Origin of the sequence: Streptomyces barkulensis (assembly GCF_002843305.1) — a bacterium.
Classification (GTDB): domain Bacteria; phylum Actinomycetota; class Actinomycetes; order Streptomycetales; family Streptomycetaceae; genus Streptomyces; species Streptomyces barkulensis.
This window is the reverse complement of sequence record NZ_PGSG01000115.1, coordinates 57,672-113,142: the sequence shown is the minus strand read 5'-3', so window position 1 is coordinate 113,142 and position 55,471 is coordinate 57,672. Positions and strand designations below refer to the sequence as shown.

Below are 55,471 nucleotides of genomic sequence, written 5' to 3'. Positions count from 1 at the left end.
GAACGAGCTCGCTGAGGGTACGTACGGTCCGGTTGCCCGAGGCGGCGACGTACTCGACCGTGATGGCCGTGCCGGCGTCGACGGCGTGGGCGAGCTGGCGGACATCGCTGTACGTCAGGTTCTTCGCGTACCCGGCGATGATCTCCTCGGTGTCCGTGCCGTAGGGGACCCCGGTGCCGAACGGGTCGGGATCCGGAAGTGCCGACGGGGCGTCCCGCAGCCTGGCGGCCAGGGCGCTCAGGCTGACGTCCACCGGGGTCTCGGTCGGCACGGACCGCCGTCGTTGGCCTGGGAGTGGGGTCGGAGCCGGGGCGGAGGCACGTCGGTGCCGGGTCTTCTCGACGCGTACGGTTCCGTCGGCCTTCTCGGCGACGGGAGCATAGCCGGCGGCCCGGAGCGCGGCGAGGGTCTTGTCGAGCGGAGTCCGGCAGACCAGCACGGTCGGCGCCAGCTGCCGCAGCCCGAGCTCGGCGAGCTTGCGGTGGGCGGCGAGTTCGGCGAGGAGGGCGGGTTCCTCGCCGTGGATCACGCAGGCCGCGGGCGCGATGCGCATACGGCCGTGGGCGCGCGCGGTGTCGTGGATCAGATACGACAGCGGCTGGGGAAGGGCGCCGACGGCGACGTCGGCCAGGTCGGCGGTGATGGCGTCGGGTGTACGGCCGGTGTCCAGGGCGCCGCGGATGGTGCCCGGGCTGAACCGCCACACGGATGCCGTGCCGACGGCTTCCCGCTCTGCGACGGCGTCCAGCAGGGCGGCCAGGCGGGCTGACGGTGTGCCGGTGACGACGGCGGTGAGGTCCGCGCCGAAGCGGGCCGTGCTGGTGGCCGTCGGCAGCAGCCGCCGACTGGCCGCGGCCAGTGCTTCGCCGTCATCGGCCTGCAAGGCGGCACCGATGCGGGACAGGGAGCCGCGGGCCATCACACCGAGTAGTTCTGCTTCACGGACCACGGAGGCGAAGGGCGTGGCGTCCTGGGGGAGTGGATGGGCGAACGGACGGTGCCAGGCGACGAGCGGCCCCAGTTCCACGGGGCTCCGCACCCCCTGGTCCGCCGGGAGCGCCACCGCCGCAGCGAGAAGCCCGTCCCGGGCCTGCACACAGCCGCCACAAGGTGGTGTTCCGGCGAGTGCGGGCAGCGCCTTGCCGTCCTCGTCGCGGGCCTGGGCCGGGGTCTGCGGCAACGTTCGCCACGCCTGGAGAAGCGCGGTGAGCTGCTCCGCCGGTTCCCGCTCCGCCCAGGCGTCGTAACCTTCCGTCGCCGCGACCCGGTCACCGTCCCGGGCCAGCAGCCCGGCGTCGTACGCCGTCTCCAGGACAAGGCGTACGACGATGTCGTCGCACTGCGCGGCCTTGGCGATCCGGGACAGCTCACGCGCCCCGACCCCTCCGGACTTCAGACGGGCCGGCGGAGACGCGGAGCACGCCGCCAGAACCAAAGCGGCGTGGGCGGCGAACGCCGTGGCGGCTGCCGCCGCCTCCCGATCCACCTCCGCCTCGGTGACGGACACCGTCCGCACGATGGGCGGGCACGGCTCGAACGGGGCGTGCCAGTCGGCCCCGCGCAGCGTGAGCGCCACCTCGGCCGGCATGCGTGCGGGCCCGTACCCGGAGTGCCGGTCCTGGACCAGCAGTCCCCGCTCCAGCGCCCACCGCGCACCCGGTTCGGAGTCGGCCCGTGGGGCCCCGAGCATCAGGAACTCCGTCTGTTCCTGCCTCTGTTCACCCTGGTGACGGGCTCGCCGCTCAAGCAGCTCCCGAGTGGCCACAGGCGCCGCCGCAACCACCGCGGCCACCCGCTTCGGATCACTGTGGTGTTCCAGCAGGGCGGCCAGCCGATCTTTCTTGGTGGTGCCGGGAGCTGGGATGCCCAAGGCCATCAGCATGCGCCGCAGTTCCTCGGAGGTCGTGTCCGCCAGCAGCCGGGCGAGCGGCGCGTCCAGCCCCAGCGGCGAATCCCACGCCTGCCGCAACGGCGCCGTCATGTGGAGCAGCCCTTGGCCGTCCGGCCAGACGAGCGCGTGATCGGCCAGTGTCTCCAGGGCCGCATCCAGCCAGCGATCGGTCTCCGTTTCGGCCACGTCCAGCAGGTCGGCCAAAGCGGCCCGTGGAACGGGTCCCAATGCCGCCAGCGCCTCAGCCACCTGCAGCTGTGGCCGCGCGAGCTCCGCCAGCACTGGGGCCACCGACGCCGGACGCTGAAGGCGGTCCGCGAGTTCGCCGAACGATCGTGGCTCCGGCGGGGACACGGCATCCGGGCGAGTCGCCAGGACTCGCTCAAGTCGGCCGACTTCCAGACCACTCAGCCACGAGGCCAGAGTTGATCCGCTGGGCTTTCCGATGGGGCACCTCACAAAGACGACGCCGTTGACCTTGGAACCGGAACCGGTCCTGCGCACGCTCCAGAATGGCGCATCGCGGGGGGCCTGTGTCCTGCGGCGGCAGGAAGCCGATGGTGAGTGAAGGGCGTTGTCCTGTGGATCGACCCACCAGCGGCAAAGCTATGCGGAGAAAAGTACTTTATGTCGGAAATAAATGAGACCAGAACTGAGACCACAGCATGCCGAGAACCCCGGCCGCTGAGCGGTCCGGGGTTCTCGTTTCGCCTGTTCAGGCGGCTGCGGAGGATACGAGATTCGAACTCGTGAGGGGTTGCCCCCAACACGCTTTCCAAGCGTGCGCCCTAGGCCTCTAGGCGAATCCTCCGCCGGAAACATTACATGACGCGGGGCGGTGGTTGCGAACCCGACCCCCGGGGCTGTCCCCGTCCCCCTCCCGGGCACGAGCACCCTCCGGTATCCGGTAGGCTTGGCGCAGCCCCTCACGTGGCGCTATCTCGCTGAACTCCCCCAGGGCCGGAAGGCAGCAAGGGTAGGTGAGCTCTGGCGGGTGCGTGGGGGGCGCCTGATTTTCCTCCCGCCGACAAGCGCCCCCCCGCTCCCACAGGGGGCACGGTTGTCGGCGGCGGCCTATATCGTCGGAGGCGTGTCGTCCCTCGCGCTGTACCGCCGCTACCGCCCCGAGGCCTTCTCCGAGGTCATCGGGCAGGAGCATGTCACCGACCCCCTCCAGCAGGCCCTCCGCAACAACCGGGTCAACCACGCGTACCTCTTCAGCGGCCCGCGCGGCTGCGGCAAGACGACCAGCGCCCGTATCCTCGCCCGCTGCCTGAACTGCGAGGAGGGCCCGACGCCCGATCCGTGCGGGGAGTGCCGCTCCTGCCGGGACCTGGCGCGCAACGGGCCCGGCTCGATCGACGTCATCGAGATCGACGCCGCGTCGCACGGCGGTGTGGACGACGCCCGTGACCTGCGCGAGAAGGCGTTCTTCGGTCCCGCCTCCAGCCGGTACAAGATCTACATCATCGACGAGGCGCACATGGTCACCCCGCAGGGCTTCAACGCCCTGCTGAAGGTGGTCGAGGAGCCCCCGGAGCACCTGAAGTTCATCTTCGCGACGACCGAGCCCGAGAAGGTCATCGGCACGATCCGGTCGCGCACCCACCACTACCCCTTCCGCCTGGTGCCGCCGGGCACCCTGCGCGACTACCTCGCCGAGGTGTGCGAGCGCGAGGCCATCCCCGTCGAGGACGGGGTGCTGCCCCTGGTGGTGCGCGCCGGGGCCGGGTCCGTGCGTGACTCGATGTCGGTGATGGACCAGCTGCTGGCGGGCGCCGGCCCGGACGGCGTGACATACGCCATGGCCACGGCGCTGCTGGGCTACACCGACGGCGTGCTGCTGGACTCCGTGGTGGACGCCTTCGCGGCGGGTGACGGCGCGGCGGCCTTCGAGGTGGTCGACCGGGTGATCGAGGACGGGCACGATCCGCGGCGCTTCGTCGCCGACCTGCTGGAGCGGCTGCGCGATCTGGTGATCCTGTCCGCCGTGCCGGACGCCGGGGAGAAGGGCCTGATCGACGCCCCCGCCGACGTGGTGGAGAAGATGACGGCGCAGGCGTCGGTCTTCGGCCCGGCCGAGCTGAGCCGGGCGGCGGACATCGTCAACGAGGGCCTGACGGCCATGCGCGGCGCGACCTCGCCGCGGCTGCAGCTGGAGTTGATCTGCGCCCGGGTCCTGCTGCCCGCGGCGTACGGCGACGAGCGCTCCCTCCAGGCCCGCCTGGACCGTCTGGAGCGGGGCGCGAGTCTCGCGGGCGGCCTGGCGGCGGGTGCGGGTTTGGCGGGGGCGTCCCCGGCGCCCCCCGCGCCGGGCGGTGGCCCGGCGGCGGCCCGTACGGCCCTGGCCGGGCAGCAGGACGCGCCCGCGCCGCAGGGCCCGCCGCCCGCACAGCCCATGCCACCTGCCCAGCCCGCACAGCCCGCCCAGCCCTCCGCGCCCGCGGGGCAGCCGGAGGGCGGGCCCGCACCGGACGCCGGCAGGCGGCCCGGCGCCTGGCCGGCGGCGGCACCGGGCGGCGGCGGCCAGGCGGAGCCGCAGGCCCGCCCCGGGGCGTGGCCCGGGCAGCAGCAGGCACAGCAGTCCGCGCAGCAGCCCTCCCCGCCGCAGCCCGACCGGCCGCAGGACGACGGCCGGCGCCCCGGTGCCTGGCCCACTCCGGCGTCCGCCCCCACGCAGGCGCAGGCCCCGGCCGCCCCCGCGCCGCAACCGCAGCCGCAGGCTTCCCCGGCTCAGGCCCCCGCGCCGCCCCAGGGCGGCGCCGACGCCGGGCAGGGAGCCGCGCAGGTACGGCAGATGTGGCCCGACGTCCTGGAGGCCGTCAAGGGCCGCCGCCGGTTCACCTGGATCCTGCTCAGCCAGAACGCGCACGTGGCCGGGTTCGACGGGACGACGCTCCGGCTCGGCTTCTCCAACCAGGGAGCCCGTGACAGCTTCGTCAACGGCGGCAGCGAGGACGTGCTGCGCGCCGCGCTGGCCGACGCGTTCGGCGTGCAGTGGCGGATCGAGTCCGTCGTCGATCCCTCCGGCGGTTCCGCGCCGCCGCAGGGGCAGGCCCCGCACCCCCCCGGAGGCTCGGGAGGTTTCCGCCCGGCCGCCGTCGCGGCCTCCCCCGCCCCCGCCCCCGCCGCGCAGTCCCCTTCCTCCGCGCCGTACGGGCAGCAGCCGGCCCGGCAGCAGTCCCAGCCCCAGCAGTCACCGCCGCAGCCCTCCCGGCCGCAGGCGTCCCGGCCCCAGGCGCCCGCACCGCGGGGCGAGGCCGAGCCGCCGCCTCCGCCCCCCGTGGCGCCGGAGGACGACATGCCCGCCGAGGACGACCCGGATCTGGACGACACCGCGCTGTCCGGCCACGACCTGATCGTGCGCGAGCTGGGCGCGACGGTGCTGGAGGAGCTGTACCACGAGTGACGCCCGCCCGCTCGCCCGCGTGCCCGCCCGTGCGTCCGAGTGCCTGCCGGGGGCGGGAACGGTCCGGGCCTGACGAGGCCAAGAGGGCGGGGAAACGCGTACGCTCAGGGGTACGGAGTACAAGGCGGGCGCGTACGCGGCGAGCACGTGTACGCACCCGCACACGTCGTCGAGCGAGCCAGGAGCGAATCCCGTGATTCCCGGTGGTGGCCAGCCCAATATGCAGCAGTTGCTCCAGCAGGCCCAGAAGATGCAGCAGGACCTCGCCGCCGCCCAGCAGGAGCTGGCCGACACCGATGTCGAGGGATCGGCGGGAGGCGGTCTGGTGAAGGCCACGGTCTCCGGCTCCGGTGAGCTCAAGGGCCTGGCGATCGACCCCAAGGCGGTGGACCCGGAGGACACCGAGACCCTCGCCGACCTGGTCCTGGCGGCCGTCCGCGACGCGAACGCCACAGCGCAGGAGCTCCAGCAGCAGAAGCTCGGCCCCCTCGCCCAGGGGCTGGGCGGTATGCCGGGCCTGCCTTTCTGAGGACGGCCGGGCACGGACCGCGCGTCGGGTGCATGGTGCACCGAAAAGCGGAAACGAGCGTACGGTCGGCGCGGGGACCGTACGGGAGCGACAAGGGCAGAGCGGGAAGAGTGGAGTAGGCGGCCGTGTACGAAGGCGTGGTTCAGGACCTCATCGACGAGTTGGGCAGGCTGCCCGGCGTCGGTCCCAAGAGCGCGCAGCGGATCGCCTTCCACATCCTGCAGGCCGAACCGGCGGACGTCCGCCGCCTCGCCCACGCGCTGACCGAGGTGAAGGAGAAAGTCCGGTTCTGCGAGGTCTGCGGCAACGTCGCGGAGGCCGAGCGGTGCAGGGTCTGCCAGGACCCGCGCCGCGATCCGTCGGTCATCTGCGTCGTCGAGGAGCCCAAGGACGTCGTGGCCATCGAGCGGACGCGCGAGTTCCGGGGGCGCTACCACGTCCTCGGTGGCGCGATCAGCCCGATCGAGGGTGTGGGCCCGGACGATCTGCGGATCAGGGAACTGCTGGCCAGGCTCGCCGACGGCACCGTCACCGAGCTGATCCTGGCCACGGACCCGAACCTCGAAGGGGAGGCGACGGCCACCTACCTCGCGCGCATGGTGTCCTCCATGGGCCTGCGCGTGACCAGGCTGGCCAGCGGCCTCCCCGTCGGAGGAGACCTGGAGTACGCCGACGAGGTCACGCTGGGACGTGCCTTCGAGGGGAGAAGACTGCTCGATGTCTGATGCCAAGCCCGAGAACCGAGGCCGGGACCGCAACGAGGACCGTGCCCCGGACCACAGCCCGGATCGCAGCCCGGACGACTTCGCGGTGCAGATCGCGGACCAGGTCGAGAGCTTCCTCGTCGCGGTCACCGAGGTGGCCAAGGGAGACGATCCGGACAGCGCCGTCCCGTACCTGCTGCTGGAGGTGTCCCAGCTGATGCTCGCGGGCGGACGCCTCGGCGCCCACGAGGACATCGTCCCGGAGGAGCGGTACGAGCCGGACACCGGCCCCGAGCCGGACGTCGACGAGCTGCGCATGCGGCTCGCCCGGCTGCTGGACCCGGTGGACGTCTACTCGGAGGTCTTCGACCCGTACGCGCGCAGCGCCCCGGTCGCCTGCCGTATCTCCGACGACATCGCCGACGTGGTCACCGACCTGCGCCACGGCATGGCCCACTACCGGGCCGGTCGGATCAGCGAGGCGCTGTGGTGGTGGCAGTTCTCCTACCTGTCCAACTGGGGTCCCACCGCCTCCGCCTCCCTGCGCGCCCTGCAGTCGCTGGTGGCCCACGTCCGCCTCGACACCCCCCTCGACGAGCTCGAGGGTCTGGACACGGACACCGACGCCGACGACCTCCAGCTGGAGAGGGAGGCCGGCGCGGTGATGGCGGCGGAGATCGCCGCCCCGCTGGGCATCAAGCCGGCGCGCGACTGACCCGGGCCCGACGACCCCTCGTACGGAGACCGGCCCCGGGCCGGGCGCGGGATGCGCCCGGCCCGGGGCCGGAACGGGAGCCGGTCGGCGGCGGTCAGAACAGGCCCTTGTAGACGTCCCAGCCGGTGCCGATCTCGGTGCGCCTGGTGAAGGTGCCGTCGCCCCTGCCGTCGTTGCGGTAGAGCACGCCGTCGGTGCGCCGCACGACGATGTCGGCGTGGCCGTCGCCGGTGATGTCGCCGACGCCGGCCACCGTGTCGTAGGACAGTCCCCACTTGGCGGAGACCAGGACGCGGCTCTTCAGCAGGCCGGTGCCGGTGCCGTCGTAGCGGAAGAGGGCGCCGTCCTTGCGGTGGGCCAGCAGATCGCCGTGGCCGTCGCCGTTCAGGTCGCCGACGCCGACGATCTTCGTGTACGTCCAGCCCGAGCGGATCTTCTTCCCCGCCGCCAGCGTCCCGTCGGCCTCGGCGGCGAACAGGTGGATGTCGCCGGTGGCGATCCGGCGTGCCAGCAGGTCGGCGCGCCCGTCGCCGGTCAGGTCGCCGGGCGAGGTCAGCATGTCGTAGGCGTCCCAGCCCGTGCCCAGGCTGGTGTGGGGGGTGTCGAATCCGACCACCTCCCCGCATTCGGGCCGGTAGCCGCGCAGCTCCCCGTCCGGCATCCGGATCAGCAGGTCGTTGCAGCGGTCGCCGTCGATGTCGCCGAAGGAGACCGGGGTGATCCGGTTCGACCAGCCGTGGAAGCCGTTCTTGCCGGAGAAGCCGCCCGATCCGTCACCGTGCTGGAAGGTCAGCCAGCCGCCCCGGCTGACGGTCACCAGATCGCCCACCCCGTCCGGCTGCCTGGGCCCGGCGTGGTCGTGGCGCACCTTGCCGGCGCCGCGCAGCACGGTCGTGCCGCCGTAGGTCAGGGCGGGGCCGTGGCCGTCGGCCGGGGTGACCGCCAGCGTCCAGTCGTACCGGCCGTCGGGCAGGAACACGTCCCGGGTGAGGCTGAGGTGCAGCCCGCGCCAGCCCACCTCCAGCCGGCCGTGGGCCGAGCCGCCGGTGAAGGTGCCGACCGTCCGGCCGGTCACCGCGTCACGCACGGCCAGCGTCCAGCGGTCGGCCGGCTTGGACAGCAGCACCGAGGTCAGCGGGGTGGGCGCGGCCTCGGCGGTGGCCGCCCACACCTCGGGGGCCTTCCTCGGTGCGCCGACGGCGGTCAGCGCGCCGGTGGGCGCGCCGGAGGGCACCAGGTGGACGCGCCCCTGGTCGTCCACCCAGGCCGCGTGGCCGCCGAACTCGTCCACCGTCCAGCGCACCCGGCGCTGTGAGTGCCCGGTGTCGGGCAGGTGGCCGATGACCCGGCCGGCGGCCGCCGCGCCGGTCACAGTGGTCAGCGTCAGGTCGCCGGAGGTGCGGTCGTGGGTGACCAGGTAGCCGTCGCCCAGCAGCGCCTCACCGTCCGGTACGGCCACCGTCGTCCCCGCCTCGCGGTCGTGGACCACCGACGGCGCGTCACCGGAGCAGTCGACGTACAGCCACCGGCCCACGGCCTGAAGCTCCTCCGGCGCGCAGCCCGCCCCGGTGTCCACCGTCGCGGCCGTCTTCTTCGCGGCCAGGTCGTAGCCGGTGACGGTGCCCGGGTCGTCGTCCGGCGTCCACAGCACATCGCCCCACAGCGCGGCCGGGCCCGGATCGCGGGTGAGCACGGGATTGTCGAAGTACCCGATCCGGTACACGGCCTGCCGTCCGGGCGCGGTGTGGAGCAGGTGGCCGCCGGAGACGTCGGTGATCTCACCGCCCGCCTCGGCGGGGAAGGAGAGGTCTCCCTCCGTCTTCCGCCCGTCGATCCGGATCGTGTCCTGCCCGTCGGCCCCCCGGTCCAGCCAGGCGATCCGTCCGTCCGCGAGACCGTGGACCCGCGCGCAGCCGGGGTCCTGCGCCGGGCAGGGCTCGTACTGGACGGGGCTGTCGTTGAAAAGGGTGCGCTCGCCGAACTCGGGGGTGCCGGTCGTGGCGACGTCCCGCAGCCAGGACTCCCTGCGGCCCCGGCTGTCGTCGGTGACGACCAGCCGTCCGTGGGCCAGTGAGATTCCCCGGATCGTCACGTCCGGGCGCGGCAGCGGTTTGAACACGGTGACGGCCGGCCTGCCGTCCTCGCCCTCGGTCACACGGTGGATGCCCCAGTCGTCCTCGCCGGTGCGGCCGACGACCACGGCGGAGTGGGAGGGGGCCTTGGTGATCTTCGGGTAGGCCTTGGTGAACAGCGTGACGGCCTCACCGCCGGTCGCCGGTACGGCTCTGACGGGCTCCGTCGCGTGGGACCTGCGGTAGACCAGCCAGTCCCCCACCGCGGCCAGGTGGTGCGCCGGGCTGACGGCGCCGCTCTCCAGCTCGACCTCGGCCGGGGTCGCGGAGAGGTCGTCGCGCGGTACGACCAGGAGGGTGTCGTCGAGGGTGCTGTACAGCACCAGGTGCTCGGTCGTGAGGACGGCGTGGAGGTAGCCGGTCGGGGTCGGTGCGGTCCAGCCCTCGATCCGTCCGGTCGCGCGATCGGCGAGAGCGGTCCGCTGCTGCCCGTCCACTCTGACCAGGAAGGCCATGTGCGTCTCGTCGGCCGCCACGGGCCTGCCGATCTGGGAGCCGGCGGGCAGCCCGCCGACGACCACGGTGTCCACGCCGCCGTCGGCCGCCGGGGTCAGCAGGGCCGCCTCCCTGATGGCGGCCCCGTCCTCGCCTGTGATGTTGCGGTAGGCGGCGACCGTGGATCCGAAGACGCCGTAGTACCCGTACCCCTCGGGGATCTCCACGGTGCGTGTCGTCTCCCGGGCGGCGTCCCACAGGGTGACCAGGTCCCCCACCTTGTCGGCGAGTGCGTCGCTGCCGGTGGACATCGTCGAGGTCAGCCCGTGCCGATCGGCGACGGGGACGGTCTCGCCGTCGGAGTAGCGCGTCCACTGCAGGCCGGAGCGGCCCTCCATGGTGTGGAAGAAGCCCTCGGCCCCGGCGCCTCCCCTGCCCTGCGGGTACTCCGCGCGGTAGGGCACCACCGATATGTCGGTGGTGCGCTCGGTGGCCGGGACCACCGTCTCCTGCGGGGGGTCCGACGCCGAGGCCGACGCCGGGGCAGGGTCGAGGGCGAGCAGACCGGTCGCCAGCGAGAGCGCGGTGGCAGTCGCCAGGGCGAGACGGACGTGCTGGTGCATGCGGGAACACTCCTGCTGCCTGCGGGGGGCGTGGTGCGGCCCCGGTCGATGGGGTGCCTTCCGTCCGATCTCCTTGCTGCGTGGGGTGTATGACGTGGTGAAACCGGACGGGTGGCTTCTGGAAGACTCCCGAAGGGGCCCGAGGGTTGTACGGAAGCACAGGGGGGCGCGTCACCCTGCCGTCACTCCGTCATCGCCCCACCGTCGCCCCACTGCCGTCCCGCCGTCGCCACCGGCCGGACGGCCGTCAGCGCATCCACGCCCGCCAGGGGCGGTGGATGACCTCGCGGTAGGTGTGGTGGGAGGGGTTGCGGCCCGCGTGGGCGAGCGCCCAGCGCTGGACGTCCTGGTAGTCGACGCCCGCTCCCGACCGCCGCCCGCACACCGCGCACTCCATCGCGTACGTGACGGGCTCGGCGTCGGGCTCGCGGTCGGGTTCCAGCGTCCAGCTCGCGAAACGGATCACACTGCGCATGCTCACGGCAGCCTCCTCGTACGGTCGCGGTTGATCTCGGTGACCCGGGCGCGCAGTTCCTCGCACGTCCCGGCCGGCCGCAGCGCGTCGGCCGGGCAGTCCCACTCCAGCCCTCCGCCGGGCGGCCGCAGCTGCACCAGCCCGCCCACCGTCCCCATCACCTGCCCCACCCGGTCGCTGCGGCCGTCCACGACGTACGAACCGACCACGGGGTTCACCTCTTCTCACCCTCCGTGACGGCCCGCGTGAGCGCGGCGGCCAGCCGCCGCGCCGTGGCGGGGGTGCAGCGGCCCAGTTCCACCAGCGGCGGATCGGCCGTCTCGCCCGCGTACGAGACGAGGTCCACGCGCAGCGAGGGAAGCGTGACACCCGCGCCGAGCAGCGCCTTCCGCAGCTCGTCCACCGCCTCCTCCGCGACGCCGAGCCGTTCACGATCGGGCTGTCGTCCTGTCACGACCACGCCTGGCCTCCTGTGCATGCCGAGAGTTTCCGAATGGATACCCACAGTGGCGGCCGAAAGCTACGCTCGCCAGAGTTAGACCGATGCGGTGAACCTTGTTGGGGGAGTGACGCCATGGCCAGTGGTGGCAGCGGACCGGGCCGTCCCGGGCGGCCGAAGATCGGCTGGGAGTTCTTCGGGTCGGAGCTGAGACGCCGCCGTGAGGCGGCGGGCGTCACCCAACAGGAGCTGGGTGAGCGGGTGTTCTGCTCGGGCTCGTACATCGGGCAGTTCGAGTCGGCGGTCCGCAAGCCGCAACTGGAGCCGGCCCGCCGCTTCGACGAGGAACTGGACACGGACGGCTACTTCGCCCGGATGTGCGAGGAGCTGGTCAACAGCTCGCCGTTCGCCGACTACTTCATGGAAGCGGCGGAGTTCCAGACCCTCGCCACCACGATCTGCACCTATTCGCCGACGCTGGTGCCCGGACTCCTCCAGACCGAGGGGTACGCCCGTGCGGTCTTCCGGGCGGCTCAGCCGTTCCGCCCGGCCGAGCGGAACGAGGAGGGCGTCAGGAGCCGGATGGCGAGAGCGCGGCTCCTGACGAGTCCAACAGCCCCCGAGTTGTGGGTGATCCTGGACGAGAGCATCCTGCGGCGCCCCATCGGCAGCGACGCCGACATGGCTGAGCAACTGCGGCACGTCGCCGAACTCGCGCAGGGCGACCGGGTACTCGTACAGGTGCTGCCGTTCAGCGCGCGGGCGCACGCTCTGCTGGAGGGGAACCTGACCGTGATGACGTTCGTGGACGCGCCGCCCGTGGCGTACGTTGAAGGCCCTTTCAGCGGGGAGTTGTTGGACGATCCGGCGGTGGTGGGCAAGTGCGAGGCCGCCTTCGACCATGCGAGGGCGTCCGCACTGTCGCCCGACGTCTCCCTGGCCATGATCGAGTCGGCGGCGAAGGAGTACGAGCGTGGGTGTGAAGCGTGATCTGACCGGCGCGCACTGGCGCAAGTCGAGCCACAGCGGAGGCAACAACGGCGACTGTGTCGAGGTCGCCGACAACCTCCCCGGACTGATACCCGTGCGCGACTCCAAGCGGCCGTCCGGCCCGGTGGTGGTGTTCTCCGCCGAGGGCTGGGGGCTGTTCGTGGCGGCCGTCAGGGGTGGCCGGCTCTGAGGTCTTTCAGTGATCTCGGGCCCGTTGCCTGGCCGCCTGCGCCGATCAGGACCGAGAGGCTCGTGCTGCGCGAGCCCGAGGCCCGGGACCGTGCGGCGTTCATCGAGCTGCACGCCTCGTCGGAGGTGCACACCTATCTCGGTGGCGCCCGGCCGCGTGACGAGCTTGAGCGCGAGATGCCCGAGGTGCCCGGGCGGCGGCCCGGGAGCTTCGTCGTGGATCTCGACGGGGCGATGATCGGCCAGATCCTGCTCAGGAGGGATCCGGAGCACCGTCGCCCGGCTGCCGTGGGGAAGGTCGACCTCGGCTACCTGTTCCTGCCACGGGCGTGGGGGTTCGGGTATGCCGCCGAGGCGTGCGCGGCGGCACTCGACTGGCTCGACGGCGTTCTTCCCGGCGAGCCGGTGGCGCTCGCCACCCAGACCGCCAACGCCGCCTCGATGCGCCTCGCGGCGAAGCTGGGGTTCACCGAGGTGGAGCGGTTCCGGGCCTGGGACGCCGACCAGTGGCTCGGCATGCGGTTCCCCGTGACGTCCTCCGGTTGAGCTCGCGCCCGACAGCACGGATCTGTCGCACGGCTGCTGTTCTCGTCGACGACACCGGGCGAACTCGCGGGTCGTGCAAGTGCTTGGACGAAGCGGCGGCCGACGAGGTGTTTCCCGCCGGGGGCGAGGGCGATGGGTGTGGAGCCGGGCCGGAAAAAACTTCTGAGAAAAAATGCGGGGAGCTGTCGATCCGGTCGTCTCCCGATCGACGCATGGGTGAGAGGCGGGAAGAGAGCCCGCCTCCGCCACCCGAACCGAGCAGAGGAGCCACCATGCCCCGCTTCATGTCGCTGATCCAGGTCGACGAGCAGAGCATCGCCACCCAGGCCCCCGACCCCGACTTCGAGAAGCGCATGGGCGCGCTGTTCGAGGAGATCACCAAGGCCGGGGTCATGCTGGACACGGCCGGGCTCGCCCCGACCTCCCAGGCCACCCGGCTCCACTGGTCGGGCGGGAAGATCAGCCAGACCGACGGCCCCTTCACGGAGAGCAAGGAGGTCGTCGGCGGTTACGCGCTCCTCCAGGTCAAGGACAGGGCCGAGGCCCTGGAGTGGGCCAGGCGGTTCCTGGAGGTCCACCCGGAGAACTGGAACGTCACCGCCGAGGTCCGCCAGATCGAGGAGGGTCCGTCCGACCCGTCCGAACTTCCTTGCCCCTGAGGCCGCGCGGCTGCTCTGATGGGTGGCCGTGACGGGAACGGACGCGGACGCGGTCGACACGACCGGTACGGGAAGTACGACGGCCGAGACGGTCGAGACGGTGTTCAGGATCGAGTCCGCGCGGATCATCGCCGCCGTGGCCCGCGTCGTGCGGGACGTCGGGCTGGCGGAGGAGATCGCGCAGGACGCCCTGGTGGCGGCGTTGGAGCAGTGGCCGGAGTCAGGCGTGCCGGAGCGGCCGGGCGCCTGGCTCACGGCCGTCGCCAAGCGGCGCGCGATCGACCTCGTGCGCCGCGGGGAGACGTACGCGCGCAAGCTGGCCGAGGTCGGGCGGACGCTGGAGGACACTCCGCCGCCGCCCGAGCCCGCCGATCCCGACGACATCGACGACGATCTGCTGCGGCTGGTCTTCACCGCCTGTCACCCCGTCCTCTCCACGGAGGCCCGCACCGCCCTCACGCTGCGGCTGCTGGGCGGGCTGACGACGCAGGAGATCGCCCGCGCGTTCCTGACCTCCGAGGCGACCGTCGCCCAGCGGATCGTGCGGGCCAAGCGGAAGCTGGCGGCGGCCGGGGTGCCCTTCGAGGTGCCGTACGGGGAGGACCGGGCCGGGCGGCTGTCGTCCGTCCTGGAGGTCGTCTACCTGGTCTTCAACGAGGGTTACTCGGCGACGGCCGGCGACGACCTGTGCCGCCCGGCGCTGTGCGAGGACGCCCTGCGTCTGGCGCGTGTGCTGGAGGGGTTGATGCCGGGCGAGCCCGAGGTGCACGGGCTGGCGGCGCTGCTGGAACTCCAGGCGTCCCGCGTCCCGGCGCGCACCGGCCCCGGCGGTGAGCCGGTGCTGCTCGCCGACCAGAACCGCGCCAGGTGGAACCGCATGCTGATCCTGCGCGGCCTGGAGGCCCTGCGGCGCGCGGGGGAGGGCCCGTACGGCCCGTACTGCCTCCAGGCCGCGATCGCCGCCTGCCACGCGCGGGCGGTGAGGTACGAGGACACCGACTGGGCGGTGATCGCCGCGCTGTACGGGCGGCTGGCGGCGCTGACGCCCTCGCCGGTGGTGGAGCTGAACCGGGCGGTGGCCGTCGCCATGGCCGAGGGGCCCGAGGCCGGGCTGAGGCTGGTGGACGCCCTCACCGGTGAGCCCGCCCTGCGCGGCTACCACCTGCTGCCCAGCGTCCGGGGCGATCTGCTGGAGCGCCTGGGGCGCACGGAGGAGGCGCGCGCGGAGTTCGAACGCGCCGCGTCCCTGACGCTCAACGAGCGCGAGCGGGAACTGCTGCTGGGGCGCGCCCGGCGCTCGTGACCCGAGACCCGGACACGGGTGCGTACACGGGAGGTCCGTCGGGTGAGCGGGGATTTCACCAGGGGCGTTCGGGGCGGTGTCGGGGCCGCTGCGGGACCCGAGTCTCGGGTTCCGGGATTCGAGCGCTGCTTGTGAGGAATGGGCGGGTTGGTACAACCCGCCCACCCTCCCGTACGGCCCCGTGCAGCGCGCGTACAACAACCGCACCTGCGGGGATGACCTGAGGTGACCGGGTCGCGACGATCGGTCGCACCGGTGTAGCGTGCCGATCGAAGAACTCGACCCCCGGCGGTGCGCCAACACCGGTCGGGGGTCTGACCACCCAGATCGACAAGGACGATCCTGTGGCTGTACAAGACCTTAGCGCCGGCATGCCCGCGCACAAGCACCCCATGGCGTCACCGGGCTACGGAAAGCGCACCGCGCCCGGCCAACGGCCGCGTACGGCGGCCGACTTCGCGCACCTGCCCCGGCGCGAGGCGTCCGTCGCCGCCTACCTCGACCGGCTGCCCGACGGCGCCGACATCTCCGTGAAGACCCTGGCCAGGGTGCTGCCGGACTACGGGCAGTGCGCGCTGGGCACGGTGCTGCGGCGGCTGTCGGAGGCCGGGCACCTGCGGCGCGGGCGCGAGCACATCACCGGCGGCGGCAGCCCGCGCTGGGTGACGCGCACGTACTTCTCGCGGACGGCGCGCGGCGACGCGTGGTGGGCGGCGTTCCTGGCGGGGGAGCGCCCGGGGGACGAGCCCGCACCCGCCCCCGCACCCGCCGCCGGAACCGTGCCCGCCCCCGTACCCGCACCTGCCGCCGGAACCGTGCCCGAGCCCGTCTCCGAGCCCGTACGGCCGCCGCGCTCGCGGGCGTACGGCGTGCTGGCCGGGCTCGGCCGCGCCGAGCCGCGCATGACGCTCTCGGCCGCCGACTGCGCGGCCCTGGAGGAGCTGGCCGGGCAGTGGCTGGAGCGCGGGGCCGACGAGCGGCAGCTCACCGGCGCGCTGCTCGCGGGGCTGCCGCCGGAGGTCCACCACCCGGCCGCCCTCGCCCGCAGGCGCCTGACGGACAAGCTCCCGCCCGAGCCGGAGCCCGAGCCCGCACCCGGGCCGGAATCCGCACCCCCGTCCGCCTCCGGCCCGCCGGGACCGGCCGTGCTGCGGATGGCGGAGTGTACGGTCTGCGGCGTCCCGGGCCGCCCCGAGGCCCTTCCCGGCGGCCTGTGCCGCGACTGCCGCGGTCTGCCGCCGGCCGCCCCGGCGGGCCCCTCGCCCGACGAGGTCAGAGCGCGCGTCGACCGCCTGCGCGCCGCCGCCGGGGCGAGGCGCTGACGTGGGACGGGAGGCCCCGATGCTCGTGGAGGAGTTCGAGCGGATCGAGCGTGCCGCACCCGAGACGGTCTGGCTGGAGTTCGTCCACGGTCGGCTGGTGGTGAAGCCGGGGGCGGACGGCTCCCGGGGCGCGATCCTCGTTCACCTGCTCGGGGTGTTCCCGGCGGAACGCCCCGAGCAGGCGCTCCACCCGTACCGGGGTCTGAAGGTGGGGGCGGGCCGGGAGGACCGGGCCCGTCCCGACGGGACTCTCGCGCCCGGTGGGCACTTCGCGGGGGACGGGGAGTGGTCCGAGCCCGGCGGCGTGCTGATGACCGTCGAGATCACGACGGGCGACCCGGACACCGACCGGCGCGACCTCCCGGACAAGCGCGATGCCTACGCGGCGGCGGGCATCCCCGTCCACCTCCTCGTCGACCGCGACGACCACAGCGTCACCGTGCACTCCGAGCCCGAGGGCGGCACGTACCGGAGTCGGACGACGCGGCCGTATGGAGCCGTGGTGGAGATCCCCGACCCGGTCGGGATCACGCTGCGGACGGAGAAGCTCAAGGACTACGCCTGACGTGCCCGCCGGGGACCGCCCGAGGGCTACGGGTGGAAGACCGCGCGCACGCAGCCGTCCTTCTTGTGCTTGAACATGTCGTAGCCCTTGGCCGCCCGGTCCAGGGACATGGTGTGGGTGGCCAGGTGGGCGGTGTCGATCTCGCCGGCGGCGATGCGCTCCAGCAGCATCGGGATGTAGCGCTGGCCGTGCATCTGCGCGCCGCGCAGCGTCAGCCCCTTGTTGACGACCATGCCGAGCGGGAACTTGTCGACCGCTCCGGCGAAGACGCCCAGCACGAAGACGGTGCCGCCCTTGCGGCAGGCGTGGACGGCCTGGCGCACGGCGGTGGGGCGGTCGGTCTGGAGGCGGAGCTGGTGCTTGGCCTGGTCGTACAGGTAACCGGGGCCGGTGCTGTGGGCCTCCATGCCGACGGCCTCGATGCACACGTCCGGGCCCCGGCCGCCGGTGCGCGTCCGCAGTTCGGCGGCGACGTCGGTGGAGGTGTAGTCGATGGTCTCGGCGCCGGTGTACGTCTCGGCCATCGCCAGCCGCTCGGGGTAGCGGTCGATGCAGATGACGCGCTCGGCGCCCTTGAGGACGGAGGCCCGAGCAGCCATCTGGCCGACCGCGCCGCAGCCCCACACCGCCACCACGTCGCCGGGCCGCACCCCGCCTAGGTCGGCGCCCATCCAGCCGGTGGGCACGGCGTCGGAGGCGAACAGCGCGCTGAGGTCGTCGACGCCCTCGGGGACGGGGAAGGCGCCGTAGTCGGCGAAGGGGACGCGCACGTACTCGGCGTGGCTGCCGCGGATGCCGCCCATGGCGTGGGAGTAGCCGAAGATCCCGGCGGTCTCGTAGCCGAAGAGGGCCTGGCCGATGCCGGGGTTGGTGTTGGTGTTGTCGCACAGCGACCACATGTCGTTGCGGCAGTACCAGCAGCGGCCGCAGCCGATGAAGGAGCACACCACGACCCGGTCGCCGACCCGGTGGCGGCGCACCCCGGAGCCGGTCTCGACCACCTCGCCGACGAACTCGTGCCCGATCACGTCGCCGGGCCGCATGGCGGGGATGTAGCCGCCGATGATGTGCAGGTCCGAGCCGCAGGTGGTGCTCAGCAGCAGCCGCACGACCATGTCCTGGTCGTTGCGGATCTCCGGTTCGGGGATCTGCTCGACCGACAGCTTGTTGACGCCTTCCCAGCACAGAGCCCTCACAGCACTCCCTCCCCGCCCGCTCGCCTGGAGGCCAGTCCGACGGCCCTGCCCCCGGCCGTGTCGCCGCGTCCGGTCGGCGGCGCGTCCGGCAGCATCACCTCGCCGGCCTCCAGCAGTGACTTGGCCTCGCGCAGCGCGCGCCGCACCTCCTGGCGCGGGTCCTTGCCCGCGAGCCGGGCCGGTGGTGATGCGGAGGCGGGCGGCGCGGGGTCGCGCAGCCGGGCGGCCAGTTCGGTGCCGCGGTCGCCGGGGGCGGGCCGTACGGTGATCTCCAGCGCGTCGCCGAACTCGTCCAGCGGGTGGGGCGGGCCGCCGTGGGGCATCACGTCGGTCGGCGCGAGGTCGATGGTCACGACCAGCCAGCGGCGGCTGTTCTCCCGCGCCCTGCGCCGTGCGGTCGCGGCCCCGCGCAGGGCCGCCGCGGCGGCCCCGGCGCCCGCGAGGACCAGCGCCGTGCGTGCCAGGTGGTTCATGGCCTTCCGCCTCCCGCTCCGTCTGCCGTGTGCCGTCGTCGCCGTCCGTACCGTCGTTGCAGGGGAGTCCGGGGTACCCCCGGACGGCGGCGGCCATGCGCGGGACGGGAGCAGGACGGGACAGGGCGGCCGGGCGGGCCGGTGTTCACCCGTACGGGCGGTGGAACGGGGAAGCCGCTGGGTAGGCTGACGAAGTCGGCGAGGATACGGCTCATGGGAGCAGTGATGAGTGTCGAGCCCGAGTACGCGTGGCCGCGACCGCCGGCGGGCGGGTACACCGCCGAGGACCTGGACCGGATCCCCGATCTGCCCCCGCACACGGAGCTGATCGACGGGAGCCTCGTCTTCGTGAGTCCGCAGACCAAGTTCCACATGCGCGCGATGCGCCTGCTGGAGAACCGCCTTCTCCAGGCCGCCCCGCCCGAGCTGGACGTCGTCCGGGAGATGACCGTCACCCTCGGGAAACGGGACCGCCCGGAACCGGACGTCATGGTCGTACGCGCGGACGCCGACACCGGCCCGCGGCAGACCGGCTTCCGCCCCGAGGACGTCGTGCTGGCCGTCGAGGTGGTGTCGGACGACTCCGAGGCGCGCGACCGCGAGACCAAGCCGCGCAAGTACGCCGCGGCCGGGATCCCGCACTTCTGGCGGGTGGAGGCGGGCGAGGGGGAGGACGGCGCCGCGAGCCCCGTCGCGTACGTCTTCGAGCTGGAGCCCGCCACCCGTACCTACGCCGTGACCGGCATCCATCACGAGCGGCTGAAGGCGGATGTCCCGTTTCCGGTCGATATCGACCTGACCGCGGTCGCGCGGCGGGTGTGAGGTGCGCAACGTTCCCGTGTGAAGAGGCCGTGAGCGGGCAGGGGTGCCCGCTGAGCCGGTGCGACGTGGCGCCGCGCCGCGCTGCTTGTGGGCGGTACATCTCACGATGTGGTAGAGGCGGGGTCGAAAAGGCCTGCTCGGTAAACTGAAGCGACCGCTGGGCTCCTGTACGGGAGCCCCGGAAGACAGATTACGAGGAGCGCACGTGGGCCTTGTCGTGCAGAAGTACGGCGGCTCCTCCGTTGCCGATGCCGAGGGCATCAAGCGCGTTGCCAAGCGAATCGTCGAAGCCAAGAAGAACGGCCATCAGGTGGTCGTCGTGGTTTCGGCGATGGGTGACACGACGGACGAGCTGATCGATCTCGCTGGAGAGGTGTCCCCGGTCACATCGGGGCGCGAGTTCGACATGCTGCTGACCGCCGGGGAGCGGATCTCCATGGCCCTGCTGGCGATGGCGATCAAATCCCTCGGCCACGAGGCGCAGTCGTTCACCGGGAGCCAGGCGGGTGTCATCACCGACTCCGTCCACAACAAGGCCCGCATCATCGACGTCACGCCGGGCCGTATCAAGACCGCGCTGGACGAGGGCAACATCGCCATCGTCGCCGGTTTCCAGGGCGTGTCCCAGGACAAGAAGGACATCACCACCCTGGGCCGGGGCGGCTCGGACACCACCGCGGTGGCGCTGGCCGCCGCGCTGGACGCCGAGGTCTGCGAGATCTACACCGACGTCGACGGCGTCTTCACCGCCGACCCGCGGGTCGTGAAGAAGGCCCGCAAGATCGACTGGATCTCGTTCGAGGACATGCTGGAGCTGGCCAGCTCCGGCTCCAAGGTGCTGCTGCACCGGTGCGTGGAGTACGCACGCCGTTACAACATCCCGATCCACGTCCGCTCCTCCTTCTCCGGACTGCGGGGCACGTGGGTCAGCAACCAGCCGCAAGGGGACCAGCCGATGGAGCAGGCGCTCATCTCCGGTGTCGCACACGACACCTCCGAGGCGAAGATCACGGTCGTCGGAGTGCCGGACAAGCCGGGCGAGGCCGCGAAGATCTTCCGGGCCATCGCGGACGGCGAGCTGAACATCGACATGGTGGTGCAGAACGTCTCCGCCGCGTCCACCGGTCTGACCGACATCTCCTTCACCCTGCCCAAGACCGACGGCCGCCGGGCCATCGAGGCGCTGGAGCGGGCGAAGGCCTCCATCGGTTTCGACTCCCTGCGCTACGACGACCAGATCGCCAAGATCTCCCTGGTCGGCGCGGGCATGAAGACCAACCCGGGCGTCACCGCCACCTTCTTCGAGGCGCTGTCGGGCGCCGGGGTCAACATCGAGCTGATCTCGACCTCCGAGATCCGCATCTCGGTCGTCACCCGCAAGGACGACGTCAACGAGGCCGTCCGCGCGGTGCACACCGCGTTCGGCCTGGACAGCGAGAGCGACGAGGCGGTCGTCTACGGGGGCACCGGGCGATGACCCCCGCCGGGGGTTTCCCCCGAGCCCCGATCGGTCGCGCCGACCGGCCAACCCTGGCCGTGGTCGGCGCGACCGGGGCCGTCGGCACCGTGCTGCTGGGACTGCTGTCCGAGCGCGCGGACGTCTGGGGGGAGATCCGCCTGGTCGCCTCGGAGCGCTCGGCCGGCCGCAAGCCGGCGGTGCGCGGTGAGGAGATCGAGGTCCTCGCCCTGGGCGAGGAGGTCTTCGACGGTGTGGACGTCGCGATGTTCGACGTGCCCGCCCGGGTCGCGGCCCACTGGGCGCCGGTGGCGGCGGCCCGGGGCGCGGTGGTGGTGGACAATTCCGGCGTGTTCCGGGCGGACCCGGACGTACCGATGGTCGTCCCCGAGGTCAACGCCCACGCGGCGCGGACCAGGCCCCGGGGCATCGTCGCCAATCCCGGCTGCGCCACCCTGACGATGATCGTGGCGCTGGGCGCCCTGCACGCGGAGTGGGGTCTGGAGGAGCTGGTCGTCTCCACCTACCAGGCCGTCTCCGAGTCCGGGCGGCGGGGCGTGGAGACCCTGCGCGCCCAGCTCGCGGCCGTGGCCGGCACCGAGCTGGGCGTCCACCCCGGCGACGTACGGCGCGCGGTGGGCGACACCGGCCCGTACGCGGCGCCGGTCGCGCTGAACGTGGTGCCCTTCTCCGGGGCGCCGGCCGAGGACGGCTGGACGAGCGAGGAACTGGCGGTCCGCGAGGAGACCCGCAGGGTCCTGGGTCTGCCGGGGCTGCGCGCCACCGCCACCTGTGTGCGCGTACCCGTGGTCACCACCCACTCGGCGTCGGTGCACGCACGCTTCGAGAACGAGGTCTCGGTGGGCGAGGCGCACGAGATCCTGGCGAACGCGCCGGGCGTGGTGGTCTGCGACGATCCGGCGACGGGTGAGTTCCCCACCCCCGCCGACGCGGTCGGCACCGATCCCGCCTGGGTGGGGCGGGTGCGGCGCTCGCCGGACGACCCGCGGGCGCTGGAGCTGTTCGTGTGCGGCGACAACCTCCGCAAGGGCGCCGCGCTCAACATGGCGCAGATCGGCGAGCTGGTCGCGGCCGAGCGGGCCGCGGAATGACCGGAAACCGCCGTCGGTGCGCAGTGCTCCGCGGTGAATCCGCCGCGGAAGGGAGTCGAACCCGCACCGGTCCTGACGCGGCATCGGCCGACTGACCGGCGCCGGTGCGTGCCGCCCCGGTGGTCGGGAGGCGGCGGAGGGCGGGCCGCGTGCTCCGGCGCCGGTGGCCGGATCCGGACAGGGCGGCGCCGGTTGTGAAGGACTTGTAATGAAGTCATACCTAGTAACCGCTTGATCCAGACCAGTCTTCTGGAAGAGGATTTTCCTCCGCATGCCCGGAACCGCGATCCGGGCGCGGGCGTCTCCCGTTCCACTGCCGGAAGCCGAGGGCGCCTGTTCGGCGGCGGAGAGGAAGAGGTGGTACGCATGCGGTCGTCCGGTTCGCCGGAAAGAACGACGCTCCGCGCGTACAACCCTGACGGGGGGAAGCGTGTCCAACAGGCGTGGCAGAGGCACTCGGAATCGCAACGGCGCCCGGACGGGCCCCCGCGGGCGGCGGCACGTCCGGCAGGGGCATGCCCGTGATCGCTCCCTGGTCGGCTTCCCGTCCCGCACGGCTCCCCTCGCAGGCGAGGGACGCTGACGGCGCGATGGCAGCGGGCACCACAGTGGCGGGCACCACCGTCGACCACCTCACCGAGACCTACCAGGCCCACTACCGCTCCCTGCTCGGGCTCGCCGCCCTGCTGCTCGACGACACCGCGTCCTGCGAGGACGTGGTGCAGGAGGCGTTCATCCGTGTGCACTCGGCGCGCAGGCGGGTGCGGGAGCCGGAGAAGACCCTGGCGTATCTGCGTCAGACCGTCGTCAACCTCTCCCGCTCCACGCTGCGCCGCCGCATCCTGGGGCTGAAGCTGCTCTCCAAGCCGATGCCGGACATGGCCAGCGCGGAGGAGGGCGCGTACGCGCGCATCGAGCAGGACGAGTTGAAGAAGGCGCTGCGCAAGCTCCAGCGCCGCCAGCGGGAGGTGCTGGTCCTGCGGTACTTCGCGGACATGACCGAGGCGCAGGTCGCCGAGACGCTCGGCATCTCGCTCGGTTCGGTGAAGGCGTACGGCTCCCGGGGCATCGCCGCCCTGCGGGTCGCGATGGAGGCGCCCGCATGAGCGGCGACGGACGGCACGAGGAACAGCGCGACCCGCAGGGGGAACCCGGAGCCGGAGCCGGACACGGTGAGGGCGGCGGGCGGGAGGGACGGGGGCCGGAGGCGGTCGGCTCGGCGGGCGAGGACCCGGCGGGCCCGAGGGGCACCCCGTCGAATCCCGGTGTTCCGGCGGATCCGGACACCCCGGCGGATCCGGACACCCCGGTGGATCCGGCCGGCCTGGACGAGCGGTCGCTGCGCCTGATGCTGCACGGCGCCGTCGAGGACGTCGCGCCGGCCCCGGACGCCCTCGAACGCCTCCACCACGCCGTACCCGCCCGCCGGGCGCGCCGCAGGCAGCTGACGGTCGGGGCGGCCGCCGCCGCCCTCGTCATCGGTGTGGCCACCCCCGCCCTGGTGCAGAGCGGCGTCATCACCCGGGTCCTGGACGGCGACACCACCAACGCCGCCAGTGCCCAGGACCGGCAGGAGGGCGCCGGTACGGACGGCCGGAGCGGCGACGCCGCGAACCAGGGCGCCGACCAGTACTCCGCGGGCGGCGGACGGCAGGACGCGGCGGGGTCGCGCGAGGGCTCAGACAGGGGCGGCTCCGCGTCGTCCCCCGAGACCGACGACACCCTCGGCCCCACCTCCCCGAGCTGTCTGCGCTCCCAGATCGGCGACGGCGGCTCCACCGTGAGCCCCGCCGATGCGGACGGCCATGTGTACGGGGCCTTCAAGATCAAGAACATCTCGGACGCCTCCTGCCTGGTGGACGAGTCCGACACCGTCACCGCCACCCCGGTGGGCGCCGCCGACCCGACCGGCTTCAGCGTCGTCGCCCACACCTCCGGCGACAGGGCCGCCAAGCTGCCCGACCCGCAGCTCGAACCCGGCTCGTTCGTCCTGGAACCGGGCAAGTCGTACACGGTGCGGTTCGCCTGGGTGCCCAGCGAGGGCGGCGGCACCACCGGCTGCCCGGCGAGCCCCGGCCCCGATCCGACGGCACCCGGCGACTCCTCCGGCGGCACGGACTCCTCCGGCGGCAGCGGTGGCGGCGACGGAGGCGGCGGCACCGGCGGAGGCGGCACGAGCGGCGGCACGGACTCCTCCGGCGGCGGCGGTACCTCCGGCGGCACGGCACCCCCCGACGGCGGCCAGGGCGGCGAGGGCGGCGACACCGTCGACGAGCCCACCGAGAGCAGCGGCAGCGGCGTCAGCCCCCAGCTCGCGTACGACACCGGAGGCTCGGGCTCCGGCCCGGGCGCCGCGGCGGCCTCGGTCGTCCTGCGCTACGTGCCGGCGGCGGGCGAGCCGCGCATCGGCAAGATCGAGATCGCCGGGGCCTGCGCCGGGACGGTGTACCGCACCGGCCCCGTACCGGTGGGCTGAACACCCGGCGGGCGGGGCGGGGGCGGGTGGGCCGTTCCCGGCCCGCCCCCGTACCGTTGAGGGCGTGTACCGGTTCCTGCTGACCCCGCGCTGGTGGGTGATCAACCTCTTCGTGCTGCTGTCGATCCCCGTCTGCCTGTTCATGGGGAGCTGGCAGCTGAGCCGCTTCGAGGACCGCGTGGACTCCCACCAGGCCCGCCAGGAGCGCTCGGCGGAGGGGACCGCCGAGGCCGACGCCAGACCGCTGGACGATCTGCTGCCCCTCACCCAGGAGACCGCCGGGCAGCCCGCCCGGACCACCGGCAGCTACGACGCGGGCCACGAGTTCCTGGTGCCCGGCCGCCACCTCGGCGACCGCGAGGGCTTCTACGTGCTGACCCCGCTGCGCACCGGCGACGGCCGGGCCCTGCCCGTCGTACGCGGCTGGCTGCCGGGCGAGGCCGACCCCGCGCGGGTGCCCGCGCCGCCGGCCGGCGAGGTGAGCGTCACCGGAGTGCTCCAGGCGCCGGAGAGCCAGAGCTCGCCGGGCGCCGTCGGCGGCGCCCTGCCGAAGGGCCAGGTCGGCATCATCAGCGCGGCCACGCTGGTCAACCTGGTGCCGTACGAGGTGTACGACGTGTGGATCACCGTCCAGCGCGCGCAGGAGCCGATGGAGGCGGTGCCGCCGGTCGCGGCGGCGGGCACCGGACTGGACCTGAAGGCGTTCCAGAACCTGGGCTACACCGCGCAGTGGTTCGTCTTCGCGGGCTTCGTGGTCTTCATGTGGTACCGGCTGTTCCGCCGCGAGGCGGAGACCGCCCGCGATCTCGCCCTCGGCATCGAGGCGCCCACCGAGCCCACCGAGCCCACCGCGGAACCGTCCCCGGTGCGGGAGGAGCCCGCCGCGGCGGGCTCCGGCGCCCCGTCCGCGGAGAAATCCGCTCCCTGACATAGATCCGGCCCTCCCTCCACGTCTGAGTCATGACGACGAGGAACGGCGTACGTCCCCTGCGGACGCGTACGCCCATGACGTGGAGGAAACATGAGCAAGCAGCGGTTCGTCGCGGCCGGGGTCGCCGCCGTCGCACTGGCGGGCCTGGGCGGCACCGCCTTCGCCCTCCAGAGCCAGGGCCAGAGCCAGGGCCAGAGCCAGAGCCAGGGACCGGGCGGGGACCGGGGAGCGGCGCGTCCGGCCGCCGCCCCCGAGCGTCCGGCCGGCACGGAGACCACCGGCCCGCGGACGTCCTCGGTGGTGCGGGTGGTGCGGCCGTACGAGCCGGTGGAGATCGGTCAGGGCGCGCTGATGGGCCTGCTGCCGGAGGGCAGGCAGAACTACGTGGTCTCCTGGGGCGGCCCGGAGGCCTTCCGGGAGAGCGTCGAGGCCGCCAAGGGCATCGTGGGCGACGACATCCGCCCGAACACCATCAGCGGCGGCTACCACTTCGACGACGGCGAGGTGCTGTTCACCGGGGCGTTCCGCACCGACGTCGTGCCGGGCCGGATCGCCGTCCGCACCGTCGACGGCACCTTCGACGCGAAGATGCTGCGGCTGCCCGGTGACCCGGGCTGGGGCGCCTACCACCTCGACGCGGGCCGCACCGACGCCCTCTCCTCGGACGTCGTCGTGACCGCCTACGCGCCCGACGGCGGCGTCATCGACACCCTGACGATGACGTTCCCCCGTACGCCCCGCACGCCCGGCACGCCGTAGCCCGCCGGCCGTCCCACGCAACGAGACCACGGACGCACGCCGCCGGGCCGGGCGCGAGCCCCCGGCCCGGCGGCGGCCCCACGGCGAACCGAGGCACCCGTTTGAAGACGAGCGCGGAAGCGGAGTACCGGCAGTACGTGGCCGACCGGTGGCCGCGCATGCTCAGGACCGCCTACCTCCTCACCGGCAACCACCACGACGCCGAGGACCTGGCGCAGGTGGCGCTGGCGAAGGCGTACACCGGATGGGAGCGTGTGCAGCGTGCCGCGGACCCGGACGCCTACGTCTGGCGCATCATGATCAACGCCAACGCGGACCGGCTCCGCAGGCTGAAGGTCCGGGAGTGGCTGACCGACCGCTTCCCCGAGCGGCAGAGCGCGGACCGGGCCGACCGGATCGTCGACCGCAGCCTGCTGATGGAGGCCCTGGGCCGGCTGCCGGCGCGGCAGCGGGCGGTGGTGGTCCTGCGCTTCCTGGAGGACCGCAGTGAGAGCGAGGTGGCGGCGGTGCTGGGCACCGGGGTCGGCACGGTCAGGAGCCACACCGCCCGGGCCCTGGCCAGACTCCGCCGCGACGGCGCCGTCCTGGGCCTGGGCCCGGGACGCGGCAGGGCGGCGGTGGTGAACCGATGAGCGGGAACGTGCCGGTGGACGACGGGACCCGGACGGGGGCCGGTGGCGGGGGCGCGGCCGAGACCGCCCGCCTCACGGAGGCCATGCGCCGCGAGGCCGACACCCTGGCCGCCGGCCCGGCACCGGTGGAGGCCCTGGTGAGAGAGGGGCGCCGCCTGGTGCGGCGCCGCCGGACGGCCGCGGGCGCGGCGGCCGCGGCCGTACTGGCCTGCCTGGCCGGCGGCGTACTCCTGCCGCCGCTGCTTGCCTCCCCCGGGCCCGCCCCGGCCGCACCGCCCGCCTCCTCCGCGGCACCGCCGTCCGCGACACCGGCGGGAGTGCGGGTGGTGCGGCCGTACGAGCCGGTGGAGATCGGTCAGGGCGCGCTGATGGGCCTGCTGCCGGAGGGCAGGCAGAACTACGTGGTCTCCTGGGGCGGCCCGGAGGCCTTCCGGGAGAGCGTCGAGGCCGCCAAGGGCATGGTGGGCGACAGCATCCGCCCCGGCGGCCTCAGCTTCGGCCACAGCTCCACCCCGGAAGGGGCCGTCCTCTACACGGGCGCCTTCCGCACGGAGACCGAACCGGCCCGCATCACGGTGACGGCCGGCGGCCGCACCTGGGAGGCGGGGATGGTGCGGCTGTCCGGCGATCCCGGCTGGGGCGTGTACCACGTCGACGCGGGCCGCACCGGGCTCGACACCCGCGCCACCGTCACCGCGTACGGCCCCGACGGCACCGTCCTGGCGCGCAACGACGCAGGCGGCGGGGCCCGCAGCGACGACGGCGGCGGGGCCCGCGACGACGGGACGGACCCCGCCCGGTGACCCCCGTCCCCGGCCGCGTCACGGGGGCGGCCGGGGACGGACCGGGCACGGCGCCCGGCTCAGCAGCCGTCGTACCGCCAGTCGCCCTTCTCGCGGACCCACTGCTGCTTGTGGTGGTCGAACCTCGGCTCGTCGCCCACGCCGTACGTCACGTACGCGGTGTCCTCGCCCCAGAACTCGTCGGCTGAGAACCGCTCCATGGTGTACCGCCTGCCCTCGGTGTTCGCCTCCGCCGCCCGCTCCAGGGTCCCGGCGACCACCTCCTCGGTCACCTCCTCGCGGCAGCGGGCCGAGTACATCGCGTACACGGCCCCGGCATCCGGCTCGTAGTAGGCGTCGACGTACCGGCCCACCGCCTCCTTCAGCGCGGCGACATCCCCGGGGTCCGGGGGAGTGGGAGAAGGGGGCCCGGACGGTGCGGAGGAGGGCGGTGGCCCCTCGCCGCCGTCCGGGCCCCCGTCGTCCCCGCCACCGCCTCCGCCGACGCACGCGGTGGTCAGGAGCAGGGCGGTGGTGACGACCGGTAAGAAGGCGGCCGTACCGCGTACGCGCATGGATGATCCCCCCGGGAAGGTCGTGGTCGCACCCCATCATGCCCCCCGTGGCGGAACGGCCCAAGCACTCTCCACAGGCTCGGCACACGCGCTGTGTGATGCATGGTTACTATGACGAAGGCAATCGCACGAGAAGGCAACTTCCCTTCTTTCAGCGGGCTTTCGGCCGTCGTTTGTCTTCCGAACCGCATCACTCGCCCCCACACAGCCACAGGGATTGCGCGATGTCAGATCCTGCCGCCCCCGGCCAGCACCGAGTGCCCCAAGGACGCCTGCCCCTCGCCTTGCTCGCCGTCTGCCTGACGGCGCTCGTGGCGGGCGGCGCGGCCGGCGCCGCCGCGGCCCCCGACAGCACGCGCCCCTGGGTGCTGGGCGTGATCGTGGTGGCCGCGGTAGTGGCCGTCGGGGCCTTCCTCGCCGTCTTCCTGACGGTGCAGCGGATGACCACCGCCTCCTTGAGCGCGGCGGCCGAGACCGCGGCGCTGCGCCACCGGGCCGAGCAGCGGCAGGCGCACACCGCGCACCTGGCCGACTCCGTGCTGCCGGCGGTCGCCGAGCGGCTGCGGACCGGCGCGCGGCCGGAGGACGCGCTGGCCGGAATGCCCGTCCCGGAGGACATCCCGCTCCAGCGGCTCCTCCACTCCTTCGCCTACGAGGTCTCCTCCGCCACCGGGCAGCGGCTGTCCGCTCAGGCCGAGCGGGACGAGGCGGCCCGGCGGGGACAGGCGCTGGCGGACGGTGTGGACAACCTCCTCGCCAACGTCCTGCCCGGAGCCTTCCAGCGGCTGCGCGGCGGCGCCTCGGCGGGCACGACCCTGGCGAAGGTGCCGCGCCCCGACGACGAGCGGCTGGCCGCCCTGACGGAGTTCGTGATCCGGGAGTACGCGACCAGTGAGCGGCGGTCCGCCGCCGCCCGGACGGCCGGCACCAAGGCCCTCAGCCGGGTGCAGGCGGCTGCCGTGGGCATGCTGGCGGACCTGCGCGAGATGCAGGAGCGCCACGGCGAGGAGGTCTTCGGCGACCTGCTCAGGCTGGACCACAGCACCTCGCAGATCGGACTGCTCACCGACCGGCTGGCCCTGCTGATGGGCGGCCGCGCCAGCCGGGCCTGGAACAAGCCGATCATCATGGAGAGCATCCTGCGCGGCGCGGTGGGACGCATCGCCGCCTACCAGCGGGTCCGTATGCACTGCGCCAGCTCCACCGCGATCGCCGGGTTCGCCGCCGAGGGCGTGATGCACCTGCTCGCGGAGCTCATCGACAACGCGGCGAACTTCTCCCCGCCCATCGACGAGGTCAACGTCTACGTCGAGGAGCGCACCGCGGGTCTCGTGGTGACCATCGAGGACAGCGGACTGCGCATGTCCGACGCCGCGATGCGCCGCGCGGAGAAGGCCGTCTCCGGCGACTCGACCGACCTCGCCCACCTCCAGGGCACCCGGCTCGGCCTGGCCGTGGTCGGGCTGCTGGCCCACAAGTACGGCATCTCCGTGAGCTACCGGCCCTCCTCCCGGGGCGGCACCGGTGTGGTGGTCCTGCTGCCGCCGCACCTGCTGGCCCAGCAGCGCGCCGAGGCCCCGCCGACGGCCGTGGTGCCGGCCGCCAGGGCCCCGCGGCAGACCCAGGCGCCCGCCGCCGGGCCCGCCCTCCCCGCCGCCCCGGCCGCCGCCACCGGTACGGCGACCCCGACCGGCACGGCCGCACCCACGGCCGCACCCACCGCCGCACCCACCGCCGCGTCCGTACCGCCGGACACCGCCGGAACCCCGGCGCCCGCGGCGGGGGAGACCACCCACGGGCTGCCGGTGCGCCCCCGGGGCCGCACCCTGGCCCGGGCCGACCGCGCCCGCGAGCGGGCGGCCGACGCCTCCGCCGGTCTTCCGCAGCGGAAGCGCCCCGCCCGTGACGCCGGAGCGAGCTTCGGGGCGTTCCACCGCTCCAGGCGCCCCGAGAACCCCTCCGAGTAGGCGCGCCCCTCCGACCCACCCGGGGCGCCCGCCCGACCAGCGGGCGCCCCATCCCCAGCGAAGACCGTGAGATTGGAGGCACGGGCCGGTGGCCGGACAGTCGGCCCGAAGAAGCCCGATGCAGATCATGGAGACCACCGACAACAGCCTGACCTGGCTTCTCGAGAGCCTGCTCAACCGCACTCCCGGGACCCGACACGCCCTGGTGCTCTCCCGCGACGGGCTCAAGCTGTGCTGGAGCAGCAGTCTGACCCTGGACCGGGCCGACCAGCTCGCGGCCATCTCCTCCGGCATGCAGGCCCTGGCACAGGGAGCCTCCGTGGAGTTCGGCGACGGGAGCGGAGGGGTGCGGCACTCGATGACGGAGTTCCACGGCGGCCTGCTGTTCATCGTCGAGGCCGGTGAGGGCGCCCATCTGGCCGTCGTCGCCGACGACAGCGCCGACCCAGGTGTGGTCGGCCACCAGATGGACGAGATGGTCGAGCAGATCGGCGAGCACCTGCGCGCCGAGCCCCGCAAGCCGGCCGAGGGCGGCGTCCCGTCATGATCCGCAAACCCGTCGACATCGGCGACCCCCACCGGCTCTACACCGTCACAGGCGGGCGCAGCCGGGGCGAGGAGGCCGGGCTGGACCTGGTCACGCTCATCGTCAGCGAGTGCCGGCCGACGGAGGGCATGCAGTCGGAGCACGTACGCATCCTGGAGCTGTGCGGCCACCCCACCGCGGTGGTCGAGATCGCGGCCGATCTGCGCCTGCCCATCACCGTGGTGAAGATCCTCCTCGGCGACCTGCTCGCCTCCGGACGCATCACCGCACGGAACCCGCGTCCGTCCGCAGCACACGGCGACGCGCCCGAATCCGCCCTGTTGAAGGAGGTGCTCATTGGACTCCGCAACCTCTGAGGCCCCGGCGCGCATGCCGCTCGCGGACGCCGCCGAGACCGGACTGAAGATCGTCATAGTGGGCGGCTTCGGCGTCGGAAAGACGACGCTCGTCAGATCCGTCAGCGAGATCCGCCCCCTGAACACCGAGGAGGTCATGACCCAGGCCGGCGCCGGGGTGGACGACGTCGCCGGCCTGCGGAACAAGAGCACCACCACGGTGGCCTTCGACTTCGGCCGGATCAGCCTCAACGAGCAGACCGTGCTGTACCTGTTCGGGGCGCCCGGGCAGGAGCGCTTCTGGTTCCTGTGGGACCGGCTGTTCTCCGGGACGCTCGGCGCGGTGGTGCTGGTGGACACCCGGCGGATGGCCGACTCCTGGTACGCGATCGACCGGCTGGAGTACCACGGGACCCCGTTCGTGGTGGCCGTCAACCGGTTCGACGACGACGGCTCGCGCTTCTCCCTGGACGAGATCCGCCAGGCTCTGGACCTGCCGGAGGACGTGCCGCTGGTCGACTGCGACGCCCGGCTGCGCGATTCCGGCAAGAACGTGCTGATCACCCTCGTCGACCACCTCTACCAGCAGGCACTGGCACGGGAGATGACCGCATGACCGACCAGCCCGCCCAGTCCGACCGGTCCGCCCAGCCCGCCCCGGGCACCGCCGCACCGCCGTCCGGCTGCTCCGCGGCCCACCCCGACGCCGTTCCGCTCAGCGGCCTGGAGTACCAGCAGACCCCCTTCCAGCTCTACCGGGCGCTGCGCCGCGACCACGGCACGGTCGCCCCCGTGGTGCTGGACGGCGGCATCCCCGCCTGGCTGGTGCTCGGATACGCCGAGGTCTCCTACGTCACCAGCCACGACGAGCTGTTCGCCCGGGACTCGCGGCGCTGGAACCAGTGGCCCGCCATCCCCGCCGACTGGCCGCTGATGCCGTTCGTCGGCTACCAGCCGTCGGTGCTGTTCACCGAGGGGGCCGAGCACCAGCGCCGGGCGGGCGTCATCAGCGCGGCCCTGGAGGAGATCGACCAGCTGGAGTTCTCCCAGGACTGCCAGGAGATCGCCGGACAGCTCCTCGCCGAGTTCGCGGGCAGCGGACAGGCGGAGCTGATGTCCGCCTACGCCCACGCCCTGCCGATGCGCGCGGCGGTCCGGATGTGCGGCATGCCGCTGGAGGGAGCCGACACCGACGAACTGGTCGAGGACCTGCGGATGTCCCTGGACGCCTCGGAGGGCGACGACCCGGTCGCCGCCTACGTCCGCGTCCAGGAGCGCATCCAGCGGCTGGTCGCCGAGAAGCGCGAGGATCCCGGCCCGGACGTCACCTCCCGCATGATCGCCGACCCGGCCGGGCTGACCGACGAGGAGATCGTGCAGGACCTGATCTCCGTCATCGCCGCAGCCCAGCAGCCCACCGGCAACTGGATCGGCAACACCCTGCGGCTGCTGCTCACCGACGACCGCTTCGCCGTCAACGTCTCCGGCGGCCGGGTGAGCGTGGGCCAGGCGCTCAACGAGGTGCTGTGGCTGGACACCCCCACGCAGAACTTCGTCGGCCGCTGGGCGGTCCGCGACATCCAGCTCGGCGGCCGGCAGATCAGGGCCGGCGACTGCCTGGTCCTGGGGCTGGCCGCGGCCAACACCGACCCGCAGATCTGGCCCGAGGGGCACGTCGGGGCGCAGGTCAACTCCGCCCATCTGAGCTTCAGCAACGGCGAGCACCGCTGCCCCTACCCCGCCCCCCAGCTGGCCGACGTCATCGCCCGCACCGCGGTGGAGACGCTGCTGGAGCGGCTGCCGGACATCGTCCTGGCGGTGGAGCCGGAGGAGCTGGCCTGGCGGCCGTCCGTCTGGATGCGGGGGCTGACCTCCCTGCCGGTCGCCTTCACGCCCGTGGTGTAGTCCCCGCGCCGGGCCGTACGCCCGGTGGCTCGTGCAGCCGGCCGTACGGCCGACCCCGTACAAGCCGCCCGTGCCGCCGCCGGAACTCTCCCTTCCGGCGGCGGCACGGGCGTATCCGGACCTGTTCCGGGTTCCTCCCGTCCGGTCAGGCGGCGGGAGTGAACACCACCGGGACCTCCTTGGGGCCGCGGGTGAACACGCCCTGCTCGGCGACCTCGGCGCCGTCGGCCAGCCGCATGTCCGGCATGGCGTCCAGTAGTTGGTTGACGCCGATCTCGACCTCGGCCTTGGCCAGCAGCGCCCCGACGCAGAAGTGCCGGCCCAGTGCGAAGGCCAGGTGGTCGGCGGCGGCGGAGAAGGCGGTGGTGGACGTCAGGTCGTCGCGGAAGATGTCGAAGGAGTCGGGCTCCTTGTAGTGGCCCGGGTCGCGGTTGGCGGCGCCGATCAGGCAGGTGACGGTCGCCCCGGCCGGAATCGTGCCCCCGCTGACCTCCACGTCCTGCGCGGTCTGCCGCATGATCATATGGACGGGCGGGGTGTAGCGCAGGGTCTCGGCGAACGCCCGGTCGATCAGGGAGCGGTCCTCCCGTACGGCGGCGAGCTGCTCGGGGTGGGCCAGCAGATTGGCGAAGATGGCGGCGATCGCCTTGTCGGTGGTCTCCCCGCCGGCGGCCAGCAGCAGACTGCAGAACGCCTTGATGTCCTCGTCGCTCATCCGCACACCGTCCACCTCGGCGGCGCACAGCGTGGACAGCAGGTCGTCGCCCAGGTTCTCGCGGCGCTCCCGGATGATGGGAATCATGTACTCGGCGAACTCCACCCGGGTGCGCTCGCCGTCCGCGGTCACCTCCGGGTCGCCGGACAGGTTGCCGAGGAAGGCGATCACCGAGGTGTACCAGCGGTGGAACCTGGGGTGGTCGGCCTTGTCCAGACCCAGCATGTCGGCGATGACGTTGACGGGGAAGCGGGTGGCGTAGGCGTCCACCAGGTCCACCCTGCCGGTGTGGCGGAAGGCGTCGATGAGGTCGCGCGAGTTGCGCTCGATGACCGGCAGGAACTTGTCCCGCAGGTCGCTGCCGCGGAAGGCGGGGGCCACCAGAGCCCGGCGCACCGCGTGCTCGCGGCCGCTGAGCTGGAGGATCGTCTTCCCGTGCACCGGCTCGATCTGCCACTCGTAGTTGTCGGTGGTGAACGAGGTTCCGTCCTTGAACGCCCGCTCCACGTCCTCGTAGCGGGAGACGATGTAACTGCGGGTGGCTTCGTGCCAGATCAGCGGCGCGCTCTCACGCATCACGCGGTAGGCGCTGTAGGGGTCGGCGGCGAACTCGGGCGAGAGTATGTCGGGGAACTGCTGTGTGCTGGCCAAGGCGAGCTCCATCGAAGACGTGACGGGCAGACAGGCTCAGGGTATTGATCACCCGCCGACTGGAACAGCCTTGCCAAAGCACATGCACATCACATATGCAGCGTCAGAATCCTTGCCGGAGCGGCGATTTCAAGCCATCCACCGCCGCACGCGACCGTTGCTCCCCCGAACACCCGCCATCGTTGTGAACGCAGAACACCCCGCCGGCGTGTCCGCCGGGAAGCGCCGGAGGTCATCGCCTGTCCTCCGGGACCGTGCGGTGGCCCGGCTTCAGCCTCGGCTTCGTCGTCGGAGGCGAGAACTGCGCCACCGCGCAGGGCTTCGGCGCGGCCGGTCCCGGCGTCGGCCCGATGCCGGGCCTGGGGTTGCGTGCCCGACATCCCTGCGCCGTCGTACGCCCGGCCCGCAACCCCGAACCGGTCAGGATGGTCTCGTCAGCCGTACGGGAGGCCGCCCTCGAACAGCCCGCTCTGTGAAGCCTGCTGGAGGCGCTGTGCGATGTGGCCATTGCCGCCCGCCCGACGGGGCGGAGGTGGACTGACCCACGCCCCCTTCGTCCCGGCCCTGGACGGCTCCAGGAACCTTCACCGCGACGGGTCGAGTGAGCCACCTCCGTATACATTGGATCATGTATCATGATGCATGGTCCAATATATACGGAGGTGGGGCTCATGAGCAGAACCGTCATCGACCTCGACGACGACGCTCTGGAAGCCGCGGCGAAGGAACTGGGCACCTCCACGAAGCGGGACACCATCAACACCGCCCTGCGTGAGATCGTGGCCCGTAACCGCCGTCTGCGCGCCCTGCACGAACTGCAGGACCTGGCGGAGGAAGGCGCCCTCGACGTCGACCTCCTCCTGGACAAGCGCAACTACCGAGGCGGCTCCGCCCGGTGAGCGTGGCCGACTACCTCGTCGACACGTCCGCTCTGGTTCGCATGCTGCTGCGTCAGGCCACCGAGGAATGGGAGCAGCGGATGGGCGCCGGGCTGATCGCCCTGTGCGATCTGACGGAGCTGGAGATGCTCTACTCCGCACGTTCCGGGAAAGACCGTGAAGCCGTCCAGGACCGACTGAACCAGTTCGCCTGGTGTCCCATGCCCGACGGTGTCTACCGGCGGGCCCGCGTCGTCCAGCGTGAGCTCACCGCCAAGGGCGAGCACCGCAGCGCCGGACCCGTCGACCTTCTTGTGGCCGCAGCCGCGGAAGAAGCAGAACTCACACTGCTGCATTACGACCGCGACTTCGAAACCATTGCCCGTACCACCGGGCAGTCTGTTCGAATGATCGATCTCAGGTAGCCGGTCAGCTCCGGAAGCCGCCGCCGTGACGGCCCCCGCCCCGCACCGCTGCCTCGATGACCGTACTCTTCACCGCTCCCCACCTCCTGCGCATACCCGCGAACGCCCGTCGTCCGGCCGGGGCGATCACGGGGCCTAGAAGGGCAGAGCCGTGTCCCGTAGGTTGAACGAGGTCGACGACATCGAATGGAACTGAGTACTGGAGCGAAGACCGGGGCGGTTCAGGCTTCTCCGCGGGCGGGTGGGCCGTCAGCCGGTCTGAAGTTCCTCCGCGATCCGTGCCGTCGTCCGGCGTGCCGGCTCCGGGCGGGGGTCCTCGGGGTGGGCGTCCGGGGCCAGGATCTTCGCGCAGACGAACAGGGTCATCAGCTTGCCGTCCCGGCTCTCCAGATCGCGGCGCCGCTCCCGGCGGACGCGTTCGGCCAGGGCCGGGACGGCGAGGGAGTTGCCCCACAGCGATGCGGCATCCAGCCCTCGGGGTGCCATGCCCCAGTCCTCCCAGTCGAACAGGCAGAACTCCGGACCGGTCATGTTCGCCCAGTTCAGGTCCGCGTGCGCGGGCCGCCACCGGCTCACCGTCGTATCGATGCCGTCGGGCAGGAAACGGCGGACCGCCTCGGTGACACCCCGCTGGGTGATCGTGACGGTGTCCGGGGTGGCGACACGGCTCGTGCGGTGGGCGGCCAGCGCGTCCAGCGAGGCGTTCAGCGCCCGCCACCACGCATCCGGCAGTCCGGGGTCGGAGGCCAGGACACTGGTGCCGATCGGCGCTCCGGGCAGCAGATCGGTCTCATCCGCCCGCCACATCGCGGCACCGTCCGGCCGGCGCCACACCACCGCCCGGTGCCACCGGGGCTGCGCGACTCCTTCCAGCACGGCCGCGCACTCGGTGCCGTTCCAGCCCTGGCCGCCGATCTTCTCCATCCGGCGCCGCTCGATGCGCACCCATGTGCCCCGGTCCGTCCGCGCGCCCAGCGAGCGCCGCTTGCGTACCAGCGTGTCCCGGTCCAGCCGGGTCCGGAGGGAGCGCTCGACGTCGTCGAGCACGGTGTCGACCGGCTCGATTCTCAGGTCGGCCGATGCGGCGGCAGGCGCGGAAGACGGCATGGAACCTCCTTGGCAGCCGGGAAGGCCGCGTGGGCTGACCGCCTGGGATTGTGGGCTGGAGTGTGGTGTTGGCCGAGGCGGTGGACGTTGCCAGGTCAACGCAACGTCCAGAGCCTACGGCCCGTTCGGCACGCCACGGCCCGAAAGCCGGAGATCGAGGTCGGCTCCCAAGCGGCCCCCGGAAACCACTCAGGGGCCCGATCCGCTATGCGGATCAGGCCCCTGACCTGGTGTTTCGGCTGTCGGGGTGGCGGGATTTGAACCCACGACCTCTTCGTCCCGAACGAAGCGCGCTGCCAAGCTGCGCCACACCCCGTGTGCAACGAGGACTACTTTAGCCCACGCCCGCGCTCAGGAGAAATCCGGTTTCCGGGTGCGGCGGAGGTGCGGCGGGCGCGGTCAGGGGCGCTCGATGAGGGTGAGGAGAGTGGCCTCCGGGGGGCAGGCGAAGCGGAACGGGGTGTAGCGGTTGGCGCCGCAGCCCGCCGAGACGTGGAGGTAGGAACGGTGGCCGTCCGCCTCGTGGTGGGACAGGCCGCGGGCCCGGTCGGTGTCCAGGTCGCAGTTGGTGACCAGGGCGCCGTGGAAGGGGACCCGGAGCTGGCCGCCGTGGGTGTGACCGGCCAGGATCAGCGGATAGCGGTCGGCGGCGAAGGCGTCCAGGACGCGCAGGTACGGGGCGTGGACGACGGCGAGGGGGAGGTCCGCGTCCTGCTCGGGACCGCCGGCCACCTCGTCGTAGCGGTCGCGCTTGATGTGCGGGTCGTCCAGCCCGGTGAGGGCGATCTCCTCGCCGCCGTCGAGCTTGATCCGGCCGCGGGTGTTGGACAGGCCGACCCAGCCCGCCGAGTCGAAGGCGTCGCGCATTCCCTCCCACGGGTTGTGGACGGCGCCGACGACCGGGGGGTTGCCGTTGAGGCCGTGTCGGCCGCTGGCCTTCTCCATCAGGTAACGGGCGGGGTTGCGCAGCCGGGGACCGTAGTAGTCGTTGGAGCCGAAGACGTACGCGCCGGGGAACTCCATCAGCGGGCCGAGCGCGTCCAGGACCTCGGGGACGGCCTCCGGGTCGGAGAGGTTGTCGCCGGTGTTGACCACGAAATCGGGCCGCAGCCCGGCCAGCGACTGGAGCCAGCGCTGCTTCTTGCGCTGACCGCCGACCATGTGGATGTCGGAGACCTGGAGTACGCGCAGCGGCCGCATCCCGCGCGGCAGTACGGGCACCGTGACACGCCTGAGGCGGAACGAACGGGCTTCGATGCCCGCCGAGTAGGCGAGGCAGGCCGCGCCTACCGCCGTGATGCCGAGGGGGATTCTGAGGGAGAGCGGGTATCGCGCAGGCATGGGCCCATCGTCGCAGACATGCGGGCGGGGCGCGGGCGCACGGGCGGCGGGAACGGTCCGGGCCCGGGGCCACGCGGTGAGGGTGACGGAAGGGGCCCGGAGGCGATGCGGGGGGAGGGCGCGGGGGAGAGGGTGCTGGGCGGCGCGGCACAATGCGGTGGGCGTCGGGCACCGCCTCCTGGCACACTTCCGACATGACCACGCTCAAGACCCGGCTCCAGGACGACCTCACCGCGGCGATCAGGGCGCGCGACGAGCTGCGCTCCTCCACCCTCCGCCTCACGCTGACCGCGATCCAGAAGGAGGAGGTGGCGGGCGAGAGCGCCCGCGAACTGTCCGACGCCGAGGTCGAGAAGATCATCACCCGTGAGGCCAAGAAGCGGCGCGAGGCGGCGGACGCGTTCGCCAAGGGCGGGCGCGCCGAGCAGGCCGAGCGGGAGCGCGCGGAGGGCGAGGTGCTCGCCGAGTACCTGCCCAAGCAGCTCACCGACGAGGAACTGGACGCGCTGGTGGCCGAGGCCGTGGCGGAGGCCAGGGCGGCCGGGGCCGAGGGGCCGAGGGCCATGGGCGCCGTCATGAAGATCGTGAACCCGAAGGTGGCGGGGCGCGCGGAGGGCGGCCGGGTGGCCGCCGCCGTCAAGAAGCGACTGGCGGGCTGACCGCGGGCCCGCGGTCAGCCCGCGGGGGTTCACACAAGGTCCGCGGGCAGGCGGAGGAACGGCGGAGGGGCCCCGGTGCGGGGCCCCTCCAGTGTGTTCACGTGTGTATTTGTGAGCGCCGCGGCGCCGCCGCGTCGGCTATCGCGGGTTCCAGCCGCCGTCCTGGCCGGAGGTCTGCCAACCCCCGCTGCCGTTCGTGCCGTTGCCGCCGCCTGCGTCCCAGCCCCCGGTGGTGGAGGTGGCGCCGATGCTGTCGCCGCCTGTGTCACCACCGGTGTCGCCACCGGTCACACCGCCCACGGTGGTGCCGACCGTGGTGCCGTCGGTGGTGCCGCCCATGGTGCTGGTGCCCCCGCCCCCGCCGGGGCCCCCGTTGCCGCCTCCGCCGATGATGCCGGGCGGGAGGGAGATGTCGGGGAACGGGTTGCCGGGACGGCGGTCGCCGGGCTTGTCGTCGTCGCGGTCGCGGCCCTTGTCCTTCTTGTCATCGGTGTCGGCCCGCGGCACCCGGACGTCGTTGAAGGACTCGACGGGCTCGCCCTGAAGGGCCCCGGTCATCGCGGTCTTCCAGATGGGGCCGGGCAGACAGCCGCCGCAGACCTTGGGGTAGAACTGGCCGCCGATGGTGATGTCGTACATCTCCTGCGGGTCGCCGATGTCGTCGCCGACCCAGACGGCGGTGGAGAGGTTCGGGGTGTAGCCGACGAACCAGGCGTCCTTGCGGCCGTCCGTCGTACCGGTCTTGCCCGCGTTGTCGCGGTCGGTCAGACCGGCCCTCGTCCCGGTGCCGTCCTCCACCACGCCCTTGAGCATCTTGTTGATGGAGTCCGCGATGTGCTCGGACATCGCCCGCTCGCACTTGGTCCGGGGGACCGGGAGCTTCTTGCCGTCGGAGTCGGTGACCTTCTCGATCGCGACCGGCGAGCAGTAGGTGCCGCGGTCGGCGAATGTGGCGTACGCGGCGGCCATGGTCAGCGGGCTGATGTTCTGCCCGCCCAGGAGTATCGCCGGCTTCTGCTCGACGGGCTTGCCGCTGCCGAGGTGGACACCCATCTTCCCGGCCGTCTCCACGACGTCGCACAGGCCGACCTTCTGGCCCAGATCGACGAAGTAGGTGTTGATCGACTTGCTGAGGGCGCCGGTCATGTCCCAGGTGCCCTTCTCGGACTCCAGCTCGTTCTGGACATCCCAGCTGCCGCTGCCGTAGGGCTTGTTGCCGCAGACCTTGAAGTCCCCCAGGCTGAAGGAGGTCTTCCAGTCGCTCTTGTAGGTGCTCGCGGGGCTGACGCCGTCGGCCATCGCGGCGGCGGCGATGATCGGCTTGAAGGTGGAGCCGACCTGGAAGCCGTGGGTGCTGCCGCCCATGGAGTTGTCGACCGCGAGGTTGAGCAGGGTCTGGTTCTTGTTCTGGTCCAGGCCGTAGGGGCGGCTCTGGGCCATCGAGAGGATCTTCCCGGTGCCGGGCTCGACCTGGACGACGGAGGCGGCCACGGGGTCGTCCTTGTAGACCTTGCTGGTGGCGGCCTCCGCGGCGGCCTTCTGAGCCTTGGGCGAGAGCGTGGTGCGGACGGTGAGGCCGCCGCGCTTCCAGAGGTCCTTGCGCTCCTCCTCGGTCTTGCCGAAGACCGGGTCGGTCAGGATGACCTTGCGGACGTAGTCGCAGAAGAAGCCCGCCTTGTCGGTGGCGGTGATGCAGCCGCTCCTGGGCTTGCTGACCTTGAGGCCCAGGTCCTTCTTCTTGGCCGCCGCGACGTCCGCCTTGCCGGCCGCGCCCGTCTCGGCCATGCGGTTGAGCACGATGTTGCGGCGCTTGACCGCCCGGTCGGGGTAGTTGACGGGGTCGTAGTAGGTGGGGGACTGGACGAGCCCGGCCAGGAGCGCGGCCTCGTGGAGTTCCAGGTCGGCGGCGTTCTTGGAGAAGTAGCGCCGGGCCGCGGCCTCGATGCCGTAAGCCTGCTGGCCGAAGAACGTGATGTTGAGGTAGTTCTCGAGGATCTGCTCCTTGCTGAGCTCCTCCTCGATCCTGATCGCGTACTTCAGTTCCTGGATCTTGCGGCCGATGGTCTGCTGGGTGGCCTCGGCGACCTTCTCCTGGTCGTCGCCGGCCTGCTCCACGAAGACGTTCTTGACGTACTGCTGGGTGAGGGTGGATCCGCCCTCGGCGACCTCGCCCTGCTGGGCGTTCCTGTTCAGAGCGCGCATCACGCTCTTGAGGTCGATCGCGCCGTGCTCGTAGAAGCGGGAGTCCTCGATCGCGACGATCGCCTTCCGCATGGTGGGGCTGATCTTCTTCAGCGGCACCACGGTGCGGTCGCGGTAGTAGTCGGTCGCGATCAGGTTGCCCTCGGAGTCGAGGATCCGGTTCTTCTGGCTGAGCGGGGGGCGCTTGAAGTCCATGGGGATCTCGTCGAAGCTCTCGACGGTGCCCTTGGCGGCCAGCCCGAGGCCGCCGGCCACGGGCAGCGCGATACCCGCCAGCACCGCTCCCGAGAGCACGCTGACGCCGAGGAACTTGGCGGCCTGTTGGGTCCCGGACAGCCCGCCACCCGAGCGCTTGTTTGGCATGAGGGCAGCCTACGTTCTCAATCGCCGGACAGGTGTGCGTGTGTTCGCCTACGCTGTATCACGTCTGACACGGTCGTTCGGTTCCTTGTCAACTCACGGTTCACTCCATCGAGTGTTGAGATGTGACCGAATTGCAATCCGGTGTCAGGAAACATCCAGTCCCGGCCTCTTGGGATATGCGCCCAATGCCCGTTTTGGGGCGAGGGGTCGAAGTCATTCTTCAGTCACTCCGTTGGGTGATCTGCCACGCACGCATAGTCCGTTCGGGCCATTCAAGATTGGGCCCGTCGGGGGTGTTGCGCCCTGGCCACCTTCCGTAACGTCCTGCCCTGGCAGCGGTGAATATGCCGTCTGCCGCCGTGGGGGAGCCTCGATTCGGGAGAGGACGGCGCCGGCATGGGCTGGGTTACCGACTGGAGCGCGCAGGCGGCCTGCCGCACTGCGGATCCGGATGAACTGTTCGTACAAGGGGCGGCGCAGAACCGCGCCAAGGCGGTCTGCACCGGATGTCCGGTGCGCACCGAGTGCCTGGCCGACGCCCTGGACAACCGTGTGGAGTTCGGAGTCTGGGGCGGGATGACCGAGCGGGAACGAAGAGCGCTGCTGCGCCGCCGCCCGACGGTCACCTCCTGGCGGCGGCTGCTGGAGACCGCGCGCACCGAGTACGAGCGCAGCGCGGGCCTGCTGCCCGTGGAGGTCGAGATGCGCGAGCACGAGGCGCGGCGCTACAGCGGCGACTACGCCGCCGCGGGCTGAAACCGTTCTCCGGCTCCGGGCCACGGGCTCTCGGCAGGGTCCGGCGGGACACCGCCTTCGGCGGAGACGCCCATGGCGGCGGCCGGGAGACCGGCAGGGCCGACGGTACGGCCGCCGGCGGCGCTAGGCGGGCTCGACGCCGGGCTGCTCCGCCAGACGTCCGCCGATCGCCCGCAGCCCCTCCAGGTCGTGCACATCGCCCGGCAGCGCGGCCACCTCGGCCACCGGCACCTCCGGGTGCAGCGCGGCGAAGCGGTCGCGCGTGCGCCGCTCGCGCGCCAGGACGTGCATCCGCTCCGCGTGCAGCCTCAGCATGCCCGCGGCCAGCCGTTCGGCCGTCGCGGGAGCCGAGGGGGAGTCCTCGGGGAGACCGGCGATGTCGTCCTCCTCGAGATTCTCCGCGGCCGCCAGCGCCCGCTCCGCGCTGAGGTGGGCCGCCTCGCTGCCGTGCATGCGGTTCAGCACGAGTCCCGCCAGCGGCATCCGGTCCGCTGCCAGCCGCTCGACGAAGTACGCCGCCTCGCGCAGCGCGTCGCGCTCCGGGGCCGCCACCACCAGGAACGCCGTCCCCGGCGCCTGGAGCAGCCGGTACGTGGCGTCGGCGCGGGTGCGGAAGCCGCCGAACATCGTGTCCATGGCCGCCACGAACGTCTGCATGTCGCGCAGCAGCCCCGTGCCCAGCAGCTTGTTGAGCAGCCCGGTGAACACCGACAGCCCGGACACGCCCAGGTTCACGAACCTCATCCCCGCCCGGCCGCCGGCCTTCGCCGGAGCCGTCAGCAGCCTGATGAACCGCCCGTCCAGGAACGACCCCAGGCGCTTGGGCGCGTCCAGGAAGTCCAGCGCGGAACGGCTCGGCGGGGTGTCCACGACGATCAGGTCCCACTCGTCGCCCGCGCGGAGCTGGCCGAGCTTCTCCATGGCCATGTACTCCTGCGTCCCCGCGAAGCCGGCCGACAGCGACTGGTAGAAGGGGTTCTCCAGGATCGCGCGGGCCCGCTCGGGGTCGGTGTGGGCCTCGACGATCTCGTCGAAGGTCCGCTTCATGTCGAGCATCATCGCGTGCAGCTCGCCGCCCGGCGCGCCGTCGACGCCCTCGACCCGGCGCGGGGTGTTGTCCAGCTCGGTCAGGCCCATCGACTGGGCCAGCCGGCGGGCCGGGTCGATGGTGAGGACGACGACCTTCCGGCCGCGCTCGGCCGCGCGTACACCCAGGGCCGCGGCCGTCGTCGTCTTGCCCACGCCGCCCGCGCCGCAGCAGACCACGATCCGGGTGCCGGGATCGTCGAGCAGCGCGTCGACGTCCAGCACCGGAAGCGTGCCCAGCCCGGGTGCCTGTCCGTGCGCCTGTCCGTGCGCCTGTGTCCGGGGCCGCGCCTGTGTGCTGCCCGTCTCGGCCGTCCGTACCGTCACCTCGCCGCCCCCTGTTCACGCATCTGTTCACGCAGCTCGCCGGCGAGCAGGTAGACGCCGGGCAGGTCGGCGCCCTCGGCCAGCAGCTCCAGTTCGTACGCGGGCAGTTCCAGCCCGGCTATCTCCGACCGCAGCTCGCCCTCCAGCGCCAGCCGCTCGGCGTGCTCGTGGGCCTGGCGCAGCAGCGGGCCGATCAGCTGCTCGGCCCTGCCGCCGCGCCGCGCACCGCCCAGGCCCGCCCGGGAGAGCGCCTTGGCGATCTCAGTGCGGGACTCCTCGGCGGCCCGCACCGCCGCCCGGTCCAGTACCGCCGGCCGCGTCATGTTGACGAACACGCCGCCGACCGGCAGCCCGGTGGCGCGCAGCTCGGCGACCCCGTCCACGGTCTCCTGGACGGGCATCTCCTCCAGGAGGGTCACCAGGTGCACGGCGGTCTCGGAGGATTTGAGCACCCGCATCACGGCCTGGGCCTGGTTGTGGATCGGTCCGACCCGGGCCAGCCCGGCCACCTGGTCGTTGACGCCGAGGAAGCGGGTTATCCGGCCGGTGGGCGGCGCGTCCATGACCACCGCGTCGTAGACGAAGCCGTCGGCGCGGGTGCGGCGGCGCACCGCCTCGCAGACCTTGCCGGTGAGCAGGACGTCGCGCACGCCGGGCGCGATGGTGGTGGCGAAGTCGATCGCGCCGAGCCGCTTCAGGGCGCGTCCCGCCCCGCCGAGCTTGTAGAACATCTGCAGGTAGTCCAGCAGCGCCTTCTCCGCGTCGACGGCCAGCGCGTACACCTCGCCGCCGCCCGGCCCCACGGCGATCTTCCGCTCCTCGTACGGCAGCGCCTCGGTCTCGAAGAGCTGGGCGATGCCCTGCCGCCCCTCGACCTCCACCAGGAGTGTGCGTCTGCCCTCCTCGGCGAGGGCGAGCGCGAGTGCGGCGGCGACCGTCGTCTTTCCGGTCCCGCCCTTGCCGGTCACCACATGCAGCCTGCTCACCCTTCGGAGCCTAACCACCGGACGGGGGGAGTACTCGTGCGGATGGGCCATGGAGGTGCGCCCGGGCTCCGGCGGAGGCGGACCGGGACGACGGGGGACACCGTGGAACACCGGGGGAGGGCGCGGGGCGGGCCGCGGGGCACGGGCTAAGGTCGGCCCCATGACGAAATGGGAATACGCGACCGTACCGCTGCTCGTGCACGCGACCAAGCAGATCCTGGACACCTGGGGCGAGGACGGCTGGGAGCTGGTCCAGGTGGTGCCCGGCCCGAACAACCCGGAGCAGCTCGTGGCGTACCTGAAGCGGGAGAAGCAGTGAGCGAGGCGGGCGGTTCGGTCGAGTCCAGGCTCGCGGAGCTGGGGCTGACCCTGCCGGAGGTGGTGGCGCCGCTGGCGTCGTACGTCCCGGCGGTGCTCTCCGGCTCCTACGTGTACACCGCCGGCCAGCTGCCGATGGTCGACGGCGCGCTGCCGGTGACCGGCAAGGTCGGCGCCGAGGTGACGCCGGAGGAGGCCAGGGAGCTGGCCCGGATCTGCGCGCTGAACGCCCTGGCGGCCGTGAAGTCGGTCGCCGGCGACCTGGACCGGATCGCCCGGGTCGTCAAGGTGGTCGGCTTCGTCGCCTCCGCTCCGGACTTCACCGGCCAGCCCGGTGTGGTCAACGGCGCCAGCGAGCTGCTGGGCGAGGTGCTGGGCGACAGGGGCGTGCACGCGCGCAGCGCGGTGGGCGTCGCGGTGCTGCCGGTCGACGCGCCGGTCGAGGTCGAGATCCAGGTCGAGCTGGCGCACTGAGCCGCCGGGCGGCCGGCCGTGGTGTCCGCGGTGTCCGCGGTGTCCGCGGTGTTCGAGGTCCGCACTCGAACATCGCGGCCCGCGGCCGTACGATCCGGCCATGCCGTCAACGCCGCCGTCATCCGCGTCTCCCGCCAGGCCGTCCGAGCCCCCGCGCGACGGGCAGTGGTACCCGCCCGAGTGGCCCGAGCGCATCCGCGCCCTGGCCGAGGGGCGGCTCACGCCCGTGCCCCCGCGCCGGGCGGCGACCGTGATGCTGCTGCGGGACTCCGGGGGCGGCCCGTCCGTCCACATGCTGCGCCGGCGCGCCTCCATGGCCTTCGCCGCGGGCGCGTACGCCTATCCCGGCGGCGGTGTGGACCCCCGCGACGAGGGCGCGGTCGCCTGGGCCGGCCCGGCGCGCGAGGAGTGGGCGCGGCGGCTCGGGGTGGAGGAGGCGGTCGCGCAGGCCGTCGTGTGCGCCGCCGTGCGGGAGACCTTCGAGGAGTCGGGCGTCCTGCTGGCCGGCCCGGACCCGGACACGGTCGTCGCCGACACCACCGGCGAGGACTGGGAGGCGGACCGCACCGCCCTGGTGGCCCGCGAGCTGTCCTTCGCCGAGTTCCTCACCCGCCGCGAGCTGGTCCTGCGCAGCGATCTGCTGGGCGCCTGGGCGCGCTGGATCACCCCGGAGTTCGAGGCACGGCGCTACGACACCTGGTTCTTCGTCGCCGCCCTGCCCAAGGGGCAGCGCACCCGAGACGTCTCCGGCGAGGCCGACCGCACGGTGTGGATCCGCCCGGCGGACGCGGCCGCCGCCTACGACCGGGGCGAGCTGACGATGATGCCCCCGACGATCGCCACCCTGCGGCAGCTCGTGCCGTACACCGGCGCCGCCGCGGCGCTGGAGGCCTCCGGGGAGCGGGACCTGACGCCCGTACTGGCCCGGGCGAGCCTGGAGGACGACGGATCCGGCGGGCAGCGGGTGGTGCTGAGCTGGCCGGGGCACGAGGAGTTCACCAAGCACGTGCCGGCGGCCCGGCGGACGGCGGGGGGTGCGCCGTGACCGACGCCGCCGCCCTGCCCGGGCAGCCGCGCGGCGGCGCCATCGACGGCACGGGCACCGCCCGCGCGGTGTGCGTGCTGGCGCCGAACCCCTCGCCGATGACACTGGACGGCACCAACACCTGGATCGTCGCCGAGCCGGACTCGCCGCTGGCGGTCGTCGTCGACCCCGGCCCGCTGGACGAGGGGCATCTGCGCCAGGTGATCGACACCGTCGAGCGGTCGGGCCGGCGGGTGGGGCTGACGCTGCTCACCCACGGCCACTGGGACCACGCCGAGGGAGCCGCCCGCTTCGCCGCGCTGACGGGGACGGCCGTACGCGCCCTCGACCCGGCGCTGCGGCTGGGGGAGGAGGGCCTGGCGGCCGGGGACGTGGTGACCACGGGCGGCCTGGAGCTGCGGGTGGTGCCCACGCCCGGGCACACCTCGGACTCGCTCAGCTTCCATCTGCCCGCCGACGGGGCGGTGCTGACCGGCGACACCGTCCTGGGGCGCGGCACGACGATGGTGGCCCACCCCGACGGGCGGCTGGGCGAGTACCTGGACTCCCTGCGGCGGCTGCGCTCGCTGACCGTGGACGACGGCGTGCGCACGGTGCTGCCGGGGCACGGGCCGGTGCTGGACGACGCGCAGGGGGCCGTCGAGTACTACCTGGCGCACCGGGCGAGCCGGCTGGCGCAGGTGGAGACGGCCGTGGAGGCGGGGCACCGGACGCCGGGGGAGGTCGTGGCGCACGTCTACGCGGACGTGGACCGCTCGCTGTGGCCCGCCGCCGAGCTGTCGGTGCGGGCGCAGCTGGAGTACCTGGAGGAGCACGGCCTGGTGTGACGGGCCGTGCCTCCGGGCTGTGTCTCGGGGGGAGCCGGGGTCTCCGGGGCTCCGGGCTGCTCCCCGAAGGGGAGGGGCCGGCGCGCTCAGCGCGAGCGCTTCGCCAGCCGCTCCACGTCCAGCAGGATGACCGCGCGGGCCTCCAGCCGCAGCCAGCCGCGGCTGGCGAAGTCGGCCAGCGCCTTGTTGACGGTCTCGCGGGACGCGCCGACGAGCTGGGCCAGCTCCTCCTGGGTGAGGTCGTGCACCACGTGGATGCCCTCCTCGGACTGCACGCCGAAGCGGCGCGACAGGTCCAGCAGCGCCTTGGCGACGCGGCCGGGCACATCGGAGAAGACCAGGTCGGACATCGAGTCGTTGGTGCGCCGCAGACGCCGGGCGACGGCGCGCAGCAGCGCGGTGGCGACCTCGGGGCGGGCGTTCAGCCAGGGCTGGAGGTCGCCGTGGCCCAGGCCGAAGAGCTTGACCTCGGTCAGCGCCGTGGCCGTGGCCGTACGGGGGCCCGGGTCGAACAGGGACAGCTCGCCGATCAGCTCGCCGGGGCCGAGCACGGCCAGCATGTTCTCCCGGCCGTCCGGGGAGGTGCGGTGGAGCTTGACCTTGCCCTCGATCACGACGTAGAGCCGGTCCCCGGGGTCGCCCTCGTGGAACAGGGCCTCACCCCGCGCGAGCGTCGTCTCCGTCATGGAGGCACGCAGCTCGGCAGCCTGCTCGTCGTCAAGCGCCGCGAAGAGCGGGGCGCGCCGCAGAACGTCGTCCACGAGTTCTCTCCTTGTCCACGTGCCCACGGGTCTGTCGCCCCCATGATGCCGGACGGTGAAACAGTGCGATCAGTCACAAGTTTGACGCACCCGGCGTCCGGCGCGTGCGCCAGGGGTCCGATTGGGCCCCGAATCGGCGGTGAGCGGGGCGGATGTCGGTGCTCCCCCGTACGCTGGCCGGGTGTCCAACACACCGGTGAGACCGGACGGAAAGGGGGCGTACGGGTGACGGTGTCCCGCGACCCATCCCAGGATTCCGCCGTGGGCGAACAAGTGTCCGCCGAACGGGTAACGCAGGCGAAGCCGCCGAAAACGGCCGGGGGAGGAAAGAGGAAGGCGGGGAGCAAGCCGGAGACGCGGCTGGCCATGGTCCGCCGCGCCCGGCGCATCAACCGCGAGCTGGCCGAGGTGTACTACTACGCCCACCCCGAGCTGGACTTCGACAACCCCTTTCAGCTGCTGGTCGCCACCGTCCTCTCCGCCCAGACCACCGATCTGCGGGTCAACCAGACCACCCCCGCCCTCTTCGCCGCCTACCCCACGCCGGAGGAGATGGCCGCGGCCGACCCCGAACGGCTGGAGGAGCTGATCCGGCCCACCGGCTTCTTCCGCAACAAGGCCAAGTCGCTGCTGGGGCTCTCCGCGGCGCTGCGCGACCGTTTCGGCGGCGAGGTACCGGACAGTCTCCAGGACATGGTCTCCCTGCCCGGCGTCGGCCGTAAGACGGCACACGTGGTGCTGGGGAACGCCTTCGGCAGGCCGGGTCTGACGGTGGACACCCACTTCGGGCGGCTGGTGCGCCGCTGGCGGCTGACGGAGCAGACCGACCCGGAGAAGGTCGAGGCCGAGATCGCCGGGATCATCCCCAGGAGCGAGTGGACGATGTTCTCGCACCGGGTCGTCTTCCACGGCCGCCGCATCTGCCACTCCCGCAGGCCCGCCTGCGGCGCCTGCCCGATCACGCACCTGTGCCCCTCGTACGGCGAGGGCGAGACGGATCCGGAGAAGGCGAAGAAGCTGCTGAAATACGAGATGGGCGGCCTGCCCGGCCAGCGGCTCAAGCCGCCCGCGGACTATCCCGGGCAGCCGGCGCCGCGGCCGGGCGCCTGAGCGGAGCGCGGATGAGAGAAGCACAGGAGAAGCGCCGGGGTTCCGTTGCCGCTCCGGCCGCCGGCCCAATAACCATCACCGACCAGGGGCTGCCGGACTGGCTGCGCCCGGTGGCCGACGTGGCCTCGACGGTGCGGGCGCGGCAGCTCAGCCGCTTCCTGCCGCCCAGCGACGGGGGCGGACGGCAGTCCGCGGTCCTGGTGCTCTTCGGCGAGGGCGGCGGGAGCGCCGGCGGTGGAGCGGGCGGCGGGAGCGCACCGGGGGCCGGGCCGGAACTGCTGCTGATGGAGCGGTCCTCCAGCCTCCGGTCGCACGCCGGGCAGCCGTCCTTCCCCGGCGGCGCCCTCGATCCGGAGGACGGAGATCCCGAGGGAGACGGGCCGCTGCGCGCCGCGCTGCGGGAGGCGGAGGAGGAGACCGGGCTCGACCCGTCCGGGGTGCAGGTCTTCGGGCGGCTGCCGCGCGTCTACATCCCGGTGAGCGGATTCGTCGTCACGCCCGTACTGGGGTGGTGGAGGGAGCCGAGCCCGGTGGCGCCGGTGGATCCGGCCGAGACGGCCCGGGTCTTCACCACGCCCGTGGCCGACCTCGCCGACCCGGCGAACCGTGCCACGGCCAGACACCCCAGCGGCTACCGCGGCCCGTGCTTCCTCGTCAGCGACGCGCTGGTGTGGGGCTTCACGGCCGGGATCATCGACCGCATCCTGCACTTCGCCGGATGGGAGCGGCCGTGGGACACCGACCGCAGCGTCCCTCTCGACTGGCACGCGTGAGACGGTGGGCGACGTGAACGTGCTGGACGTACTGCTGCTGCTCTCCGCGGTCTGGTTCGCGGTCGTGGGCTACCGCCAGGGGTTCGTGGTCGGTGTGCTGTCGGTCGCCGGTTTCCTCGGGGGCGGACTCGCGGCGGTCCATCTGCTGCCGCTCGTCTGGAACGAGTTCACCGACGGCGTGTCGCCGGGGACGGCGGGCGCGATCGCGGTGGTGGCGGTGGTGATCGTGTGCGCCTCGGTCGGCCAGGCGTTCACCACCCATCTGGGCAACCGGCTGCGCCGGCACATCACCTGGTCGCCGGCCCGGGCCCTGGACGCGTCCGGCGGCGCGCTGGTGAACGTCGTGGCCATGCTGCTGGTCGCCTGGCTGATCGGCTCGCTGCTGGCCTCCACGGCCGTGCCCGTCGTCGCCCGGGAGGTACGCGGCTCCGCGGTGCTGCACGGGGTCTCCCGGGCGCTGCCGGACAGCGCCGACACCTGGTTCACCGACTTCACCTCGGTGCTCGCGCGCAACGGCTTCCCGCAGGTTTTCTCGCCGTTCGCCAACGAGCCGATCACCTCGGTGGAGCCGCCGGACCCGGCCCTGGCCGGCAGCCCGGCCGTGGCCCGCGCCAAGCGGTCCATCGTCAAGGTCCTGGGCACCGCGCAGAGCTGCGGCAAGGTGCTGGAGGGCACCGGCTTCGTCTTCGACCGCGGCCGGGTGATGACCAACGCGCACGTGGTCGGCGGCGTCGACGAGCCGACCGTGCAGGTCGGCGGCGAGGGCAGACTCCACGACGCCACGGTCGTCCTCTACGACTGGGAGCGCGACATCGCCGTACTCGACGTGCCGTCACTCCGGGCGCCGGCGCTGCGGTTCGTGGAGGACGACGCAGAGACCGGCGACGACGCGATCGTCGCGGGCTTCCCGGAGAACGGCGGGTTCGACGTCCGCTCCGCGCGGGTACGCGGCCGTATCCAGGCGACCGGCCCGGACATCTACCACCGGGGCACGGTGCGCCGCGACGTCTACTCCCTGCACGCCATGGTCCGGCAGGGCAACTCCGGCGGCCCGCTGCTGACGCCCGACGGCAGGGTCTACGGCGTCATCTTCGCCAAGTCCCTGGAGAACGAGAACACCGGCTACGCGCTCACCAACGACGAGATCCGCCAGGACATCCTGCAGGGGCGGGCGTCCCGGGGGCCGGTGGACAGCCAGGGGTGCGCGATGTGAGGACCGGCTTCCGCCCGGTCCCGGGCCGTCTCCGGTCCTGCCCTTCGGGGCCCCGCCGCCCGGGGCTCCGGCTGCCCGGCCCCTGTTCCGCCGCCCGCCACGGCTCCGGCGGCCGTGCACGGCGGCAGGGGACCGGGGGAGGACCGGGCGGTGCGGCGGACGCGCGGTGGGCGGAGTCAGCCGCGCGTATGGCGCAGCCGCGCGCCCACCCAGCGGGCACGCCGGCGCAGGATGTGAGGGATGCCGAGCTGGGGATCGCGGAGATCGCCGAGATCGCGGTGGTCCCGCGCGGAGCGCGGGGGCGAGCCCTGCGCGCTGCTCTGTTCCCGGATGTCGCGTGACACGTCACGGTAGTCGTGCGTCCAACCCATACTCCGGACTCTGCCCGTGCCTCAAGGTCGGTAACCGCCCAATGGTCCGTCAATTGGCCTATGCGTGCGTCACGTGCACTTATCATCGGTCCGGTTCGGGGTCATTCAGCCAGTCGACGAGTTCGCTCGTGAACGCCTTCGGATCCTCCTCGTGGGGGAAGTGACCCAGCCCGTCGAACAGCCGCCAGCGGTACGGGGCCTCCACGTACTCGCCCGAGCCCGCCGCGCTGCGGGTGCGCATCACCGGGTCGAGTGAACCGTGCAGATGGAGGGTGGGGACACGGACCGGCCGCTTCATACGGCGGTTGAACTGGAACCCGTCCAGACGTGCCAGCGAGCGGACCATCCACCGGTACGGCTCGATCGAGCAGTGCGCGGTGGAGGGGACGCACATCGCCCGCCGGTAGACCTCGACCGCGTCGTCCTCCGGCGGCCGGGGCCCGGACCACTCCCGCAGCAGGCGGCCGACCAGCGCCCCGTCGTCCGCCACCAGCCGCCGCTCGGGGACCCAGGGGCTCTGGAAGCCCCATACGTACGCCCCGGCCGCCGTCTGCCGCAGATCGCCCAGCATGGCCGCGCGCCAGCGGCGCGGGTGCGGCATCGAGGCCACGGCCAGGCGCCGGACCAGCTTCGGACGCATCACCGCCGCCGTCCACGCCAGGTAACCGCCCAGGTCATGGCCGACGAGAGCGGCGTCGGGCTCGCCCAGGGAGCGGATCACACCGGTGACGTCGAGCGCGAGGTTGGCCGGGTCGTAGCCGCGGGGGGTGCGGTCGCTGCCGCCCACGCCCCTCAGGTCCATCGCGACCGCGCGGTAGCCCGCCTCGGCGAGGGCGGGCAACTGGTGCCGCCAGGCCCACCAGAACTGCGGAAAGCCGTGCAGCAGCAGCACCAGGGGGCCCTCGCCCATCTCGGCGATGTGGAAACGCGCACCGTTGGCGGCGACGTCCCGGTGTGTCCAGGGGCCGTCCATCCGGACGGCGGAGGAGGGGAGGCCGGAGTGGTTCACGCCTGCCGTGCCCGCCGCTGCCGTGCCTGCCGTGTCGCTCATCTCTGCCGTGCTCGCCGTGTTCGCCGTGTTTGCCGTGTCCGTGTCGCCCGCGCCGTCCGTGCTGTCCGTCATGCGGAAGAGCGTGTCACGTGCTCGACGGCCGTGGTCTCCGTCTCGGCGGACTTGGGCTCCGTCCGCGCGCCCGGAACGGGCCGGGGGTGGGGCTTGACGCCCGACAGTACGGCCGCCGACTGCCTGGCCGAGGCGATCGAGCGCTCGGGCGGCTTGACCTTGGACAGCTTGGCCTTGGCCAGCAGCAGGAGCATGAGAGCGACCAGCAGGTAAACGCCCCCCACGATGGTGAACGACCAGGCGAGCCCGAGCCCCAGGTTGTGGATGCCGTAGGCCGCGGCGAAGCTGAAGACCGGCAGTGAGAAGAGTGCGAGGACGCCCGCGGCGACTGCCGCGCCGCTGCCGATCGCGCCGCGCTTGACGTCCTGCCGCAGCTCGGCCTTGGCCAGCGCGATCTCCTCGTGGACCAGTGCGGACAGTTCGGTCGTCGCCGAGGCGACCAGCTGACCGATGCTGCGGCCGTCGTCGGCTGGGCTCATCTCATGCTTCCTCTCGTCGTGTCGGTCGATGGCTCTGCGCCAGGGTCTGCATCATGCCGGACCGCGGTGCCCGCCGTCGCACACGGTGTCGGCGAGCCGCCTGTGCTGCGCGGGCTGCCGCAGCGGACAGGGGCGCCCGGCCACCGCACACGCGGTGGCCGGGCGCCCCTGTGGAAGGGTCCGGTGCCGGATCAGTCCTCGCTGGAGGCGGCACCCGGCAGCCTGGACTGGATGAGGGTCATCACCGTGGAGTCGGTGAGGGTGGTGACATCGCCCAGGTCCCGGTTCTCGGCGACGTCGCGCAGCAGCCGGCGCATGATCTTGCCCGAGCGGGTCTTGGGCAGCTCGTCGACCGGCAGGATGCGCTTGGGCTTGGCGATCGGGCCGAGGTGCTTGGCCACATGGCCGCGCAGCTCCTCCACCAGTCCCTCGTCCTCGGCGGCGTTGCCACGCAGGATGACGAAGGCGCAGATGGCCTGGGTGGTCTGCGGATCGGTGGCGCCGACGACCGCCGCCTCGGCGACCTTCGGGTGCGAGACGAGGGCGGACTCGACCTCGGTGGTGGAGATGTTGTGGCCGGAGACCAGCATCACGTCGTCCACCCGGCCCAGCAGCCAGATGTCGCCGTCCTCGTCCTTCTTGGCGCCGTCGCCCGCGAAGTAGCGGTCCTGGAAGCGGGACCAGTAGGTGTCCAGGTACCGCTGGTCGTCACCCCAGATCGTCCGGAGCATCGACGGCCACGGCTCGGTCAGGACGAGGTAGCCGCCGGAGCCGTCGGGGACCTCGTTGGCCTCGTCGTCCACGACCGTGGCGGCGATGCCGGGCAGCGGCACCTGGGCCGAGCCGGGCTTGGCCTCGGTGACGCCCGGCAGCGGGCTGATCATCATGGCGCCGGTCTCGGTCTGCCACCAGGTGTCCACCACCGGGGTGCGGTCGCCGCCGATGTTGTGGCGGTACCAGATCCAGGCCTCGGGGTTGATCGGCTCACCGACCGAGCCCAGCACCCGCAGCGAGGACAGGTCGAACTTCGCCGGGATGTCGTCGCCCCACTTCATGCAGGTGCGGATGGCGGTCGGGGCGGTGTAGAGGATCGTGACCTTGTACTTCTCGACGATCTCCCACCAGCGGCCCTTGTGCGGGGTGTCGGGGGTGCCCTCGTAGATCACCTGGGTGGCGCCGTTGGCCAGCGGACCGTAGACGATGTACGAGTGGCCGGTGACCCAGCCGACGTCGGCGGTGCACCAGTAGACGTCCGTCTCCGGCTTGAGGTCGAAGACGGCGTGGTGGGTGTAGGCCGTCTGGGTGAGGTAGCCGCCGGAGGTGTGGAGGATGCCCTTGGGCTTACCCGTGGTGCCGGAGGTGTAGAGGATGAACAGCGGGTGCTCGGCCTCGAACGCCTGCGGGGTGTGCTCCTCGGACTGGCGGTCCACCAGCTCGTGCCACCACACGTCCCGGCCCTCGGTCCAGGCCGTCTCCTCGCCGGTGCGGCGGACGACCAGGACGTTGCGCACGTTCTCGGTGCCCGGCTGGGCCAGGGCCTCGTCGACGGCGGGCTTCAGGGCGCTGGGCTTGCCGCGCCGGTAGCCGCCGTCGGCGGTGATGACGACACGGGCGTCGGCGTCCTGGATGCGGGTGGCCAGGGCGTCGGAGGAGAAGCCGCCGAAGACCAGGGAGTGGGGGGCGCCGATGCGGGCGCAGGCCAGCATCGCCACGACCGTCTCGGGGATCATGGGCATGTAGATCGCGACCCGGTCGCCGGTCCGCACACCCAGTTCGGTCAGGGCGTTGGCGGCCCTGGAGACCTCGCGCTGGAGGTCGGCGTAGGTGATCGCGCGGGTGTCGCCCGGCTCGCCCTCGAAGTGGATGGCGACCCGGTCTCCCAGGCCTGCCTCGACATGGCGGTCGACGCAGTTGTGGGCCACGTTGAGCCGGCCGTCCTTGAACCACTTGGCGAAGGGAGGGTTGGACCAGTCCAGGGTCTCGGTCGGCTCGGTCTCCCAGCTCAGTCGGCGGGCCTGCTCGGCCCAGAAGCCCAGCCGGTCCGCTTTCGCCCGTTCGTACGCCTCCGCGGTGACGTTGGCGTTCGCTGCCAGCTCGGCGGGCGGCGCGAACCTCCGTTCCTCCTTGAGCAGGTTGGCCAGGCTTTCGTTGCTCACGACATCTCCCTTTCCCAGGGTGTCTGGTGTGTCCCGCGTCATAGCAGACCAGCCCTTGTCGCTCCCTGACAAGGGTTGTCCGTCAAGTGGTGTAGACCTCTTGCGCTCAGGGGTCGACACCTGTCGGTGAGCGGCCGACGAGCGGTCGAACGGCTTGTTTCCTTGATCTTCGCCCCGCCGCGGGGCGCCGTTCCCCCGCTGTGTGCGGGGTCGCTCGGGCGACGGCCGCGCCGGGGCGCACGGGAGCGAAGGCCGACACCTGGTCTCCGTTCCCAAATGCCCGGAAGATCCGGTGTGTACGCCTGTGTCTCGCCGGCGTGGAAGTACATTCCATGCGACCCCGGCGAGCCCTCGGGCAGCTGCCGGGCCGTACACGGATGGGCCTGCGGATGGCCGGAAGGCCGGAAGGCCGGAAAGAGGGGTCGAAGCAA

At 72.7% G+C, this 55,471-nt stretch carries 56 protein-coding genes, 2 tRNA genes and 1 other RNA gene (1 of these 59 running past the window's edge); 38 read left to right on the top strand and 21 right to left on the bottom strand.

What is annotated here, in order from left to right; translation table 11 throughout:
* Both CUT83_RS27085 and CUT83_RS27080 read right to left on the bottom strand, forming a co-directional pair.
* On the bottom strand, positions 1-2,350 hold the 5' portion of the coding sequence (locus CUT83_RS27085; protein WP_240958083.1) for a helicase-associated domain-containing protein. The gene continues 92 nt to the left of window position 1, outside the view; only the first 2,350 of its 2,442 coding nucleotides appear in the window; it begins with the start codon at positions 2,348-2,350; the stop codon falls past the left edge of the window.
* 267 nt (positions 2,351-2,617) lie between these two features.
* Positions 2,618-2,702: transfer RNA gene (locus CUT83_RS27080), tRNA-Ser, on the bottom strand.
* Positions 2,703-2,808: 106 nt separating this feature from the next.
* Between CUT83_RS27080 and ffs the strand changes: the two genes are divergently transcribed.
* The 5 genes from ffs to CUT83_RS27055 all read left to right on the top strand — a co-directional run bounded on the left by ffs (position 2,809) and on the right by CUT83_RS27055 (position 7,248).
* Positions 2,809-2,905: signal recognition particle sRNA small type (gene ffs, locus CUT83_RS27075), an RNA gene on the top strand.
* Positions 2,906-2,981: 76 nt separating this feature from the next.
* Positions 2,982-5,300 (top strand): DNA polymerase III subunit gamma and tau, encoded by a 2,319-nt coding sequence (locus CUT83_RS27070; protein ID WP_101258441.1) that lies wholly within the window; start codon positions 2,982-2,984, stop codon positions 5,298-5,300.
* A gap of 193 nt (positions 5,301-5,493) precedes the next feature.
* The gene (locus CUT83_RS27065) at positions 5,494-5,829 is read left to right on the top strand and encodes a YbaB/EbfC family nucleoid-associated protein (RefSeq protein WP_101258440.1); all 336 of its coding nucleotides are present in this window, start codon (positions 5,494-5,496) and stop codon (positions 5,827-5,829) included.
* Between the two features lie 125 nt (positions 5,830-5,954).
* Entirely contained in the window at positions 5,955-6,554 is a 600-nt protein-coding gene (gene recR, locus CUT83_RS27060; protein ID WP_093657343.1) for a recombination mediator RecR, read from the top strand.
* Entirely contained in the window at positions 6,547-7,248 is a 702-nt protein-coding gene (locus CUT83_RS27055; protein WP_101258439.1) for a DUF5063 domain-containing protein, read from the top strand. Before recR ends, CUT83_RS27055 begins: the two co-directional genes overlap by 8 nt.
* A 94-nt stretch (positions 7,249-7,342) precedes the next feature.
* Here CUT83_RS27055 and CUT83_RS27050 read toward each other — a convergent pair whose 3' ends face one another.
* The 4 genes from CUT83_RS27050 to CUT83_RS27035 all read right to left on the bottom strand — a co-directional run bounded on the left by CUT83_RS27050 (position 7,343) and on the right by CUT83_RS27035 (position 11,367).
* On the bottom strand, positions 7,343-10,438 hold the full coding sequence (locus tag CUT83_RS27050) for an FG-GAP repeat domain-containing protein (protein WP_101258438.1): 3,096 nt from the start codon (positions 10,436-10,438) through the stop codon (positions 7,343-7,345).
* A 247-nt stretch (positions 10,439-10,685) separates the two neighbouring features.
* Positions 10,686-10,913 carry a DUF7848 domain-containing protein gene (locus tag CUT83_RS27045; RefSeq protein WP_101258437.1) on the bottom strand — a complete coding sequence of 76 codons (228 nt, stop codon included), beginning with the start codon at positions 10,911-10,913 and terminating at the stop codon, positions 10,686-10,688.
* 2 nt (positions 10,914-10,915) lie between these two features.
* On the bottom strand, positions 10,916-11,122 hold the full coding sequence (locus tag CUT83_RS27040; protein WP_143688632.1) for a hypothetical protein: 207 nt from the start codon (positions 11,120-11,122) through the stop codon (positions 10,916-10,918).
* A gap of 5 nt (positions 11,123-11,127) precedes the next feature.
* Positions 11,128-11,367, bottom strand: coding sequence for a hypothetical protein (locus CUT83_RS27035; protein WP_101258500.1), 240 nt, complete (start codon positions 11,365-11,367; stop codon positions 11,128-11,130).
* Positions 11,368-11,487: 120 nt separating this feature from the next.
* On the opposite strand from CUT83_RS27035, the gene CUT83_RS27030 reads away from it, so the two are divergent.
* The 7 genes from CUT83_RS27030 (at position 11,488) to CUT83_RS27000 (ending at position 16,926) form a co-directional block, all read left to right on the top strand.
* Positions 11,488-12,342, top strand: a complete 855-nt coding sequence (locus tag CUT83_RS27030) for a helix-turn-helix domain-containing protein (RefSeq protein ID WP_101258435.1) — start codon at positions 11,488-11,490, stop codon at positions 12,340-12,342.
* The gene (locus tag CUT83_RS27025) at positions 12,326-12,532 is read left to right on the top strand and encodes a DUF397 domain-containing protein (protein WP_240958066.1); all 207 of its coding nucleotides are present in this window, start codon (positions 12,326-12,328) and stop codon (positions 12,530-12,532) included. Before CUT83_RS27030 ends, CUT83_RS27025 begins: the two co-directional genes overlap by 17 nt.
* A 62-nt stretch (positions 12,533-12,594) precedes the next feature.
* Complete coding sequence (locus tag CUT83_RS27020) at positions 12,595-13,077, top strand: GNAT family N-acetyltransferase (protein WP_420882441.1); 483 nt, start codon at positions 12,595-12,597, stop codon at positions 13,075-13,077.
* A 272-nt stretch (positions 13,078-13,349) separates the two neighbouring features.
* Complete coding sequence (locus CUT83_RS27015; RefSeq protein ID WP_101258433.1) at positions 13,350-13,736, top strand: YciI family protein; 387 nt, start codon at positions 13,350-13,352, stop codon at positions 13,734-13,736.
* A gap of 28 nt (positions 13,737-13,764) precedes the next feature.
* Positions 13,765-15,039 (top strand): RNA polymerase sigma factor, encoded by a 1,275-nt coding sequence (locus CUT83_RS27010; RefSeq protein WP_101258498.1) that lies wholly within the window; start codon positions 13,765-13,767, stop codon positions 15,037-15,039.
* Positions 15,040-15,410: 371 nt separating this feature from the next.
* Positions 15,411-16,361 (top strand): hypothetical protein, encoded by a 951-nt coding sequence (locus CUT83_RS27005; RefSeq protein ID WP_101258432.1) that lies wholly within the window; start codon positions 15,411-15,413, stop codon positions 16,359-16,361.
* A 1-nt stretch (position 16,362) separates the two neighbouring features.
* Positions 16,363-16,926 (top strand): Uma2 family endonuclease, encoded by a 564-nt coding sequence (locus CUT83_RS27000; RefSeq protein WP_338104187.1) that lies wholly within the window; start codon positions 16,363-16,365, stop codon positions 16,924-16,926.
* A gap of 26 nt (positions 16,927-16,952) precedes the next feature.
* Here the strand turns inward: CUT83_RS27000 and CUT83_RS26995 are convergent, their stop codons facing one another.
* Complete coding sequence (locus CUT83_RS26995) at positions 16,953-18,122, bottom strand: zinc-dependent alcohol dehydrogenase (RefSeq protein ID WP_101258431.1); 1,170 nt, start codon at positions 18,120-18,122, stop codon at positions 16,953-16,955.
* Positions 18,119-18,595, bottom strand: coding sequence for a hypothetical protein (locus tag CUT83_RS26990; RefSeq protein ID WP_101258430.1), 477 nt, complete (start codon positions 18,593-18,595; stop codon positions 18,119-18,121). The genes CUT83_RS26995 and CUT83_RS26990 overlap by 4 nt, the downstream gene beginning before the upstream one ends.
* 225 nt (positions 18,596-18,820) lie before the next feature.
* Here CUT83_RS26990 and CUT83_RS26985 point away from each other — a divergent pair, with 225 nt between their 5' ends.
* From CUT83_RS26985 to CUT83_RS26945, 9 genes are all read left to right on the top strand, one after another.
* Entirely contained in the window at positions 18,821-19,417 is a 597-nt protein-coding gene (locus CUT83_RS26985; RefSeq protein ID WP_240958067.1) for a Uma2 family endonuclease, read from the top strand.
* A gap of 205 nt (positions 19,418-19,622) precedes the next feature.
* On the top strand, positions 19,623-20,894 hold the full coding sequence (locus tag CUT83_RS26980) for an aspartate kinase (protein WP_093851803.1): 1,272 nt from the start codon (positions 19,623-19,625) through the stop codon (positions 20,892-20,894).
* Positions 20,891-21,985 (top strand): aspartate-semialdehyde dehydrogenase, encoded by a 1,095-nt coding sequence (locus CUT83_RS26975; RefSeq protein ID WP_101258428.1) that lies wholly within the window; start codon positions 20,891-20,893, stop codon positions 21,983-21,985. The genes CUT83_RS26980 and CUT83_RS26975 overlap by 4 nt, the downstream gene beginning before the upstream one ends.
* Before the next feature lie 515 nt (positions 21,986-22,500).
* Positions 22,501-23,091, top strand: a complete 591-nt coding sequence (locus CUT83_RS26970; RefSeq protein WP_101258427.1) for a SigE family RNA polymerase sigma factor — start codon at positions 22,501-22,503, stop codon at positions 23,089-23,091.
* Positions 23,088-24,461, top strand: a complete 1,374-nt coding sequence (locus tag CUT83_RS26965) for a hypothetical protein (RefSeq protein WP_101258426.1) — start codon at positions 23,088-23,090, stop codon at positions 24,459-24,461. The genes CUT83_RS26970 and CUT83_RS26965 overlap by 4 nt, the downstream gene beginning before the upstream one ends.
* A gap of 64 nt (positions 24,462-24,525) precedes the next feature.
* Entirely contained in the window at positions 24,526-25,389 is an 864-nt protein-coding gene (locus tag CUT83_RS26960; RefSeq protein ID WP_101258425.1) for an SURF1 family protein, read from the top strand.
* 93 nt (positions 25,390-25,482) lie between these two features.
* A complete protein-coding gene (locus CUT83_RS26955) occupies positions 25,483-26,151 on the top strand; it encodes a hypothetical protein (protein ID WP_101258424.1) in 669 nt (222 codons plus the stop codon).
* Positions 26,152-26,252: 101 nt separating this feature from the next.
* A complete protein-coding gene (locus CUT83_RS26950) occupies positions 26,253-26,783 on the top strand; it encodes a SigE family RNA polymerase sigma factor (RefSeq protein ID WP_101258423.1) in 531 nt (176 codons plus the stop codon).
* Positions 26,780-27,586: a hypothetical protein gene (locus CUT83_RS26945; RefSeq protein ID WP_143688631.1), complete on the top strand. Its 807-nt coding sequence runs from the start codon at positions 26,780-26,782 to the stop codon at positions 27,584-27,586. Before CUT83_RS26950 ends, CUT83_RS26945 begins: the two co-directional genes overlap by 4 nt.
* 59 nt (positions 27,587-27,645) lie before the next feature.
* On the opposite strand, the gene CUT83_RS26940 is transcribed toward CUT83_RS26945, so the two are convergent.
* Positions 27,646-28,140 carry a hypothetical protein gene (locus CUT83_RS26940; RefSeq protein ID WP_101258421.1) on the bottom strand — a complete coding sequence of 165 codons (495 nt, stop codon included), beginning with the start codon at positions 28,138-28,140 and terminating at the stop codon, positions 27,646-27,648.
* A 224-nt stretch (positions 28,141-28,364) separates the two neighbouring features.
* Here CUT83_RS26940 and CUT83_RS26935 point away from each other — a divergent pair, with 224 nt between their 5' ends.
* The 5 genes from CUT83_RS26935 to CUT83_RS26915 all read left to right on the top strand — a co-directional run bounded on the left by CUT83_RS26935 (position 28,365) and on the right by CUT83_RS26915 (position 32,894).
* Positions 28,365-30,107 carry a sensor histidine kinase gene (locus tag CUT83_RS26935; RefSeq protein WP_101258420.1) on the top strand — a complete coding sequence of 581 codons (1,743 nt, stop codon included), beginning with the start codon at positions 28,365-28,367 and terminating at the stop codon, positions 30,105-30,107.
* A 127-nt stretch (positions 30,108-30,234) separates the two neighbouring features.
* The gene (locus CUT83_RS26930) at positions 30,235-30,654 is read left to right on the top strand and encodes a roadblock/LC7 domain-containing protein (protein WP_093851718.1); all 420 of its coding nucleotides are present in this window, start codon (positions 30,235-30,237) and stop codon (positions 30,652-30,654) included.
* Positions 30,651-31,010 carry a DUF742 domain-containing protein gene (locus CUT83_RS26925; RefSeq protein WP_093851641.1) on the top strand — a complete coding sequence of 120 codons (360 nt, stop codon included), beginning with the start codon at positions 30,651-30,653 and terminating at the stop codon, positions 31,008-31,010. The genes CUT83_RS26930 and CUT83_RS26925 overlap by 4 nt, the downstream gene beginning before the upstream one ends.
* Positions 30,991-31,605, top strand: a complete 615-nt coding sequence (locus CUT83_RS26920) for a GTP-binding protein (protein WP_101258419.1) — start codon at positions 30,991-30,993, stop codon at positions 31,603-31,605. Before CUT83_RS26925 ends, CUT83_RS26920 begins: the two co-directional genes overlap by 20 nt.
* Entirely contained in the window at positions 31,602-32,894 is a 1,293-nt protein-coding gene (locus CUT83_RS26915; RefSeq protein ID WP_101258418.1) for a cytochrome P450, read from the top strand. The genes CUT83_RS26920 and CUT83_RS26915 overlap by 4 nt, the downstream gene beginning before the upstream one ends.
* A 145-nt stretch (positions 32,895-33,039) precedes the next feature.
* Here CUT83_RS26915 and CUT83_RS26910 read toward each other — a convergent pair whose 3' ends face one another.
* The gene (locus CUT83_RS26910) at positions 33,040-34,260 is read right to left on the bottom strand and encodes a cytochrome P450 (RefSeq protein WP_101258417.1); all 1,221 of its coding nucleotides are present in this window, start codon (positions 34,258-34,260) and stop codon (positions 33,040-33,042) included.
* A gap of 254 nt (positions 34,261-34,514) precedes the next feature.
* Here CUT83_RS26910 and CUT83_RS26905 point away from each other — a divergent pair, with 254 nt between their 5' ends.
* The 3 genes from CUT83_RS26905 to CUT83_RS26895 all read left to right on the top strand — a co-directional run bounded on the left by CUT83_RS26905 (position 34,515) and on the right by CUT83_RS26895 (position 35,563).
* Positions 34,515-34,736, top strand: a complete 222-nt coding sequence (locus CUT83_RS26905) for a type 2 periplasmic-binding domain-containing protein (RefSeq protein WP_101258416.1) — start codon at positions 34,515-34,517, stop codon at positions 34,734-34,736.
* 195 nt (positions 34,737-34,931) lie between these two features.
* On the top strand, positions 34,932-35,159 hold the full coding sequence (locus tag CUT83_RS26900; RefSeq protein WP_101258415.1) for a type II toxin-antitoxin system VapB family antitoxin: 228 nt from the start codon (positions 34,932-34,934) through the stop codon (positions 35,157-35,159).
* Positions 35,156-35,563, top strand: coding sequence for a PIN domain nuclease (locus CUT83_RS26895; RefSeq protein WP_101258414.1), 408 nt, complete (start codon positions 35,156-35,158; stop codon positions 35,561-35,563). The genes CUT83_RS26900 and CUT83_RS26895 overlap by 4 nt, the downstream gene beginning before the upstream one ends.
* A gap of 249 nt (positions 35,564-35,812) precedes the next feature.
* Here CUT83_RS26895 and CUT83_RS26890 read toward each other — a convergent pair whose 3' ends face one another.
* The 3 genes from CUT83_RS26890 to CUT83_RS26880 form a co-directional block, all read right to left on the bottom strand.
* Positions 35,813-36,670, bottom strand: coding sequence for a hypothetical protein (locus CUT83_RS26890; RefSeq protein ID WP_101258413.1), 858 nt, complete (start codon positions 36,668-36,670; stop codon positions 35,813-35,815).
* Positions 36,671-36,912: 242 nt separating this feature from the next.
* A tRNA-Pro gene (locus tag CUT83_RS26885) sits at positions 36,913-36,986 on the bottom strand.
* A gap of 83 nt (positions 36,987-37,069) precedes the next feature.
* The gene (locus tag CUT83_RS26880; RefSeq protein WP_101258412.1) at positions 37,070-38,011 is read right to left on the bottom strand and encodes a metallophosphoesterase; all 942 of its coding nucleotides are present in this window, start codon (positions 38,009-38,011) and stop codon (positions 37,070-37,072) included.
* 194 nt (positions 38,012-38,205) lie between these two features.
* On the opposite strand from CUT83_RS26880, the gene CUT83_RS26875 reads away from it, so the two are divergent.
* Positions 38,206-38,670: a GatB/YqeY domain-containing protein gene (locus tag CUT83_RS26875; RefSeq protein WP_101258496.1), complete on the top strand. Its 465-nt coding sequence runs from the start codon at positions 38,206-38,208 to the stop codon at positions 38,668-38,670.
* A 138-nt stretch (positions 38,671-38,808) separates the two neighbouring features.
* Here the strand turns inward: CUT83_RS26875 and CUT83_RS26870 are convergent, their stop codons facing one another.
* Positions 38,809-41,235 carry a transglycosylase domain-containing protein gene (locus CUT83_RS26870; RefSeq protein ID WP_101258411.1) on the bottom strand — a complete coding sequence of 809 codons (2,427 nt, stop codon included), beginning with the start codon at positions 41,233-41,235 and terminating at the stop codon, positions 38,809-38,811.
* Positions 41,236-41,631: 396 nt separating this feature from the next.
* Between CUT83_RS26870 and CUT83_RS26860 the strand changes: the two genes are divergently transcribed.
* Positions 41,632-41,991 carry a WhiB family transcriptional regulator gene (locus CUT83_RS26860; protein ID WP_101258410.1) on the top strand — a complete coding sequence of 120 codons (360 nt, stop codon included), beginning with the start codon at positions 41,632-41,634 and terminating at the stop codon, positions 41,989-41,991.
* A gap of 123 nt (positions 41,992-42,114) precedes the next feature.
* Here the strand turns inward: CUT83_RS26860 and bagB are convergent, their stop codons facing one another.
* Entirely contained in the window at positions 42,115-43,317 is a 1,203-nt protein-coding gene (gene bagB, locus CUT83_RS26855; RefSeq protein WP_101258495.1) for an ATPase BagB, read from the bottom strand.
* A gap of 83 nt (positions 43,318-43,400) precedes the next feature.
* On the bottom strand, positions 43,401-44,390 hold the full coding sequence (gene bagA / locus CUT83_RS26850) for an ATPase BagA (RefSeq protein WP_101258409.1): 990 nt from the start codon (positions 44,388-44,390) through the stop codon (positions 43,401-43,403).
* A gap of 160 nt (positions 44,391-44,550) precedes the next feature.
* Here bagA and sp36 point away from each other — a divergent pair, with 160 nt between their 5' ends.
* The 4 genes from sp36 to CUT83_RS26835 all read left to right on the top strand — a co-directional run bounded on the left by sp36 (position 44,551) and on the right by CUT83_RS26835 (position 47,054).
* The gene (sp36, locus tag CUT83_RS30585; RefSeq protein ID WP_003991873.1) at positions 44,551-44,709 is read left to right on the top strand and encodes a Sp36 family protein; all 159 of its coding nucleotides are present in this window, start codon (positions 44,551-44,553) and stop codon (positions 44,707-44,709) included.
* Positions 44,706-45,182 (top strand): RidA family protein, encoded by a 477-nt coding sequence (locus CUT83_RS26845; protein ID WP_206282651.1) that lies wholly within the window; start codon positions 44,706-44,708, stop codon positions 45,180-45,182. The genes sp36 and CUT83_RS26845 overlap by 4 nt, the downstream gene beginning before the upstream one ends.
* A gap of 100 nt (positions 45,183-45,282) precedes the next feature.
* Positions 45,283-46,227, top strand: a complete 945-nt coding sequence (locus CUT83_RS26840) for an NUDIX hydrolase (protein ID WP_101258407.1) — start codon at positions 45,283-45,285, stop codon at positions 46,225-46,227.
* Positions 46,224-47,054: an MBL fold metallo-hydrolase gene (locus CUT83_RS26835; protein ID WP_101258406.1), complete on the top strand. Its 831-nt coding sequence runs from the start codon at positions 46,224-46,226 to the stop codon at positions 47,052-47,054. The genes CUT83_RS26840 and CUT83_RS26835 overlap by 4 nt, the downstream gene beginning before the upstream one ends.
* Before the next feature lie 86 nt (positions 47,055-47,140).
* Here the strand turns inward: CUT83_RS26835 and CUT83_RS26830 are convergent, their stop codons facing one another.
* On the bottom strand, positions 47,141-47,815 hold the full coding sequence (locus tag CUT83_RS26830; RefSeq protein ID WP_093657459.1) for a Crp/Fnr family transcriptional regulator: 675 nt from the start codon (positions 47,813-47,815) through the stop codon (positions 47,141-47,143).
* Positions 47,816-48,076: 261 nt separating this feature from the next.
* On the opposite strand from CUT83_RS26830, the gene nth reads away from it, so the two are divergent.
* Genes nth through CUT83_RS26815 form a run of 3 tightly spaced genes read left to right on the top strand, consistent with a single transcriptional unit; the run spans position 48,077 to position 50,911 of the window.
* Entirely contained in the window at positions 48,077-48,925 is an 849-nt protein-coding gene (gene nth / locus CUT83_RS26825) for an endonuclease III (protein ID WP_101258405.1), read from the top strand.
* Between the two features lie 11 nt (positions 48,926-48,936).
* Positions 48,937-49,698, top strand: a complete 762-nt coding sequence (locus CUT83_RS26820) for an NUDIX hydrolase (protein WP_101258404.1) — start codon at positions 48,937-48,939, stop codon at positions 49,696-49,698.
* Positions 49,699-49,711: 13 nt separating this feature from the next.
* Positions 49,712-50,911: a MarP family serine protease gene (locus CUT83_RS26815; protein ID WP_101258494.1), complete on the top strand. Its 1,200-nt coding sequence runs from the start codon at positions 49,712-49,714 to the stop codon at positions 50,909-50,911.
* Positions 50,912-51,087: 176 nt separating this feature from the next.
* Here CUT83_RS26815 and CUT83_RS26810 read toward each other — a convergent pair whose 3' ends face one another.
* The 4 genes from CUT83_RS26810 to acs all read right to left on the bottom strand — a co-directional run bounded on the left by CUT83_RS26810 (position 51,088) and on the right by acs (position 55,040).
* On the bottom strand, positions 51,088-51,282 hold the full coding sequence (locus tag CUT83_RS26810; RefSeq protein ID WP_093657465.1) for a hypothetical protein: 195 nt from the start codon (positions 51,280-51,282) through the stop codon (positions 51,088-51,090).
* 82 nt (positions 51,283-51,364) lie between these two features.
* Positions 51,365-52,255 carry an alpha/beta fold hydrolase gene (locus CUT83_RS26805; RefSeq protein ID WP_240958085.1) on the bottom strand — a complete coding sequence of 297 codons (891 nt, stop codon included), beginning with the start codon at positions 52,253-52,255 and terminating at the stop codon, positions 51,365-51,367.
* 146 nt (positions 52,256-52,401) lie between these two features.
* Complete coding sequence (locus CUT83_RS26800; protein WP_101258403.1) at positions 52,402-52,884, bottom strand: phage holin family protein; 483 nt, start codon at positions 52,882-52,884, stop codon at positions 52,402-52,404.
* A gap of 191 nt (positions 52,885-53,075) precedes the next feature.
* Positions 53,076-55,040, bottom strand: coding sequence for an acetate--CoA ligase (acs, locus tag CUT83_RS26795; protein ID WP_101258402.1), 1,965 nt, complete (start codon positions 55,038-55,040; stop codon positions 53,076-53,078).
* Between the last annotated feature and the right edge of the window lie 431 nt (positions 55,041-55,471).

Bases quoted from the DNA above. Each gene is read 5' to 3' on its own strand.
- CUT83_RS27055 (WP_101258439.1), top strand. From the start codon at position 6,547: ATGTCTGATGCCAAGCCCGAGAACCGAGGCCGGGACCGCAACGAGGAC.
- CUT83_RS27050 (WP_101258438.1), bottom strand. From the start codon at position 10,438: ATGCACCAGCACGTCCGTCTCGCCCTGGCGACTGCCACCGCGCTCTCG.
- CUT83_RS27045 (WP_101258437.1), bottom strand. From the start codon at position 10,913: ATGCGCAGTGTGATCCGTTTCGCGAGCTGGACGCTGGAACCCGACCGC.
- CUT83_RS27030 (WP_101258435.1), top strand. From the start codon at position 11,488: ATGGCCAGTGGTGGCAGCGGACCGGGCCGTCCCGGGCGGCCGAAGATC.
- CUT83_RS27015 (WP_101258433.1), top strand. From the start codon at position 13,350: ATGCCCCGCTTCATGTCGCTGATCCAGGTCGACGAGCAGAGCATCGCC.
- CUT83_RS27005 (WP_101258432.1), top strand. From the start codon at position 15,411: ATGCCCGCGCACAAGCACCCCATGGCGTCACCGGGCTACGGAAAGCGC.
- CUT83_RS26990 (WP_101258430.1), bottom strand. From the start codon at position 18,595: ATGAACCACCTGGCACGCACGGCGCTGGTCCTCGCGGGCGCCGGGGCC.
- CUT83_RS26985 (WP_240958067.1), top strand. From the start codon at position 18,821: ATGAGTGTCGAGCCCGAGTACGCGTGGCCGCGACCGCCGGCGGGCGGG.
- CUT83_RS26975 (WP_101258428.1), top strand. From the start codon at position 20,891: ATGACCCCCGCCGGGGGTTTCCCCCGAGCCCCGATCGGTCGCGCCGAC.
- CUT83_RS26970 (WP_101258427.1), top strand. From the start codon at position 22,501: ATGCCCGTGATCGCTCCCTGGTCGGCTTCCCGTCCCGCACGGCTCCCC.
- CUT83_RS26965 (WP_101258426.1), top strand. From the start codon at position 23,088: ATGAGCGGCGACGGACGGCACGAGGAACAGCGCGACCCGCAGGGGGAA.
- CUT83_RS26955 (WP_101258424.1), top strand. From the start codon at position 25,483: ATGAGCAAGCAGCGGTTCGTCGCGGCCGGGGTCGCCGCCGTCGCACTG.
- CUT83_RS26945 (WP_143688631.1), top strand. From the start codon at position 26,780: ATGAGCGGGAACGTGCCGGTGGACGACGGGACCCGGACGGGGGCCGGT.
- CUT83_RS26940 (WP_101258421.1), bottom strand. From the start codon at position 28,140: ATGCGCGTACGCGGTACGGCCGCCTTCTTACCGGTCGTCACCACCGCC.
- CUT83_RS26935 (WP_101258420.1), top strand. From the start codon at position 28,365: ATGTCAGATCCTGCCGCCCCCGGCCAGCACCGAGTGCCCCAAGGACGC.
- CUT83_RS26930 (WP_093851718.1), top strand. From the start codon at position 30,235: ATGGAGACCACCGACAACAGCCTGACCTGGCTTCTCGAGAGCCTGCTC.
- CUT83_RS26925 (WP_093851641.1), top strand. From the start codon at position 30,651: ATGATCCGCAAACCCGTCGACATCGGCGACCCCCACCGGCTCTACACC.
- CUT83_RS26915 (WP_101258418.1), top strand. From the start codon at position 31,602: ATGACCGACCAGCCCGCCCAGTCCGACCGGTCCGCCCAGCCCGCCCCG.
- CUT83_RS26900 (WP_101258415.1), top strand. From the start codon at position 34,932: ATGAGCAGAACCGTCATCGACCTCGACGACGACGCTCTGGAAGCCGCG.
- CUT83_RS26890 (WP_101258413.1), bottom strand. From the start codon at position 36,670: ATGCCGTCTTCCGCGCCTGCCGCCGCATCGGCCGACCTGAGAATCGAG.
- CUT83_RS26880 (WP_101258412.1), bottom strand. From the start codon at position 38,011: ATGCCTGCGCGATACCCGCTCTCCCTCAGAATCCCCCTCGGCATCACG.
- CUT83_RS26875 (WP_101258496.1), top strand. From the start codon at position 38,206: ATGACCACGCTCAAGACCCGGCTCCAGGACGACCTCACCGCGGCGATC.
- CUT83_RS26870 (WP_101258411.1), bottom strand. From the start codon at position 41,235: ATGCCAAACAAGCGCTCGGGTGGCGGGCTGTCCGGGACCCAACAGGCC.
- CUT83_RS26860 (WP_101258410.1), top strand. From the start codon at position 41,632: ATGGGCTGGGTTACCGACTGGAGCGCGCAGGCGGCCTGCCGCACTGCG.
- sp36 (WP_003991873.1), top strand. From the start codon at position 44,551: ATGACGAAATGGGAATACGCGACCGTACCGCTGCTCGTGCACGCGACC.
- CUT83_RS26840 (WP_101258407.1), top strand. From the start codon at position 45,283: ATGCCGTCAACGCCGCCGTCATCCGCGTCTCCCGCCAGGCCGTCCGAG.
- CUT83_RS26820 (WP_101258404.1), top strand. From the start codon at position 48,937: ATGAGAGAAGCACAGGAGAAGCGCCGGGGTTCCGTTGCCGCTCCGGCC.
- CUT83_RS26810 (WP_093657465.1), bottom strand. From the start codon at position 51,282: ATGGGTTGGACGCACGACTACCGTGACGTGTCACGCGACATCCGGGAA.
- CUT83_RS26805 (WP_240958085.1), bottom strand. From the start codon at position 52,255: ATGGACGGCCCCTGGACACACCGGGACGTCGCCGCCAACGGTGCGCGT.
- CUT83_RS26800 (WP_101258403.1), bottom strand. From the start codon at position 52,884: ATGAGCCCAGCCGACGACGGCCGCAGCATCGGTCAGCTGGTCGCCTCG.